Annotated in this window: 53 protein-coding genes (1 of these 53 running past the window's edge); 21 read left to right on the top strand and 32 right to left on the bottom strand. The window is 61.3% G+C overall.

Annotated elements, in window-relative coordinates; genetic code table 11:
- The 7 genes from EDD52_RS09505 to EDD52_RS09475 all read left to right on the top strand — a co-directional run.
- Positions 1–1,022, top strand: the 3' portion of a protein-coding gene (locus tag EDD52_RS09505; protein ID WP_132244248.1) for an S-(hydroxymethyl)glutathione dehydrogenase/class III alcohol dehydrogenase. It extends 91 nt beyond the left edge of the window; the window shows 1,022 of its 1,113 coding nt (coding positions 92–1,113); its start codon lies off the left edge, out of view; its stop codon occupies positions 1,020–1,022.
- A 2-nt stretch (positions 1,023–1,024) separates the two neighbouring features.
- Complete coding sequence (gene fghA / locus EDD52_RS09500; protein ID WP_132244246.1) at positions 1,025–1,855, top strand: S-formylglutathione hydrolase; 831 nt, start codon at positions 1,025–1,027, stop codon at positions 1,853–1,855.
- A gap of 16 nt (positions 1,856–1,871) precedes the next feature.
- Complete coding sequence (locus tag EDD52_RS09495) at positions 1,872–2,264, top strand: c-type cytochrome (RefSeq protein WP_132244244.1); 393 nt, start codon at positions 1,872–1,874, stop codon at positions 2,262–2,264.
- A 130-nt stretch (positions 2,265–2,394) separates the two neighbouring features.
- On the top strand, positions 2,395–4,197 hold the full coding sequence (locus tag EDD52_RS09490) for a methanol/ethanol family PQQ-dependent dehydrogenase (protein ID WP_132244242.1): 1,803 nt from the start codon (positions 2,395–2,397) through the stop codon (positions 4,195–4,197).
- An 86-nt stretch (positions 4,198–4,283) separates the two neighbouring features.
- Positions 4,284–4,820, top strand: a complete 537-nt coding sequence (locus tag EDD52_RS09485) for a c-type cytochrome, methanol metabolism-related (protein WP_132244240.1) — start codon at positions 4,284–4,286, stop codon at positions 4,818–4,820.
- Positions 4,804–5,652: a substrate-binding domain-containing protein gene (locus tag EDD52_RS09480; RefSeq protein WP_132244515.1), complete on the top strand. Its 849-nt coding sequence runs from the start codon at positions 4,804–4,806 to the stop codon at positions 5,650–5,652. Before EDD52_RS09485 ends, EDD52_RS09480 begins: the two co-directional genes overlap by 17 nt.
- Positions 5,649–6,197, top strand: coding sequence for a PQQ-dependent catabolism-associated CXXCW motif protein (locus tag EDD52_RS09475; RefSeq protein ID WP_132244238.1), 549 nt, complete (start codon positions 5,649–5,651; stop codon positions 6,195–6,197). Before EDD52_RS09480 ends, EDD52_RS09475 begins: the two co-directional genes overlap by 4 nt.
- A 6-nt stretch (positions 6,198–6,203) precedes the next feature.
- Here EDD52_RS09475 and EDD52_RS09470 read toward each other — a convergent pair whose 3' ends face one another.
- The 15 genes from EDD52_RS09470 to EDD52_RS09400 all read right to left on the bottom strand — a co-directional run bounded on the left by EDD52_RS09470 (position 6,204) and on the right by EDD52_RS09400 (position 21,203).
- Positions 6,204–6,554 (bottom strand): hypothetical protein, encoded by a 351-nt coding sequence (locus EDD52_RS09470; RefSeq protein ID WP_132244236.1) that lies wholly within the window; start codon positions 6,552–6,554, stop codon positions 6,204–6,206.
- Positions 6,551–7,204, bottom strand: a complete 654-nt coding sequence (locus EDD52_RS09465; protein WP_132244234.1) for a hypothetical protein — start codon at positions 7,202–7,204, stop codon at positions 6,551–6,553. The genes EDD52_RS09470 and EDD52_RS09465 overlap by 4 nt, the downstream gene beginning before the upstream one ends.
- A 1-nt stretch (position 7,205) precedes the next feature.
- On the bottom strand, positions 7,206–9,530 hold the full coding sequence (locus EDD52_RS09460) for an ATP-binding response regulator (protein ID WP_243651886.1): 2,325 nt from the start codon (positions 9,528–9,530) through the stop codon (positions 7,206–7,208).
- Positions 9,527–10,684, bottom strand: coding sequence for an FIST N-terminal domain-containing protein (locus EDD52_RS09455; protein WP_132244232.1), 1,158 nt, complete (start codon positions 10,682–10,684; stop codon positions 9,527–9,529). The genes EDD52_RS09460 and EDD52_RS09455 overlap by 4 nt, the downstream gene beginning before the upstream one ends.
- Positions 10,685–10,690: 6 nt before the next feature.
- Positions 10,691–11,416, bottom strand: coding sequence for a LuxR C-terminal-related transcriptional regulator (locus tag EDD52_RS09450; protein WP_132244230.1), 726 nt, complete (start codon positions 11,414–11,416; stop codon positions 10,691–10,693).
- Between the two features lie 96 nt (positions 11,417–11,512).
- A complete protein-coding gene (gene gfa, locus EDD52_RS09445) occupies positions 11,513–12,148 on the bottom strand; it encodes an S-(hydroxymethyl)glutathione synthase (RefSeq protein ID WP_132244228.1) in 636 nt (211 codons plus the stop codon).
- Between the two features lie 76 nt (positions 12,149–12,224).
- Positions 12,225–13,427 (bottom strand): BatD family protein, encoded by a 1,203-nt coding sequence (locus EDD52_RS09440; RefSeq protein WP_132244226.1) that lies wholly within the window; start codon positions 13,425–13,427, stop codon positions 12,225–12,227.
- On the bottom strand, positions 13,424–14,098 hold the full coding sequence (locus EDD52_RS09435) for a hypothetical protein (protein WP_132244224.1): 675 nt from the start codon (positions 14,096–14,098) through the stop codon (positions 13,424–13,426). Before EDD52_RS09435 ends, EDD52_RS09440 begins: the two co-directional genes overlap by 4 nt.
- Positions 14,095–14,991 carry a vWA domain-containing protein gene (locus EDD52_RS09430; RefSeq protein WP_132244222.1) on the bottom strand — a complete coding sequence of 299 codons (897 nt, stop codon included), beginning with the start codon at positions 14,989–14,991 and terminating at the stop codon, positions 14,095–14,097. Before EDD52_RS09430 ends, EDD52_RS09435 begins: the two co-directional genes overlap by 4 nt.
- On the bottom strand, positions 14,988–15,947 hold the full coding sequence (locus EDD52_RS09425; RefSeq protein ID WP_132244220.1) for a VWA domain-containing protein: 960 nt from the start codon (positions 15,945–15,947) through the stop codon (positions 14,988–14,990). Before EDD52_RS09425 ends, EDD52_RS09430 begins: the two co-directional genes overlap by 4 nt.
- The gene (locus EDD52_RS09420; protein WP_132244218.1) at positions 15,940–16,314 is read right to left on the bottom strand and encodes a hypothetical protein; all 375 of its coding nucleotides are present in this window, start codon (positions 16,312–16,314) and stop codon (positions 15,940–15,942) included. The genes EDD52_RS09425 and EDD52_RS09420 overlap by 8 nt, the downstream gene beginning before the upstream one ends.
- Positions 16,314–17,216, bottom strand: coding sequence for a DUF58 domain-containing protein (locus EDD52_RS09415; protein ID WP_132244216.1), 903 nt, complete (start codon positions 17,214–17,216; stop codon positions 16,314–16,316). The genes EDD52_RS09420 and EDD52_RS09415 overlap by 1 nt, the downstream gene beginning before the upstream one ends.
- Positions 17,213–18,169 carry an AAA family ATPase gene (locus EDD52_RS09410; protein WP_132244214.1) on the bottom strand — a complete coding sequence of 319 codons (957 nt, stop codon included), beginning with the start codon at positions 18,167–18,169 and terminating at the stop codon, positions 17,213–17,215. Before EDD52_RS09410 ends, EDD52_RS09415 begins: the two co-directional genes overlap by 4 nt.
- A gap of 245 nt (positions 18,170–18,414) precedes the next feature.
- Entirely contained in the window at positions 18,415–20,313 is a 1,899-nt protein-coding gene (ftsH, locus tag EDD52_RS09405) for an ATP-dependent zinc metalloprotease FtsH (protein ID WP_132244212.1), read from the bottom strand.
- A 341-nt stretch (positions 20,314–20,654) separates the two neighbouring features.
- The gene (locus tag EDD52_RS09400; protein ID WP_132244210.1) at positions 20,655–21,203 is read right to left on the bottom strand and encodes a peptidoglycan-binding domain-containing protein; all 549 of its coding nucleotides are present in this window, start codon (positions 21,201–21,203) and stop codon (positions 20,655–20,657) included.
- Between the two features lie 279 nt (positions 21,204–21,482).
- Here EDD52_RS09400 and EDD52_RS09395 point away from each other — a divergent pair, with 279 nt between their 5' ends.
- The 3 genes from EDD52_RS09395 (at position 21,483) to EDD52_RS09385 (ending at position 23,785) form a co-directional block, all read left to right on the top strand.
- Positions 21,483–22,745, top strand: a complete 1,263-nt coding sequence (locus EDD52_RS09395) for a PQQ-dependent sugar dehydrogenase (protein WP_132244208.1) — start codon at positions 21,483–21,485, stop codon at positions 22,743–22,745.
- Positions 22,742–23,320: a c-type cytochrome gene (locus EDD52_RS09390; protein ID WP_132244206.1), complete on the top strand. Its 579-nt coding sequence runs from the start codon at positions 22,742–22,744 to the stop codon at positions 23,318–23,320. Before EDD52_RS09395 ends, EDD52_RS09390 begins: the two co-directional genes overlap by 4 nt.
- 162 nt (positions 23,321–23,482) lie before the next feature.
- Positions 23,483–23,785: an SH3 domain-containing protein gene (locus tag EDD52_RS09385; RefSeq protein WP_132244204.1), complete on the top strand. Its 303-nt coding sequence runs from the start codon at positions 23,483–23,485 to the stop codon at positions 23,783–23,785.
- A gap of 231 nt (positions 23,786–24,016) precedes the next feature.
- Here EDD52_RS09385 and EDD52_RS09380 read toward each other — a convergent pair whose 3' ends face one another.
- The 3 genes from EDD52_RS09380 to EDD52_RS09370 all read right to left on the bottom strand — a co-directional run bounded on the left by EDD52_RS09380 (position 24,017) and on the right by EDD52_RS09370 (position 32,188).
- Entirely contained in the window at positions 24,017–29,839 is a 5,823-nt protein-coding gene (locus EDD52_RS09380; protein ID WP_165907494.1) for a choice-of-anchor D domain-containing protein, read from the bottom strand.
- Between the two features lie 457 nt (positions 29,840–30,296).
- Positions 30,297–31,013: a response regulator transcription factor gene (locus EDD52_RS09375; protein WP_132244200.1), complete on the bottom strand. Its 717-nt coding sequence runs from the start codon at positions 31,011–31,013 to the stop codon at positions 30,297–30,299.
- Positions 31,010–32,188 (bottom strand): sensor histidine kinase, encoded by a 1,179-nt coding sequence (locus EDD52_RS09370; RefSeq protein ID WP_132244198.1) that lies wholly within the window; start codon positions 32,186–32,188, stop codon positions 31,010–31,012. The genes EDD52_RS09375 and EDD52_RS09370 overlap by 4 nt, the downstream gene beginning before the upstream one ends.
- 215 nt (positions 32,189–32,403) lie before the next feature.
- Between EDD52_RS09370 and EDD52_RS09365 the strand changes: the two genes are divergently transcribed.
- The 5 genes from EDD52_RS09365 (at position 32,404) to EDD52_RS09345 (ending at position 37,698) form a co-directional block, all read left to right on the top strand.
- Positions 32,404–33,429 (top strand): ABC transporter substrate-binding protein, encoded by a 1,026-nt coding sequence (locus tag EDD52_RS09365; protein WP_132244196.1) that lies wholly within the window; start codon positions 32,404–32,406, stop codon positions 33,427–33,429.
- 63 nt (positions 33,430–33,492) lie between these two features.
- Complete coding sequence (locus tag EDD52_RS09360; protein ID WP_132244194.1) at positions 33,493–34,917, top strand: ATP-binding cassette domain-containing protein; 1,425 nt, start codon at positions 33,493–33,495, stop codon at positions 34,915–34,917.
- Positions 34,914–35,843, top strand: coding sequence for an ABC transporter permease (locus EDD52_RS09355; RefSeq protein ID WP_132244192.1), 930 nt, complete (start codon positions 34,914–34,916; stop codon positions 35,841–35,843). The genes EDD52_RS09360 and EDD52_RS09355 overlap by 4 nt, the downstream gene beginning before the upstream one ends.
- Positions 35,840–36,775, top strand: a complete 936-nt coding sequence (locus EDD52_RS09350; RefSeq protein WP_132244190.1) for an ABC transporter permease — start codon at positions 35,840–35,842, stop codon at positions 36,773–36,775. The genes EDD52_RS09355 and EDD52_RS09350 overlap by 4 nt, the downstream gene beginning before the upstream one ends.
- On the top strand, positions 36,772–37,698 hold the full coding sequence (locus EDD52_RS09345; protein WP_132244188.1) for an SMP-30/gluconolactonase/LRE family protein: 927 nt from the start codon (positions 36,772–36,774) through the stop codon (positions 37,696–37,698). The genes EDD52_RS09350 and EDD52_RS09345 overlap by 4 nt, the downstream gene beginning before the upstream one ends.
- Before the next feature lie 30 nt (positions 37,699–37,728).
- Here the strand turns inward: EDD52_RS09345 and EDD52_RS09340 are convergent, their stop codons facing one another.
- Both EDD52_RS09340 and EDD52_RS09335 read right to left on the bottom strand, forming a co-directional pair.
- On the bottom strand, positions 37,729–38,742 hold the full coding sequence (locus tag EDD52_RS09340) for a cytochrome d ubiquinol oxidase subunit II (protein WP_207906003.1): 1,014 nt from the start codon (positions 38,740–38,742) through the stop codon (positions 37,729–37,731).
- A 10-nt stretch (positions 38,743–38,752) separates the two neighbouring features.
- Positions 38,753–40,183 carry a cytochrome ubiquinol oxidase subunit I gene (locus EDD52_RS09335; protein ID WP_132244186.1) on the bottom strand — a complete coding sequence of 477 codons (1,431 nt, stop codon included), beginning with the start codon at positions 40,181–40,183 and terminating at the stop codon, positions 38,753–38,755.
- 251 nt (positions 40,184–40,434) lie between these two features.
- Between EDD52_RS09335 and EDD52_RS09330 the strand changes: the two genes are divergently transcribed.
- Complete coding sequence (locus tag EDD52_RS09330; protein WP_132244184.1) at positions 40,435–40,734, top strand: hypothetical protein; 300 nt, start codon at positions 40,435–40,437, stop codon at positions 40,732–40,734.
- 63 nt (positions 40,735–40,797) lie between these two features.
- On the opposite strand, the gene EDD52_RS09325 is transcribed toward EDD52_RS09330, so the two are convergent.
- The 5 genes from EDD52_RS09325 to EDD52_RS09305 all read right to left on the bottom strand — a co-directional run bounded on the left by EDD52_RS09325 (position 40,798) and on the right by EDD52_RS09305 (position 44,757).
- Complete coding sequence (locus EDD52_RS09325) at positions 40,798–41,142, bottom strand: hypothetical protein (protein ID WP_132244182.1); 345 nt, start codon at positions 41,140–41,142, stop codon at positions 40,798–40,800.
- A 64-nt stretch (positions 41,143–41,206) separates the two neighbouring features.
- Positions 41,207–41,818 (bottom strand): hypothetical protein, encoded by a 612-nt coding sequence (locus EDD52_RS09320; protein WP_132244180.1) that lies wholly within the window; start codon positions 41,816–41,818, stop codon positions 41,207–41,209.
- A 111-nt stretch (positions 41,819–41,929) separates the two neighbouring features.
- On the bottom strand, positions 41,930–42,556 hold the full coding sequence (locus EDD52_RS09315; protein WP_132244178.1) for a hypothetical protein: 627 nt from the start codon (positions 42,554–42,556) through the stop codon (positions 41,930–41,932).
- A gap of 833 nt (positions 42,557–43,389) precedes the next feature.
- Entirely contained in the window at positions 43,390–44,028 is a 639-nt protein-coding gene (locus EDD52_RS09310; protein WP_132244176.1) for a glutathione S-transferase family protein, read from the bottom strand.
- Between the two features lie 66 nt (positions 44,029–44,094).
- On the bottom strand, positions 44,095–44,757 hold the full coding sequence (locus EDD52_RS09305; protein WP_165907493.1) for a TetR/AcrR family transcriptional regulator: 663 nt from the start codon (positions 44,755–44,757) through the stop codon (positions 44,095–44,097).
- A 112-nt stretch (positions 44,758–44,869) separates the two neighbouring features.
- Between EDD52_RS09305 and EDD52_RS09300 the strand changes: the two genes are divergently transcribed.
- Complete coding sequence (locus EDD52_RS09300) at positions 44,870–45,505, top strand: glutathione S-transferase family protein (RefSeq protein WP_132244172.1); 636 nt, start codon at positions 44,870–44,872, stop codon at positions 45,503–45,505.
- Here EDD52_RS09300 and EDD52_RS09295 read toward each other — a convergent pair.
- From EDD52_RS09295 to EDD52_RS09285, 3 genes are all read right to left on the bottom strand, one after another.
- Positions 45,502–46,284: an alpha/beta fold hydrolase gene (locus tag EDD52_RS09295; protein WP_132244170.1), complete on the bottom strand. Its 783-nt coding sequence runs from the start codon at positions 46,282–46,284 to the stop codon at positions 45,502–45,504. The two genes, EDD52_RS09300 and EDD52_RS09295, sit on opposite strands and share 4 nt — an antisense overlap.
- Positions 46,281–47,063: a hypothetical protein gene (locus tag EDD52_RS09290; RefSeq protein ID WP_132244169.1), complete on the bottom strand. Its 783-nt coding sequence runs from the start codon at positions 47,061–47,063 to the stop codon at positions 46,281–46,283. Before EDD52_RS09290 ends, EDD52_RS09295 begins: the two co-directional genes overlap by 4 nt.
- 135 nt (positions 47,064–47,198) lie before the next feature.
- Complete coding sequence (locus EDD52_RS09285) at positions 47,199–48,278, bottom strand: C4-dicarboxylate TRAP transporter substrate-binding protein (protein WP_132244167.1); 1,080 nt, start codon at positions 48,276–48,278, stop codon at positions 47,199–47,201.
- A gap of 184 nt (positions 48,279–48,462) precedes the next feature.
- Here EDD52_RS09285 and EDD52_RS09280 point away from each other — a divergent pair, with 184 nt between their 5' ends.
- Both EDD52_RS09280 and EDD52_RS09275 read left to right on the top strand, forming a co-directional pair.
- Positions 48,463–48,990, top strand: coding sequence for a TRAP transporter small permease (locus EDD52_RS09280; RefSeq protein ID WP_132244165.1), 528 nt, complete (start codon positions 48,463–48,465; stop codon positions 48,988–48,990).
- Position 48,991: 1 nt separating this feature from the next.
- Positions 48,992–50,302 carry a TRAP transporter large permease gene (locus EDD52_RS09275; protein ID WP_132244163.1) on the top strand — a complete coding sequence of 437 codons (1,311 nt, stop codon included), beginning with the start codon at positions 48,992–48,994 and terminating at the stop codon, positions 50,300–50,302.
- 150 nt (positions 50,303–50,452) lie between these two features.
- On the opposite strand, the gene EDD52_RS09270 is transcribed toward EDD52_RS09275, so the two are convergent.
- The gene (locus EDD52_RS09270; RefSeq protein ID WP_132244161.1) at positions 50,453–51,379 is read right to left on the bottom strand and encodes a LysR family transcriptional regulator; all 927 of its coding nucleotides are present in this window, start codon (positions 51,377–51,379) and stop codon (positions 50,453–50,455) included.
- Positions 51,380–51,481: 102 nt separating this feature from the next.
- On the opposite strand from EDD52_RS09270, the gene EDD52_RS09265 reads away from it, so the two are divergent.
- Positions 51,482–52,273 carry a beta-keto acid cleavage family enzyme gene (locus EDD52_RS09265; RefSeq protein ID WP_243651885.1) on the top strand — a complete coding sequence of 264 codons (792 nt, stop codon included), beginning with the start codon at positions 51,482–51,484 and terminating at the stop codon, positions 52,271–52,273.
- Positions 52,274–52,379: 106 nt separating this feature from the next.
- Here EDD52_RS09265 and EDD52_RS09260 read toward each other — a convergent pair whose 3' ends face one another.
- From EDD52_RS09260 to EDD52_RS09250, 3 genes are all read right to left on the bottom strand, one after another.
- Positions 52,380–53,315, bottom strand: a complete 936-nt coding sequence (locus tag EDD52_RS09260) for a p-hydroxyphenylacetate 3-hydroxylase reductase component (RefSeq protein WP_207906002.1) — start codon at positions 53,313–53,315, stop codon at positions 52,380–52,382.
- 44 nt (positions 53,316–53,359) lie between these two features.
- Complete coding sequence (locus tag EDD52_RS09255; protein WP_132244159.1) at positions 53,360–54,469, bottom strand: LLM class flavin-dependent oxidoreductase; 1,110 nt, start codon at positions 54,467–54,469, stop codon at positions 53,360–53,362.
- 126 nt (positions 54,470–54,595) lie between these two features.
- On the bottom strand, positions 54,596–55,339 hold the full coding sequence (locus EDD52_RS09250; protein ID WP_132244157.1) for an AraC family transcriptional regulator: 744 nt from the start codon (positions 55,337–55,339) through the stop codon (positions 54,596–54,598).
- Between the two features lie 87 nt (positions 55,340–55,426).
- On the opposite strand from EDD52_RS09250, the gene EDD52_RS09245 reads away from it, so the two are divergent.
- On the top strand, positions 55,427–55,963 hold the full coding sequence (locus EDD52_RS09245; RefSeq protein WP_132244155.1) for a peroxiredoxin-like family protein: 537 nt from the start codon (positions 55,427–55,429) through the stop codon (positions 55,961–55,963).
- Positions 55,964–56,219: the final 256 nt, after the last annotated feature.

The following is a 56,219-nucleotide window of genomic DNA, read 5'->3' as shown; positions in this document are numbered from 1 at the left end:
TGGTCGAGATCAAGGCAACCGGTCTGTGCCACACTGACGAATTCACCCGTTCGGGCGACGATCCCGAAGGGATTTTCCCGGCGATCCTGGGCCATGAAGGCGCTGGAGTCGTCATGGAAGTGGGCGAAGGCGTCACCACGCTGGAGGTCGGTGACCATGTCATCCCGCTCTACACTCCGGAATGCCGCGAATGCGAATATTGTCTCAACCCTAAGACGAACCTTTGCCAGAAAGTCCGTGCGACACAGGGACAGGGGCTCTTGCCCGACGGAACAACCCGGTTTCGCATGCTGGATGGGACGCCGATCCATCACTACATGGGGTGCTCGACCTTTGCCAACCACACGGTCGTGCCGGAAATTGCCCTTGCCAAGATCCGCAAGGACGCCCCGTTTGACAAGGTCTGCTACATCGGCTGCGGCGTCACCACCGGGATCGGCGCGGTCATCAACACCGCCAAGGTAGAGATCGGATCGCGCTGCGTGGTGTTCGGCCTTGGGGGCATCGGACTCAACGTCATTCAGGGTCTTCGGCTCGCCGGATGCGATCAGATCGTCGGGGTTGATCTGAACGACGACAAGGAAAAGATGGCGCGCCATTTCGGGCTGACCGATTTTGTGAACCCATCCAAAGTTGACGGCGATATCGTTGCGCATCTGGTCGAACTGACCAAGGGAGGCGCAGATTACACCTTTGACGCGACGGGCAATGTCAACGTCATGCGGACGGCTTTGGAATGTGCCCACAAGGGTTGGGGAGAGTCGATCATCATCGGGGTGGCGCCTGCCGGGGCAGAGATCAGCACCCGCCCCTTCCAGCTGGTGACAGGCCGTGTCTGGCGCGGAACCGCCTTTGGCGGCGCAAAGGGCCGCACCGACGTGCCAAAGATCGTCGACTGGTACATGAGCGGCAAGATCGAGATCGACCCGATGATCACCCACAAGCTGACACTTGACGAGATCAACCACGGCTTTGACCTGATGCATGAAGGCAAGTCGATCCGCGCCGTCGTGGAGTTCTAGAAATGTCGTTCGAGCTGCTATCGGAAAACCGCAGTTTCGGGGGCTCGCAGAAGGTCTTTCGGCATCCGTCGAACAGCTGCGGCTGCGACATGACCTTCGCCGCCTATCTGCCGCCACAGGCCGAGGACGGGCCGGTTCCGGTCTTGTGGTACCTGTCGGGTCTGACATGCACGCATGAAAACGCGATGACCAAGGCAGGTTTGCAAGAGCATGCCTCCCGTCACGGGCTGGCGGTCATCTATCCCGATACATCCCCGCGCGGCACTGGTGTGGCGGATGACGAGGCCTATGACCTGGGACAGGGCGCGGGATTCTACGTCAATGCGACCCGAGACCCGTGGCGGTCGCATTTCCGGATGTATGATTACGTGGTCAACGAACTGCGCGGCGCCGTGCTCGAAAACCTGCCGCTGCTCGACCGTCACGGCATCACCGGGCATTCGATGGGCGGGCACGGGGCGATCATCATGGCGGTGCGCAATCCGGATCTGTTCGACTCGCTGTCGGCCTTTGCCCCGATCGCCAATCCCACCCAGTCCGACTGGGGGCGCAAACAACTGAGCGCCTATCTGGGCGATGACGAAACCGAGTGGTCCGACTATGACAGCACGCTGCTGCTGGAAGAACATGGCTGGAAAAGCGATATCCTTGTCGATCAGGGGGCCAGTGACCAGTTTCTGGACCTGCTTCGTCCCGAAGCCCTTGCAAAAACAATGGCCAAATGCCGCCTTCCGGGCACAGTTCGCATCCAGAGGGGCTATGATCATTCCTATTATTTTGTGAATACTTTCGCAGGCGACCATGTCGCGTGGCATGCGGAGCGTCTGAACTGAATGGAGACCTGAATATATGAAGAAAATCATCGGCATCCTGGCTATCTGCATGGCTCCGGCCATGGCATTTGCAGACTCCCATGGCGGCGAAGGCGATGTCGCCAAAGGTGAAAAAGTGTTTCGCAAATGCAAAGCCTGCCATGCCGTTGGCGACGACGCCAAGAACCGGGTCGGCCCCATGCTGAACGGTATTGTCGGCCGCCAGATCGCAGAAGTTGAGGAATTCAGCTATTCCGACGCGCTCAAGGACATGGGTGCCGAGGGCAAAGTCTGGGATGCGGCCGAACTTGCGGCCTTCCTCGAAAAACCCAGAGACTATGCCAAGGGCACCAAGATGTCCTTTGCCGGCCTGCGCAAAGAAGACGACCGGGCCGACGTCATCGCCTATCTCGCGACATTCTCGGAATAGCGCGAGACACGGGATCTGCCGGATCGGAAGGGAGGAGAGGACCAGCCGGTCCGGCAACAACCCGCAGCCCGTCACACCGACGGGGCTGCGCAATTTGCGGCACAAACAGCTGCGCCAAAGGGAGAGAGCTATGAAAAGACTGATGCTTCTGACTTCCGGGATCGCGTTATGCGCAGGCACGATGGCCTACGCGAACGACGACCTCGTGACCCTGATGGACGACCCGACGCAATGGGCGATCCAGACCGGGGATTACAAGAACCAGCGTTATTCCAAACTTGACCAGATCAACGCCGAAAATGTCGGCGATCTTCAGGTCGCCTGGACGTTCTCGACCGGTGTGCTGCGCGGCCACGAAGGCTCGCCGCTGGTGGTGGGTGACACGATGTATGTGCACACGCCCTTCCCCAACATCGTTTATGCGCTTGATCTGTCCGATGATGGACGCATCCTGTGGAAGTATGAGCCCAAGCAGAACCCGGATGTTATTCCGGTCATGTGCTGTGACACCGTTAACCGTGGTGTCGCCTATGCCGATGGCAAGATCTTCCTCCATCAGGCCGACACCAAGGTCGTCGCACTGGATGCCAATAGCGGCGAAGTCGTCTGGGAGGTTCAGAACGGTGACGCTTCGATCGGTGAGACCAACACTGCGACCGTTCTTCCGGTCAAAGACAAGGTGATCGTCGGTATCTCGGGCGGTGAATTCGGCGTGCGCGGCTCTGTCACCGCCTATAACATGGCGGATGGATCGCTGGCATGGCGTGCCTATTCCATGGGGCCGGACGAGGATATCCTCGTGGACCCGGAAAACACCACCCATCTGGGCGAGCCAGTCGGTGCGGATTCCGGCACCAACACCTGGGAAGGTGACCAGTGGATGATCGGTGGCGGCACCACCTGGGGCTGGTATTCGGCGGATCTTGACGAAAACCTGATGTATTACGGCACCGGGAACCCGTCGACCTGGAACCCGGCACAGCGCCCGGGCGACAATCGCTGGTCCATGACCATCATGGCCCGCGACATTGATACCGGCGTGGCCAAATGGTTCTACCAGATGACCCCGCATGACGAATGGGACTATGACGGCATCAATGAAATGATCCTCACGGAGCAGGAAATTGATGGCGAGGCACGCAAGCTTCTGACCCATTTCGACCGTAACGGCCTGGGCTACACCCTGGATCGTGTATCCGGCGAATTGCTGGTTGCCGAGAAGTTTGACCCGGCAGTGAACTGGACCACCGGCGTCGACATGGACCCGGAAAGCGAAACCTACGGTCGTCCCGCAGTGGTGGCGCAATACTCGACCGAGCAGAACGGCGAAGACGTGAACTCGACCGGGATCTGCCCGGCGGCACTTGGGTCGAAAGACCAGCAGCCCGCGGCCTACAGCCCGGACACCGAGCTCTTCTACGTGCCGACAAACCACGTCTGCATGGATTACGAGCCCTTCCGCGTGTCCTACACCGCAGGTCAGCCCTATGTCGGCGCGACGCTGGCAATGTATCCGGCGCCTGACAGCCATGGTGGCATGGGCAACTTCATCGCCTGGGACAACGTCGCTGGCGAAATCAAGTGGTCGCTGCCGGAACAGTTCTCTGTCTGGTCAGGTGCGCTGGCAACCGCCGGTGACGTGGTGTTCTACGGCACGCTCGAAGGCTATCTGAAGGCCGTGCATGCCGAAACGGGTGAAGAGCTTTACAAGTTCAAGACCCCGTCGGGCATCATCGGCAACGTGATGACCTATGAACGCGATGGCAAGCAGTATGTCGGCATCCTGTCGGGTGTTGGTGGCTGGGCCGGGATCGGTCTTGCGGCCGGCCTGACCAACCCCAATGACGGTCTTGGCGCTGTTGGCGGCTATGCGGCGCTCAGCGACTACACCGCACTTGGCGGTCAGCTGACAGTGTTTGCCCTGCCGAACTGAAGCAGGCCATGACACTGGCCCCGACGCGCCCCTTCTTGCGCGTCGGGGCCTTACGTACACGACTTCCCAAAAGGTGAACGCCCATCATGCGCTCCGCATCCCATTTACTCGTTACCCTTGCCCTGTCGACAGGGCTGCCCTTCGCCGCCGCCGCTCAAAGCTGGAGCGACCAGCCGGTGAAGCCCGAACAATTTCAGGATGACGTCGTCGTCTCCTACGAAGATGGTGGTATGTATTTCACCGAAGATGACATCCCCACATACAATGTCGCCGAGGATGGCACGGTCGACTGGCCGACCTTTTCCGGCTTCCGCCGCTACCATTCGGAATGCCATGTCTGCCACGGTCCGGATGGCGAAGGGTCCACCTATGCGCCGAAGATCAAGAATTCCGCCGTGCATATGGATTACTACGATTTTTACGACGTCGTGGTGAATGGTCGCCAAAACGGCAATTCCGTCATGCCGCATTTCGGGGATAACCCGAACGTCATGTGCTATCTCAACGACATTTACGTGTACCTCAAGGCGCGCGGCATGGAAGCAGTCCCCCGTGGCAGACCGGGCAAGAAAGAGGCCAAGACCGATGTCATCCGAGAAATGGAAGATGCCTGCATGGGCTGACCCGATCCGGGGTCTGACAACGGCTTGTGCGGTTCTTGTCAGCCTGAGCGCTGGCGTGGCGCAGGCGCAAACCTCGGATCTGGTGTCGAAAACCGCATTTCGCGTCTGTGCCGATCCCGGCAATTACCCGATGTCCACCAAGGAGGGCACGGGATATGAAAACAAGCTGGCGGAGCTGATCGCGGGCAAGCTGGATCTGCCGGTGCAATACACCTGGTTTCCACAGGCCACCGGTTTTGTCCGCCAGACCCTGAATGTCAAGAAATGCGACGTCATCATGGCCTATGCCCAGGGCCATGAGCTGGTTCAGAACACCAACCACTACTTTACCTCTGTCTACACGTTGATCGTTCCCCGTGGGTCAGGTTTGGCGGAAGTTGAAAGCCTGTCGGATGCGCGCCTGAAGGGCGCCCGGATCGGTATCATCGCGGGCAGCCCGCCCGCGACACATATGGCGCGCAACGGGCTGATCGGAAAGGCAAAACCTTACAACCTGTTCGTGGATCGCAGGGTCGAAAGCCCGGCGCTGGACATGCTCAATGACCTCGAAGCCGGAGAGATTGAGGCCGCGATACTCTGGGGTCCGATCGGGGGGCCGCTCGTGAAGACAGATTACCCCGACCTCACCGTCATTCCGCTGATCAGGGAAACCTTGCCGCCACGCCTGTTCTACCGGATCACCATGGGCGTCAGGCGGGGCGAGAAGGTCTGGGAGCGGAAGTTGAATTCGCTGATCCGCCGATATCAGGGAGAGATCAACACCCTGTTGAGCGAGGCCGGAGTACCCCTTGTCACCGACATGGGCGACGGGTTGATGGACGTCTCGCAATGAAAAGACTGGCGGCACTGATCTTTGTATCGGTGTTGCCGCTTGCTGCACTTGCCCAGGACGTGCCGGAACCTGCCGAGTACCAAATGGACGCCTATCGCGGCCCGGTGCCCGACACGTTACAAGGCGCCACCGTCCTTGATACGACCACGGCGCACCGGCTTTGGCAGGCCGGAGAGGCCGCTTTTGTCGATGTTCTGCCTCAAGCCCCCAAGCCAGAGAACCTGCCCGAAGGCACCATCTGGCGCGACAAGCCCCGGCAGTCGGTCCCCGGTGCGCTTTGGTTGCCAAATGTCGGCTACGGCCGGATCGCCGAACCGACGATTGCCTATTTTCAGCGGGGACTGGATCTTGTGACAGGGGGCGACACGGATCACGCCGTCGTCTTCTTTTGTCTTCAGGACTGCTGGATGAGCTGGAACGCCGCGAAACGCGCGCTGGAATGGGGGTATTCCAATGTCTACTGGTTTCCCGACGGCACAGATGGCTGGCAGTTCGAGGATCTTCCGCTGGAGGTGATCAAACCGCTGGAGCCGCAACCCCGCTGACGCATCTCAACGGAAACAGATGATCTCGGCCTCGGCCTGTGCCCTGCGCAGATCCGCGACCAGACCGGATGCGGCGGCGGCACTGTTGAACACCGCCATGCGTTCTCCCCCGACCCGCTGCATGGACAGAACGGTTTCAGCCTTTTCATAGGCCTCGAAGGGCAGGATCTTGGCGATCTCGTCGATCGAGCAGGCACATCTTTGCATGACCTCCCGGCTTTGCCCGTTGGTGGCCATGCAGGCGAAAACATAATCGGCCCGCGCAAATGTCGGGTAATCGTTCAGCCGCTCTGCAAGGTTCTGCGCACCCGCCGCGCCTGCCAGAAGACAAAGTGACAGGGGCAGCCAGCGCCTCATTGTCCGGGCTCCTGACGGCTGAATTGAAGGTTCGTGCTGTAGACATCCGCAGCCTCGGCCGTGAATGCCAGATACCAGCCCGGAACGTCATCGGACATGACCACGCGCATTTCCAGATCACCGAAGCCCTGCATCCTGTCGCGGTTGGGATCGCCTTCAAAGGGGCGCAAAACGATGGTCTGCGTCGCGATCTTGTGCCCATCAACCATGGCCTCGCCTTCGACCGCTTCGCTGGGTGTTACAAGGGCCTCTTTCACGCGATTGCGAATGTAGAAGGGGCTGCCCCCGGCGGCCTCTGCCATGTCGCGTATGACGGTTTCGTAGAAATACATGATCATCGGGTTGCCAACGCTGGCCGGGAACCGCCCCAGCCCACGATGCTTGTCACCTTGCCGGAATTCGAGAACGGCCAGTTCTTCCTGCGCCTTATCAAAGGCCAGAGCGATTTCGCCATTGTCGCGGGCCTCTGCCGCGGGCAGCAGCGTGTTCGATGTCTCGCGTTCATAGACAAGTGCGGTCCCCCGGTCGATCTCGTCCAGAGTGCCCGTCCGGAACAAGAGGTCATAGGTGCCTTGCCCGTCCAAACTCGTTGCATCTGCCGACATGGGAAAAACGCCCATGGCAGCAACCAGTGCCAGTATTCTGATCATGTCATGTCCTCCCTCGTGCAGAATGCGCCGGTGCATCAGGACTGTCATTGCCGACCTTTGTCGGTAGATCCCGTGGGGTCGGCGCCTCGAATTCCGTATGCGGTGATTGCCAGCGCACCTTCCATTCGATGAGAGGGCGCAACCGCGACACCTGCACCGGCTTCGTCATGACCGAAAACCCGACCTCGCGGCCGGTTTCCATCAGCATGTCGCTGCGATTGGCGGTGATCACGATGGCTGGCACCCGGACCTTTGAAAGCGCGCGAATTTCCTCGATGGCCCGCACGCCGGTATCGTCGCCGTCCAGCTGGTAATCCGCCAATATGATGTCCGGCGGCATGCCCATGTCGCGCACATCGCGAAGCGCTTCTTCGGTAGAACGCACCGGCAGAACATCCGCCCCCCACATCTGGAGCATTTCCGTCGTGGCAAACAAAACGTCTTCGTCGTTTTCGATGACCATTGCGATCAGATCCAGCCGTTCATTGTTCGGGATGATCGACAGCGGTTCCGCTTCCGGAAGGTCGCGGGTGGGATGGATCTCTTTCATTTCGATGCAGAAAATCGACCCCGCTTGCGGCTTTGATCGCAGCCAGAGCTTGTGGTTCAAATGGCGACAGGCGCGTTCGACAACAGACAGCCCCAGCCCCATGCCTGTGCCGATCGGCGCATTCTCGGCACGGCCGAATTCCTCGAAAATCCGCTCCTGATCCTTGCGCGAAATGCCGATCCCGTCATCCCAGACCTGCAAGAGGATCTTGTCCCCCCGTCTGCGGCAGCCGACGACGACGCGCCCGCCCGGCCGATTGTATTCGATTGCGTTGACGACAAGGTTCTGCAACGACCGCAAAAGGTAGACCGGATCGGACAGAACGAAGGCGCGCGACGGCACAACGCTCAGCCGGACACCCTTCTGTTCGGCCAGGGCGATCTGGTCCTCGAACACGCCCTGCATCAGTCCGGCCAGACAGACTTCCGAGGGCTTGACGGCATCGGTTTCGGCCCCGTCCAGACGCGATATGTCCAGCAGGGAACGCAAGAGCTGTTCGGTCGAGGTAAAGGCGCGGTCCAGCCGGGTCACGCTTGGATGAAACTGGGTGTTCTCGGAGGTTTCCACCAGGTTTGCCAGCAACAATTTGGCCGCGTTGATCGGTTGCAGAAGATCATGGCTCGCTGCGGCAAGGAAGCGGGTCTTGGACGAAACCGCGGCCTCGGCCCTTTCCTTGGCAAGGCGCAGTTCTTCCTCGACCCGCGCCTGTTCCTCGTATTGTGCGGTCAGGCGTTCGTTGGCGTGGGTCAGTTCCGCCGTGCGTTCCAGCACGCGCCGCTCCAGCGTTTCGGTGGCGCGGCTTTCCAATGTCACGTCCTTCAGCTCGATCACGAAGCCACCATCGGGCAGCAGATGTGCCTGAAGGTCGAGCACCCTTTGCGACCGCTGCGACACCTGAATTCGCAGGGCACCAACCTCGGCGGCGCGCGTCTGCCACTGTTCCAGAGCGTCCAGCGCCTCGTGCGACATTACATCGTGGCGACGGGCGAATTCCAAAAGCCGCGCGAATGGCGTGCCATTTTGCAGCAGGGTGAAGGGCAGGTCCAGCAGGCTGCGGAACCGGCTGTTCAGCATGATGACCTCTCCGCGCGGCGAGAAGGTGCAGGTGCCCGAGGACATATGTTCGAACACGGCCTGAAGATAGGCCGCCTGCTGGTCAATCAGGCTTTCCTTTTCGATGCGGTTCTGCCGCACGATCGAGGAAATCTCGGTCAGAAGCAGCACCACGTCGTTGGAATTCGTAAGCTGACTGCTCAGCTGGTACCAGCGATCTCCCTTCAGCTCCACGAGGATCGACAGGACCGAAGCGTCCCCCTCTGCGTCCGCGACACGTGCCATCGTCCGGTGCAGCTTGCGATCGGTAGAGATCAGCCATTCGCTCTTGGTAATAAGGCTGAAATAGGATTCCAGCGTCAGGCCGGTCGTGATCCGCCCGGCGATATCCGGCATCAGGTTGCGGAAGAGGTCATTGCAGACGGACATGGCTCCGTCAGAGAAAAGCGCAAACCCCCCTTCCATCGCAGCGAGCGCATGGTCAAGGCTGGCGCGCGTCTTTTCGCGGTCAAACCGCACCGTTTCCAGCTCGTTCGCGGCGATTTCCAGATCGCGCGTCTTTTCCATGATCTGCGCGCGCAGCTCTATCGCGGCCTGAAAGGCGCTGTATGCCGACAGGCCCAGCTCTTTCTGGCGGTTGGCACGCCGCATCAGCGCATCGATGATCTTGGCCTGACGGCGGACCTGCTCTTCCAGCGGCAGTGTGTGATCGACCAGCGTCAAGTCAGGTGCCTCCTTTCTGGTCCGAAAAAGGCGACACCCACGAAGGTCTGGTTCATATGCAGCCCGCGATGCTGCTCGCCATAGGTGTTGAACCCGAAAACGTGGTGTTCGTGAAACCGTTCTGACACGAGGTCCGCCAGACCTTTCTGTTCAATCTCCAGCCTGCGCAGAACACAGTCGAAACCCAGCACGAAATCGGGGGTCTGGCCGCTGTCATTGCGCTGGTCCAGCCCGGTGCGCAATGTGTTGAGGATCTCTTTGCCGCGGCCCAGCGTCATGATCAGCCCGTCGTCAATCGCCGCCATGAAGGACAACCCCTGCCCGTCGGTGACATCGCTGATGGCGCGGACGTAGTGGCGTTGCTTGTGCAGGACCAGCAGGGGATTTTCCGCGAAAATCTCCGGGCAAAGCTCCTCGACCGGGCAGCCCACAAGACGGGCGTATTCCTGCGCGGCCGGGGCGCCGTTGATTTCGTAGACGACACGCTTTTCGGGATTGGCATCCGAAATAACCAGCTGCGTGTCGGTCGGCAGAAAGTGGTCAAATGTCAGGCCGCGAAATTCCAAGTTGGTTTCCAGCAGCAACAGCACCGCCGCATTCGCGTGAAACCGCCCCTTGTGCAGCACGTAAGTGCGCTCAAAGGCCAACCCGTCCCCCGCAGAACCACCAAAGATCGGCAGATCGCCAAGCGCTGCCTCCAGCGTGGAGGCGAGAATGTCCTCCTGGTTGGAAAGCCCGTCGGTGAACAACAGCGCGAAGCGTTCCCACCCTTCGCTGTGCCGGAACCGCATGGCATGTTTGGTCGTCGCCGAAACGATGTCCTCGATGCTCATGGGGTCAAGCTGGTCGTAGAGGATGGAGGCGCAGCGGAAATGCCGGGCAGGAAAGGCGATCATCAGCAGGCTGTTATGGGCGTACCCATCGGGCGTGATCTGCCCCGCCGTCGTGCAGCCAAACGCGGGCACCCCGCCAAGCGCGCGATCCAGTGCCTCTGCCACGTCGCAGGGTTCCATCGTGCTGGGGATGAAGACAAGGACAAAGCGGGTCTTCTCCAGCGCGATCTGAGCGACGATTTCTGTTACCGCCTGACCAGCGTCGGCAGAGCAGGAATGCACCACATTCACGTAGCGCGGGCCGTTGACATTGTCTCGCATGGGTTCTCAGCGGGCCAGAAAGCTGGCTGCCTCGGGTTCTGCATCCCCCAACCCATTGGCGGGGTTCGTCATCGCCGCCTCGATCAACACGGCCGCCTGCGTGCGGTTCTTGACACCAAGGCGTCGCAGCAAGGCGGTGATATGGGCCTTTACCGTCGCTTCGGCCAGATCCAATTCGTAAGCGATCTGCTTGTTCGGTTTGCCCGCGCAGATCAGCTTCATCACTTTTTTCTGCTGCGGCGTCAGTGCCGCCAGTTCCGGGCTCATATCCTCTGGCAGGGAACGTTGCGGCGTGCGCATCTGCTGGAAATCACCGGGCACGTATTTGCGCCCCGATGCGACCTCCAGCAAGACATGCTTGAGGTCGTTTGCCGAACTGTCCTTGGGCATGAACCCAGCGGCGCCCTCGTCCATCAGCGCGTGAACAAGATCGACAGTGGCGAGCGAGGAAATGACGAGGATCGGCGTGTCGGGCAGCCGCGCCCGTAGATTTAAAAACCCTGAAATCCCAGATACATCCGGCAATTTCAGGTCAAACATGACCAACTGTGGCTGAAATCCGCGATCCAGAACTTCCAGCGCCTCGCGCAGGGTTCTGGCCTTGCGGCACTGCGCGTCCTGAAACACGCGCTGCACAGCGGACATGAGCGCGTCGCAGTAGAGCGGGTGATCATCGACAATGAGCACGTCCTCAAAGTGCCCTTGCGTCACCGCAATGGTCGAATGTTGCATGGTAAAGCCTCCCTGCACGAAGGCTAACGCAACCCCGCAACTTTGCAAGACCTCTATTGTGCCGCAGCGGCCTCCCCCGTCAGACCGTCGCCAGCTCTAGGCCAGAACGCCTTTCGATTTCGCCACATGGGTCGCGATCACGTCCATCAATGCCGGTGACAGGCAGTCGTAGGGCGGCAGCCCGATCTCGTTGAGCCGGCCGCGGATTTCAAACATCCGGCCCGGGTCCACCCCGGCCTCGATGATCGAAGAAACGAAGGCCGCAAATTCGGGCGTGGCCCAGCCGCGTTCCTGTGAAAGTTCGGTGTGAACGAAGTCCAGACCATGGAACGGATGGCCCGCATCCTCGACCCTGCCATACATATGCACGCCGCACCCCTTGCAGGCATGGCGCTGGATCGTGGCGGAGGCATCAACCAGCTCCAGCTTGTCGGCGTTCTGCTCCACCGTGACCTTGTCACTCCCCACCACGGCAACCTGGCTGAAAATCGCCCCTTTCGGCTTCCAGCATTTGGTACACCCGCAGACGTGATTATGCGCTGTCTGCGCGCCAACCCGTACGACCACCGGGTCGGTTTGGCATTTGCACGTCAGCGTGCCGCCTGCAAAGCCATCCTTCGTCGGTGCGATGCCGCTGTCTACCTGCGGGTGAATTTTCACATGTTGGTATTTCGGTGCCGGGGGGGCAGATGTCTCCTGCCCTGCCCCGAACAGCCTGTCGAGCAATCCCATTTCAAGTCCTCCCTGAGACCGGTGGCGGTTGCCCCGATCACCACCCAGCCTGTGCCTTTGCCGGGATTCGGACAATTCAGCCGTAGGTCTTAACCCTTGTGCCGCGTGCGAAGGCCCGGGCAAAGGCTTGCAAGTCCGGCTCTGACGCGTCCTTGCCAAAGATATTTGTGTCAAAATCTTTGAGCATGGCTGCGCGACCCTCGCGTTTTGCATCATCGCGCAGCAGGGCAATCGCCGCCTTGCGCAGGGCGGACCGGTCACCGTGGCGGGCAGCGCGGAACAGCGCGCGGTAATCCGGGTCAAGTATGCGAAACCGCCGCAAGCCCAAGCCCCCCGCAAAACGGTGGCCATGCAAGATCGCGAAGATACCGCCGCCGAACACCGCCACCCCAAGGATCAGGCTGGCGATGCCGGGCAGTCTGAAAGCATCCGGGGGCGCGGCATTTGATTGCTGGGCAGGCGTAACATCCCCGTAAGAGACCCGCTGGGCAGAGATCGATGCCTCGCGGAGAACCCGCCCGACCGTATCGAAATACCGGACAGTCAAAGGCTCTACAATGGCCGAGGTCCCGTTCGTGGGCCTGATTGTCCAGCGCCAGAACGCATGGGTGACCGGCCCGTCGGGGGAAAGCTCCACCAGCCGCTTTTCGGGATGCGGAAAGATCAACGCGGAAGGCGACGTCAGTTCCGGCATGGGCGGGATCATCTCTGGCGTGGCACCGACCGCTTCCAGATGCAGGATGCGCAAAACGCCTTCGCCGGGTTGCAACTGATCCGGCGCGTTCGACCATTGATCCGAGATGCGCAGCCGCGACGCCGGGAACCACCAGTCGTCTTTGGCCTCTGCCGGAATGGGCAAAACCTTGATCGTTACGGGGGCGGTCCGGATCTCGTGATCGAACCAGTCGTCCTGCTCGTCCGTCAATGTCAGGCGATGGGCAAAAGACCCGATGGTCAGTGTCCCGGCGCGAACAGGATACAGCGCCATCCGCCGTTCCAGTATCTTCACCTTCTGCCCGCGAATGCGTTCCTCTCCCCAGATGTCCGGGCCAAGCTGTGTCCAGTTGAAGCCTTCGAGATCGGGTTGAACAAGCGTCTCCCGGGTGACGTGCCGGTGATACATCCCACGGATGGTGATCATCAGCATCTCACCGACATAAGGGGGCGTTTCGCGCTCCCCTACCAGAACCTCGATACCAAGCTCGTCCGGCTTTACCTCGCTGGACTGCGCCCAGACGAGTGCGGGAGAGATCATCAGAAGCACGATCAATACTCTCATCGCGGGTCCTCCGCGTCAGGGGGGCTCAGCCCCAGCTTCTGCCGCCGTTTGAATTCCTGCGCGATGCGGGCTTTCAGGAACTCCCCGGGTACATCCGCCAACTGCATGAGCCAGCGATCATCCGCGATCATGTGCTTGTCGTCGAAAATTCGCCGGACACCAAGGCGGCCGCGGCTGTCCAGCTCTGCCAGTCCCAGCATCGTATTGGCATTCGTGACCTCATCCCCCGTCCCGGCGGCGCGGGCGTTGCCACGCGCGATGTGGCTGTCGGCGGTTGGTCCCTCGCCGCGTTTTCCAAACAGTGCGAGCGCTTCTGGATCGATGCCAAGCCCTGAATAGACGGCGGCCACGACCTCGAAATTTGCGCGGGCCTCTTCATTGCCCTGGGCGATGGCGATGTCATAGGCCTCCAGCGCGGCGGCATATTCACCGCGCATCGCCTCGGCGTTGCCAAGGTTGAACACCGCCCCGGCGTCGGCAAAGCTGCGCGCGGCATTGGCCATGTCACCCGCCCGGTACTGTGCGACACCCCGCCAGGCCGGATCGCTGAAAAGCGGGACGGCAAGAGACGGCAGGCCTGCCGCCAGAAAGACGCGGCCAAATGGCGCGAGCCCCCCTGCCCAAAGCGCGGCAACAAGGCAAATCACCACCGACAGGGCCACGATCCTCATGCGCTGGTCCTCCGGAACAACAAAAGGATCGGGAGCAGCGCCAATGCCAGCAGCCAGCGGCCGTGGTCGCGCCAGATCAGCAAGGGGTAATCCTGTTGCTCCAACCGCGTGCGGGTGTCGTGCAAGAGCCAATCCGCGAGGGCGTCAACCTCTGTCAGGCCAAAGACCCGGCCATTGCCGGTTGCCGCATGGCTTTGCGCCAGCGGGTTGTCTTGCAGCGAGACGACCGACAGCCTCGCCCCCTGCGCGGTGATGTCAGACGCCGCCCTGAGGCTCTCTTGCCCCAGCCCGGCACCATCGGTGATCAGAATCACGTCCCCGGTCAACACCTCTGCCTCGCGCAGGACCTGGCTGGCAAGGTCCAGCCCCCGTTCCGGACGCGACCCCTTGTCCGGCACCGTATCCGGAGAGATCAGCGACAGAGTTTGGCCCAACTGCCGCAGATCCAACGTCATGTCCGTGGCGAGATAGGCGTCGCCCGCATAAACCACCAGCGCCGCGGGCCGCGTGCCAAGAGACGTGGTCGCAAACCGGGCCACGGTCAGGATCTGCGGCCAGCGCGAATCCTCCGTCACACTGCGAGACACGTCGAGGACGATCACAACGCCATCCAGATTGCGAAATGACAGCGCCTCGCGCCGTTCGCTTGCAGGGCCGGCAAGTGCGAGGATGATCAGGCTCAGCGCGACGAGGCGGATCAGGACCGGCTGGCGGTCCTGGCCGGTCTCTACATGACCCAGCGCCGCCATCGCGCGCAGCATCTCGGGGCGGGCGGCTTGTGACCATGCGCCAAGGGCGCTCTGCCGGGACCAGAGCCAACAGCCGAGCCCCGCAAGCGGCAAAAGCGCAAGCAGCCACAAGGGCCGCAAAAGCGTTATGTCCAGCCCGTTCATGCCTCCTGCCTCCATGCGAGGCCCGCAAGGATCAGCCCCGCGGCCATGGCGGGCCAGATCCAGTAGTCACGGTACAGTTCAGCCGCCAGCCCGTCGCTGTCAGTCGCCTCCAGCCGGTCCAGCGCCTCGGCTACGGCGGCAAGATCTTCTGTCGTCCTCACGCGAAAGCTTTCGCCCCCGGAGATTTGGGCAATCGCACGCAAGGTTGCGGCATCCACCACGCCGCGCTCGCCTTCCTCGGCAGTCTCAAGGTCCTTGGGGCCAAGGGCGATCGTGTGCACCCGGATGCCAAGCGATGCGGCCAACTCTGCCACGCCGCGCGGGTTGGCCGCGCCCGCATTGTTGGCGCCGTCCGACAGCAGGATCACAACGCGCGTGGCCGCCTGTGACGATTGCATGCGTTTCAGGGCAAGGCCCAGCCCGTCCGAGATATTCGTCGCGCGGCCCGAAATCCCGATCGCGGCTTCTTCTATCCGTCGGGCCACGGCCTCGACATCGAATGTGAAGGGCGACGCGTAATAGGCCTCGGATCCGAACACGATCAGCGCCACCCTGTCCCCACCCCTGCCCCGGGCAAATTCCGCGCCCACATGTTTGACAGCCTCCAGCCGGGTGATCTGCTCCCCGTCAAGGTCGAAGTCATCCCGCACCATCGACCCGGACAAATCCAGCGCGATGGCCAGATCCCGACCCGAGACCTTCAACGCGGATACCGGCGCAAGGTCGCGCGGACCGCTCAGAGCCAGAAGGGCGAGCACCCATACGGCCCAAAGCGCGTGCCGCGCCAGCGAGCGTGCCTCGGCCGGACCGGATTTCGCGCCACGCAGGAAATTGCGCCCGATCCGGTCGGGAAGAAGCAGGCTGGCGCCACCCGCCCGGCGTGGCGGTAACAGGCGCTGCACGATCCACGGAAGGGGCAGAAGCAAGATCACCCATGGCGCGGCAAAATCAATCATGCCCCAACAACTCGGCCGTCAGCTTGTCGGTATCGAGCGGCGTGTCCTTGCGGTAAAGCGCGTCTCGCAATCTGGCAAAGCGTTCTGGCCGCTCGTTTTTAAGAAGATGCAGCAGCCCGGTCCGGCGTTCCGCCTCTGACAAAGCGGAGAGCGCGGTGACCCTTTCATAAAGGGACGGTGCGGGCGGCACTTTTGCACGACGAAGGCTGAACAGCCGCAGCAGCCCACCGGCGACCAATGCCAGCAGCCCGGCCAGAGCAAGGGTCGCCAACATTCCCGCCACGGCACCCCCTGCGGCATCCGCAGGCAGGACAATATCATGAAGGCTCGCCTGCATGGCGGCATGCGTCATGGCCCCCTCGCTCATTACAGGATCCCCCCTGCAAATGCGCCTGCCACGCGTTGTACCGTCTTGGCGACGGGCTCTGCCGCGTCGATACGCAATGCGCGGCGCCCAGCGACGGTTTCTTCGTGGGACGGCGTGGGCGCAGTGCCTTGGCCCAGCATCAGCCGCAATCGTCGCCCATCCGATGTTCTGACGGGATACCCGCCCGCAGGCAAGCGCGCGGGATCGGCATCTGACACCATGATCAGCCGCGTGTGCCGCCGTCTGTCCAGCGCATTCAGCTGATCGGTCAGATCCTGCCCCTCGCCGTCAAAGCCGGACGCGATCAGGATTTCCGATCCCGGCGGGCAAAGCCGGTCTGCGCGCCTCAATGCCCCCACCAGCGATGCGTCGGCCCCCGTCCTGCTCGCGGCATGTTCCAGAGACTGCTGATGCGCCCGCACAAGCCCGCCGATCACCCGCAGCATGCCCCGCGTGCGTCCACGGGCCGGCACCACGACCGGATCACCCGGCACCACCGCCAAAAGCCCGACCCGCGCGCCTTCTTCTACAAGCCGCCAGCCGACGAAGCTGAGCACCTCCGCCGCCGCGACAGAGCGAAAGGCCCGCCCCAGCCCCCAATGCATCGCAGGCCGGAAATCCGCCACAAGAAGCGTGACGCGGTCGCGCTCTTCCTGAAACTGGCGGACGTGCAGCTGGCCAGTGCGCGCGGTTGTGCCCCGGTCAAGATGGCGGATATCGTCGCCGTCCACGTATTCGCGGATATCGGCAACCTCCTGCCCATGCCCCTTCCTGCGGGTCGCAAACCCGCCCGGAAGCGCGGCAAGCACCGGTTCGGATCTCGCGTTGAGCGCAACGGCGCGCAGCCCGATCAGCTCTGACGCCGTCAGCGCCACGCCGGGGCATTGCAGGGCCGGGTTCACAACGGGTCCACCCTGGACAGGATATCTGCCACCACGTCGCGCGCCGTGCGCCCTTCGGCCACCGCCCGCCAGGAAAGGACCATCCGGTGCGCCAGCGCATCCGGCGCCAGCTCTGCCACATCCTCGGGGCGAGCATAATCGCGCCCGTCGAGATAGGCAGAGGCTTTGGCCGCGGCCGCCAGCGACAGTGATCCGCGCGGAGAAACGGCATGTTCGATATCCTGCGCCCATACCTCGTCGCGCGTCGCCACGACAAGCTGCACGATATAATCGCGCAGTTCCGGCGCCAGATGGACGGACATCGCTTCGGCACGCGCCGCGTTGATGTCTTCAAGCGGCATCCGGTAGCTCGCAGGCACAGGCCCGCGGCTCTCCTCCTCGACCAGATCAAGAATGCGGCGCTCTGCCTCGGCATCGGGCAGGCTCAGCTCCACATGCAAAAGGAACCGGTCCAGCTGCGCCTCCGGCAGCGGGAATGTCCCGTCATGTTCGATGGGGTTCTGCGTTGCGACAACAAGAAACGGATCGGGTAGCGTATGCGTCTGATTGCCGGCCGTTACCTGATGCTCTGCCATGGCTTCCAGCAATGCAGACTGCACCTTGGGTGGGGCGCGGTTGATTTCATCCACCAGCACGAGGTTGTGGAAAATCGGGCCGGGCACGAATTCGAATTCCTGCGTCTGGGGGCGGTAAATCTGTGTTCCGGTCAGATCGGAGGGCATCAGGTCGGGCGTGCACTGGATACGCGCAAAACTGCCCGCCACCGCATCGGAAAGCGCCTTCACCGCGCGGGTCTTGGCCAGGCCAGGTGGGCCTTCGATCAGAAGATGCCCACCGCTCAGCAACGCAATCAGGAGGCGACGGATCAGTTTCTCATGCCCAATAAGCCCCGAACGAAGCTGGCTGGCCAGCGTTTTCGAAGCCGTCCTGACGGATGCATCCACGGTCGTCATCATACCCTCCCTGAGGCGCCGGTCGGCGCCATCTTGGAGTGTAGGCAAATTTTGCACCGCCAGTAATACCGTCCAAAGTCTTAGCGGGCACAGGGGCGACGACTGTGGTCACCCCGAAGATCGCCGGAATCTCGGGTCGGCAAGCGGCGTTCGGGCGGGCCTATGCTGGTGGTCAACCCGCTACCCAGAACCTTGGCACGGCAGCCGGGCTGGCGCATGCCCTGCCCGGTCGTTCGTCGTCCCCTCTATTGCGTGCCCGCCGTGTCGTCGCTCCTGCGCGTCAAGGGTCTGACGACCGACGCGACAGGTTTCAGGCAGGCCTCGATCTCTGCAAAATCAAGCACTTCCTTGGCCTCAAGCTCCCTGATCAGGGACAGCACACCTTTCTCATTGCCGGCGATTGTCGCGATCGCTTCGGCCTCGGCCTCCTTCAGCAGCTCGGTCACCGCGCTATCCACGCGGGCGGCGGTCTGGTCCGCATGCGCGCGCGGCTGGGCCATCGACTGCCCAAGGAAAGGATGATCATCGCTCTGGCGCAGATCGACGGGGCCGATTTCTTCGCTCATCCCCCAGCGGGCAACCATCGAACGCGCAAGCGCCGTGGCGCGCTTGATATCGTCATCCGCACCGGAGCTGACGCTGCCGATCAGGTGTTTCTCGGCAGCCCGCCCGGCCAGCAGGACGACAAGCTGTGCGTGGAGGTACTCTTCGGACAAGGTGTGGTGCTCTTCACGCTCCAGCATATGCGTGCCGCCAAGGCTCCGCCCCCGCGGGATGATCGTCACCTTGTAAAGCGGATCGGTGCCCGGGGTGAAATAGGCCGCCGCCGTATGCCCGGACTCGTGCACTGCAAGGCGATGTTTCTCGTCGGGCTGTATCGCCAGGGTGCGCACTGTGCCCATCATCACCTTGTCGCGCGCCTCGCCCAGATCGGCTGCGGTGATCGTGGCCGCATGTCGACGCGCCGCCTGAATTGCGGCCTCGTTCAGCAGGTTCTTCAGATCCGCGCCGGAAAATCCCGGCGTCCCCGCTGCAATCGTGTCGAGATCCGCCGGATCGGCCAACGGCAGGGGTTTCGCGTGGATCCCAAGGATCGCGCGCCGCGCGTCCTTGTCCGGCAGGTTCAGTTCCACATGCCTGTCAAAGCGCCCGGGCCGAAGCAACGCGGGGTCGAGCACATCAGGCCGGTTCGTGGCGGCCAGCACGACGACGGCCTCCTTGCCTTCGAACCCGTCAAGCTCTGCCAGGATCTGGTTCAGCGTCTGCTCGCGCTCGTCATGCCCGCCGCCAAGCCCGGTGCCACGGGTGCGACCAATACTGTCAAGCTCGTCGATGAAAATCACCGAGGGCGCGGCTTTGCGGGCAGCCTCGAACATCTTGCGCACGCGCCCGGCACCGACCCCGACGAAGACCTCAATGAACTCCGATCCCGAAGTAGAGAAGAAAGGTACATCAGCTTCGCCCGCCAAGGCTTTGGCCAAAAGCGTCTTTCCTGTTCCCGGCGGTCCCATCAGAAGCACCCCGTGCGGCACTTCGGCACCGACCTTCTGAAAGCGTTCGGGCTCGCGCAGAAACTCGACCAGCTCCGCGACTTCCTTCTTGGCCTGATCCTGCCCCGCCACATCGTCAAAGGTGGTGCGTCGCGCAGGCTCGCTGGGCTTGGAAAACCGCCCGCTGAAGAGCCCGCCCACGCCGCCTGCCCCAAGGCCGCCGCCCATCTGGCCCAGCATCCGCCGCTGGAACCAGAAATACACCGCCAGGATCAGGATCCATGGCAGCAGATAGCTGAAGATCGATACGCTGGCAGGCTCCTCGGCCGTGATCTTGACGCCCTTTTCCTCCAGCAATGGAAGAAGATCAGGGTCGTCCTGCGCGGGCGTCACGGCGCGATAGAACTGAGGGTCCACCGCCGGATCATCGCCGAGTGAAACCGTGATCGCGTGCTCCTCAAGAACTGCACTTGTTACTTCACCTTCGTTTATCATCCCCTTGATTTCACTATATGAAACAACTTCCGCCCCGCCATCGTAGCTAGTCAGGGAGGAAAACGCCAAGGCACCAAAGATCAACGCCCAAAAGGCGACGAGGATACCTTGTCGTTTAAGGTCATCTTTTGGCGGTTTGCCCGGTTTGTCGTTCGGCATGGCAACATCTCCTGTTCCCACCGATACTGGCGGCAAAACAGCGTGCTGACATTGATATCCATCAATTTTCGCGGCGATGCGCAGCAACTCGCACCTATGCACGCCGTTGGGGCCATCCTGACGGCGACGAATTCCGACGCGTATCTGTCGGTTTGCTACGCATTCATTGATCCGGATGCGCTGACATAGGCTTTGATTACGCGGGTGGAACGCTCGAAACTATAAAATAACGCCAGCAATCCAAAGCTGCCCGGGGTGGGCATGCGGGGAGTCTTCTCACTGTATCAACTGCCCTGTCAAAGGGTCTGACAGGGCAGCAGTTTTTCAATTCCTCAATCGGATCAAGAGAACCAGCCCGAGACCTTGTTCCAGACCGATTTGGTCGCCTTGACCGGTGCGGCTGCGCTTTTGATCACTTCGACGCCAGAGATCTCCGGCATCGGCTCTGAGGCGAAAGATTCCTCTTCCGGTGCCAGGTTCGCCTTCTCAACGACATCCTGCGTCACCTCGCCTGCAAAGGCGGACATCTTCGCCAAAGTCGCCGGGCCGGCCATGCCATCAGCGTCCAGACCATTTGCGGACTGGTACTCTTCCACGGCCTTTGCCGTGCCGGGCCCAAACCGCCCATCGGCTGTAATTCCAAGAGCTTCCTGGAGTTTCTTCACCTGCGCACCACGGGACCCAACGCGCAGCAGGATAAGCTCGTGCAGTCCCATTGCGGCAAATGTGTCTGGCCCTGCGATCCCGTCAACTGCCAACCCGTTGGCGGATTGGTAGTCCTTCAGTGCCTTTTCCGTACCCGGCCCGAAATCACCATCGGCCGTGATCCCCAGCTTCTCCTGCATCCGCTTGACGGGTGCGCCTTTGAGGCCCTTCTTCAGAATGGACATCTGCGTGTTCTCCTTTTTTGATCAAGCTTACGTGCCCAATGAGGACAGTTAATAGCTACTTCCCACAGTAGCGATGCGTGAGGGGGAAACTACAGGCGATTTTCGCCGGAAAGGCAGGGCGGCATTTGACGGCGCGCTGACGCCCTCACCCCCCTCATGAAGCGCAAATTGGTCAAAAAAGTTGACAGGTTACGCTAGGTAACGTGAAGATGCATTCTTGTGAAGCACACTGTCAGCCCAACTGACCAAGCGCTTTACGTGATAAACTGGGAGGAAGAAATGACCTGCAAGTACACTCTTTCGGGCGTATTGCTCGGGTCCCTGCTGGCTGCGCCCGCTTTGGCGCAAGACAACATGGACAAGTTGACCAATATGCAAAAGACCGGCGCGACCTTCACCTTCGTCGATCAGGACGGGGACCGCGCCGACTCGCTTCGGCAGATCCTGCCGCATATCAGCGTTCCTGACGGGTTCGAAGTCAGCCTGTACGCGGTGGTGCCGGACGCGCGGTCCATGGCGGTTGCCCCGCAAGGCACCGTGACTTTCGTGGGCACGCGCAAGGACAAGGTCTGGTCCGTCGTGGATCGGGACCGCAACCGGGTTGCCGACGAGGTGATGGATTTTGCGCCTTCCATCACCTTCGATATCCCCAACGGGCCCTGCTTTTCGCCCGACGGTTTTTTGTACATTGCAGAGCGTAACCGCGTGCTGACCTTCCCGGCGGCAGAGTTCTTTTTCGAAGGGCCGGACCCGGCGGTCGGCGAGGTCGTGCCGCAGGGCGAGCTTATCCCGGCTGAGGAGGAAAGCTTCAACCACACGGCCCGCGTCTGCCGCGTGGGACCAGATGGCAAGCTCTATATCTCGCTCGGCCAGCCCTACAATGTGCAACCGGCCGAAAAGCTGGAGATGTACGACGAGATTGGCATCGGTGGCATCATCCGGATCAACACCGATGGGACGGGCCGTGAAGTCTATACCCGGGGGGTGCGCAATTCTGTCGGCCACGATTTCAACCCGGCCAACGGCGACTTGTGGTTCACCGACAATCAGGTGGACGGGATGGGCGACGACATCCCGCCGGGCGAGTTGAACCGGCAGACAGCGGCCGGGCAGCATTTCGGCTTCCCCTGGACCAACGCGCGGGTAGAGCTTCCGGATTACAAGGGCGTTGAGCGGCCCGAGGGTGTCGAGTTCGTCGAACCTCAGGTCGAAATGCAGGCCCATGCGGCCGATCTGGGGATGAGCTTTTATCGCCATTCGTCCTTTCCCGACAAGTATCACGGCGGTATTTTCTCTGCCCAGCACGGGTCGTGGAACCGGACGACACCCGTCGGCGCTCGGGTGATGTTCACCGCGCTGGACGAAGAGGGCAACGCTGCCGCGACGGAGGTATTCTCTGACGGCTGGCTGAACGAGGAGACCGGCGAATATCGCGGACGCCCGATGGACATTGCCTTCCTCCCGGATGGATCCATGCTGGTCTCTGACGACTTCGCGGGCGCGATCTGGCGCATCGCCTACAACCCCGCATCGACAGAATGAAGCGTGTCCTGACAATTCTCCTCGGCGGGCTGATGCTCGCCGGGGGTGGCGCGGCCCTTGCGGGAGATCCGGCGGAGGGTCGCAAGGTGGCCAACATGTGTCGGACCTGCCACGGCATCGATGGGTTTGCGCAGATCCCGATCGCCCCGCATATCGGTGGCGAGCCCGAAGAATATCTCGAAGCGCAGCTGATGGCTTTCAAGACCGGTGCCCGCCAGCACGAGATGATGTCGGTCGTGACGGCCGGTCTTTCGGCGCAGCAAATTTCGGATGTGGCGGCTTGGTATGCGTCACATAGGGCGGTGGCCAGCCTGCCAGAGGGTGTCAGCCCGGAAGATGCGCCAGAGGCTTGTGTGTCGTGCCACGGGGTTGACGGCATATCGGTGCTTCTTGACGCGCCAAATCTCGCCGGGGAGGTGAATATCTACATCGACACCCAACTCAAAGCCTTTCGCACTGGCAAACGCCAGCACGAGATCATGTCCGAGGTTGCGTCTGAACTGACCAACGCAGAGATCCGGGCGCTGGCAGATTGGTATGCAAATGTGATGCTGGAAATTGAACAATCCCAGTAGTTTTCAATAAGGAGTTAATGTATCAATGCCCCTTTAGACGTGCAGGCGGCCCTGCTCACCGGACCCATTTGACAAAGACGCGTGCGCGTTCAAATCGCTAGAGTACTTCTTTGCGAAGGATGTTAGCCTTTCGCCAGGCAGAGCAGAAAACAGGAGAAACTGATGCGTATTACTTTGTCGGCTGCTTTGGCGGCGGCAGCCTTGATGGCTGCGGTCCTCGCCAATCCAGCCAATGCGGATATGCGGAATCGGCACGAGGTTTATGGCGTCGATGAGGGCGACATGCTGAAGATGCGCGCAGGTGCGGGCACTGGATATATCGTGATCGTGGGCTTGCCCAACGGGTCCGTCGTACGTGTGCATGAATGCGAACAGACTGGCAGCACGCGGTGGTGCCGCGTTTCGCTTGACCGGGCGCCGGGGCTCAAGGGATACGTGTCCTGGGCATATCTGCGCGAACTTTGATCACTGGTTCAAACGTAATCGCGCGACCTCTGTTGGCAGTGCGCGAACACTTCCTCGCGCAGGCAGACTTGGACCCCGGAGAAGGCCGACGGGCACATCCCGTTCGCCCGTACCCAGAGCCAGCATGCCATCGTGCAAAACCATTCCGGTCGATGATGCCAATCCTTGGTCAGGTAACTGAGACCAAGCGGGTATTGGCGGCCGGGGCATGCGCCCCCCGGCCGCCAAGCATCAAATCAGGATCGTGGTATCCGCGAAGACAATGCTCTCGACAAAATAGATTTCATCAACGTCGCCGGAGCCCAGGTCTGTCAGCGTGACATGCGTGGCGCTGTTGGTCACCAGCGAGAAATCGGTGGACGCGCGCCCAGACGCGTCGAACACGTCCACCCCCTGATCCCCGTAGATCGCATCATTGCCCGCACCGAAGATGAATGTGTCGTTGCCGCCGCCGCCCAGCAAGGTGTCATTGCCGTCCAGCCCGGAAATGCTGTCGCTGCCATCGCCGCCGCGGATCATGTTGTTGCTCGAGTCCCCTTCGAGCGTATCGCCGAAGCCCGTCCCGATCAGGTTTTCAAAGCCTGAAAGGACGTCTCCTGCGGCGTCGCCATCCGTGCCCGTTCCCGCAGTCAGAGAGACAGTTACCGGGCCGTTGATCCCGCGATAGTCCAGCCAGTCGACACCAAGCCCGCCATCAAGCGTGTCCGCGCCGGCACCGCCCCGAATGACCTCGTCGGCGCCAGACCCGGATATGGCATCAGCAAATTCGGACCCGATGAACCCTTCGAACCCAGAAAAACTGTCGCCCGCGGCCCAACCGCCAGCCACTAAGGAGCCTGCATCAAGCGTGATGGCAGCCTCTGCACCGCGATAATCGAGCCAGTCGAGCCCCGCGCCGCCGACCATCGTGTCATTGCCTTCTCCGCCACGAATAAGATTGTCGCCGCTATCCCCGGTCAGCCGGTCGTCATTTTCGGACCCGAGGATGTTGGGAATGCCTGTGACGACGTCCCCGTCAGCGTCCCCCCCCGAGAAGATGTTGTTCGCCAGATCCACCGTTACCGCAGCGTCCGACCCGCGATAATCGAGCCAGTCATTGCCGGTGCCTGTCAACACGTCCGCCCCGGCCCCGCCCCGCAGCACATTGACAAGACTATTCCCTGTCAGAGTGTCGTCGCCAGCCGATCCCAGCAGGTTCTCTATGCTGTCGAGCTCATCCCCGGCAGCCTCGCCACCCGCCGTCGCGCCGGTATCAAGGTTCACTGAAACCGGCGCCGCAGACGTACGATAATCTGCCCAATCGGCGCCTGCCGCACCGGACAGCGTGTCGGCGCCAAGCCCGCCGCGCAGAACATTCGCGTCACCGTTCCCGGTCAGCGTGTCGTCAAAACTGGTGCCGATCACGATCTCGATGCCCGATAGCGTGTCATTGCCGCCCGCGCCGGTCGCTGTGCCCGCGTTCAGATCGACCTGCACCGCGCCGCCCGCACCGCGATAATCGGCGTGATCCCGTCCATCGCCGCCGACGAGGCTGTCATCTCCGCCCCCGCCTCTGAGCAGATCGTCCTCGGCACTGCCGGTCAGCGTGTCGGCATGGGCACTTCCCACAATACGTTCGATACCGGTGAAGCTATCGCCGGCCGCGTCCCCCCCGCTGGCCGACCCCGTCCCGAGGTTGACAGCTACACCCGAGGAGGAGTCCGCATAGCTCAGCCAATCATAGCCGTCACCGCCGTGAAGCGTATCCCCGGCTCCGCGCCCCACGAGCACGTCATTGCCGTCAAGCGCGTTGATTTCTTCGGCGTTGCCGGTTCCTGACAATATGTCATCGAATTCGCTGCCGATCAGGACCTGAAAATTCGCCAGCACGTCTCCGGCGGCGGCCCCGGCATTCTGGGCGGAGTCTGAAAGATCAACGGTAACACCGTTCAAAGCGTCCTCGTAGGTGATGGTGTTTATGCCAACACCGCCGTCGAACCCGTCTGACCCCGCAGTAGCCGAGAAGACATCGTCATTGTCGATCCCATTGACACGCAACGTGACAGTGGCCGTGCTGGCGCCGTTAAGCTGATAGGTGAACGTCTCGGCCGAACTCTCCCCCACGGGCAGTGCTTCATTGTCGGCGCTGATCGTATAGGTCAACTGACCGCTGGCGCTGAGCATGACGGAATTGCCCGAGGCCAGCGTGACGGTCGCACCGACATTTGCAGCACTGCCATTGACGGCGGTGACCGTGGCGGCCAGCGGCGCGAAGATGTCGATCGTGGTCGGGTTCGCGGCCAGCACGTCCAGCGCGTTGACTGCCCCCGTCACGGTGTCCGCAAAGGTGAAGATGTCGTCGGTCGCAGTCAGCACATCGTCGTCCGTCACATCCAGCGTGTCGGACCCGTTGTCATAGCCCGCAGCGCTGGCGGTGATGGTCACGCTCTGGGTGCCATCAATCAGCAGGTCGTCAACCGCGGCGACAGTGAAGGACGCGCTGGCCTGACCGGCCGCGATAAGCACAGTCGTGGGGGCCGTCGCCTCTGACACGTCGTCGCTGCTGAGCGTGACGAGAAGCGCGTCTGTCGTATCACCATCACGCGTGACGGTGACCGTCGTCGTTCCAAGCCCTTCCGATACGGACGCGCTGGCGATTGAAACGGTCAGTTCGGGATCACTCGCGATGTCGATCGACATCGTTCCAAGGCTGGTGGTATTCGCGCCGTCATAGCCGGTGAAGGTCAGCGTGTCGGCATTGTCGCCGGACAGGTCGGCGGCGCTTTGATATGTGATCGGCCCGATCAGATTGAGGTCGAGATAAGCATTTATCGCGGCTTGCGTGCCTTGAATGGTGACCGTGTTGGTGTCGACAAGCGACACGCTCACGCCTGCGGCGGGATCGGCGGCAATGGCCTGGAATGTGCCGGTGCTGGCATCGATCGTGAGGGTGTTGACCGCATCTTCCTCGTCCGCATAGACAAGCTGGCTGAGGTTCAGAAAGCCGGTTGTGTCCTCAACCCAACTGATATCGGGCGTCAGCCCGGACAAAAGCGGGGCATCATCGGTGAGCGTCACCGCGACCCCCACGGTCACCGGCAGGCTGCTTTGCCCGTCGGACAGGCTGAGACCGATATCATAGGTGGCCAAGGCACCCGCGCCGCTATCGGTCCAGGTGACGAGGCCGTCGGTCACGTCCTGCTGCGTGAATGTGTCATTCACAGCCAATGCTGAACCGGACAAAGAAAGCGTGCCAGCGGCAGGCAGGCTCGTCACTGTATAGGTCAACGTGTCGCCATCAAGATCCGTGGCCAGAAGCATGGCAGTTGTCAGGGTCACGCCGCCGCCTTCTGTGACCGCCAGACCGCTGTTGACGTCGACACTTGGCGGGGCATTGCCCATACGACCGCTTGGCAGCGTCTGGGTGACGCTGTGCGACGTGGTCCAGTTTGCTTCGTCGCTGATTGCCGCCAGAAGGGCTGTGAAGCTCAGGTTGGTGGGGCCTGAATAAACGCCGTTTTCCCATTCCGGCACCGTCACTACCGGATTCTCGCCCAGCGAAATGGCGTTGACGCCATCCGTCAGGCCGGTTGGTACAAGGGACGATCCGGTGATATCGGCGTAAACCGTATCAAATTCTGCCGCTTCGAAATGCAGCGCGAAGACGTTGGACAGGTTGGTTCCGGTCGCGTCGGCCTCGCCCTGATAAAGCATGATCTGGTCACCGGCGCTCGACGGGCCGAAACTTCCCAGATAGTAAGTGCCCGGAACCGGAAAGAAATCCTCTCCGCCATTTGTCAGAAGATCGTCATAGGCAATGATCGTCCCTGCAGAGATGTCGGTGGGCGCGACCCAGCGGCCCGCGCCCTCGCCCGCGCGGTAGGTGGAGCCCGTCCATCCACCATCGGTGAAGTTCAGCTCTGTCCCGGCCACGACGTCCCGCAACAGGACGAAGGCGAAATTGTCCGCGCCGGTCGAATTATAGCCCACGATAGCCGCACCGCCCGCCGACAGGTCCGTTCCGCCCCCGGTCGCGATGCCGCTGCCCGCAATGGCAAAGCTGTAGCTCGCCTCGTCCGGATCGTCAGAAACAACGGTGACCGTCGCGTCGTGGCGGCCGCCCTGCGCAGGATCGAAAGTTACATCAAAGGTCGCGGCCGCGCCTGCCGCGACGCTGGACGAAGACAGGTTGGAGACGGCAAATGCCGCTGAATCGTCGCCAGACAGCGCAATGGACGCGATGTTGAGCGTGTCACTGCCCGTGTTGCGCACCGTGTAGGTTACCGTGACGCTGCCGCCACCGACCGCCGCCGGGGTGAAGACAGTGCTGTCCGTCCAGGACGCGGTGGTATCGCCGGATGCGATGGGCTGCGCATTGCCCAGGAGTTCGATATCCGGCTCGACCGGGCCACCGCTGGGGGTGTACGGGCCTGCGGGCAAGGTCTGCGGGTCATCGGACCCCGTCCAGTTATTCTCGTTGTTGATGGCTTGCCGCAGCAACGCCTCTGTGGGCTGGCTGGACGGGTTCCAGACGCCGCTGTCCCATTCCGTGGCGCCATTGGCAAACGAGATCGCCGTATCGCCATCGATCAACCCGGTGGGAAGAAGCGAGACACCTGTTGCATCCGAATAGACGGTATCGAACGTGTCGGCGTTATAGTGCAGTGCCGCGATATTGGTGATCGAACTGCCCGCGCCATCGGCACTGCCCTGATAGGCGATGATCTGGTCGCCCGCCGTGCCGATCCCGAAACTCCCCGAAAAATAGGCCGTATCGGTGACGTCCCAATCCAGCCCGCCCCCATCGGCGGCTGAATCGTAGGTGATCACGGTTCCCGCGCTGATATCCGAAGGTGCGGTCCATTGCACCGCGCCCTCGCCCTGTCGGAACGTGCTGCCCGCCCAGCCGCCATCGGTGAACTTGATCACCGTGCCCGCAGTGACATCCGCCATCAAAACGAAAGCAAAGGCGTCGGACCCGTCAGCATTGTAGCCAACAAATGCGACGCCGCCGGCGCTCAACGTGGTGGCAGAGCCGGGATTTGCGCCGGAGCCCCGGACGTCGAAGCTGTAACTGCCTTCGTCCGGGTCATCGCTGACGATGGTCACCGTGGCGGTGCGTGCGCCGCCTGCCGAAGGGTCGAACTCAATTGTCAGCGTGGCATTGCCAGATCCGCCAACCGCCCCGACCGGCGAAGCTGTGACAGTGAAATCGCTGGCATGTGCGCCGGTAATCTGGATCGACGAAATGTTGAGCGGATCGCCACCCTGGTTCGCAATGGTGTAGCTGCGGCTGGTTGTGCCGCCGGTAACGTCCGCCGCCCCGAAGGCCGTACCATCTGCGGTGGTGGGGGTGATGTCGCCATCCGGGATTTCAGTCGCTCCACCAAGCACAGCGATATCCTGGGGTGGCAGGCTTGACGAAACGCTAAAGGAGGTCGCAAAGGGCGAAGTTGCAAAGGCGGTGTTCTGCCCAACCCAGTTGCTCGCCGTGTTGATGGCAGTGCGCAGGAAGTCCACTGTCCCGGTGGTCGGCCCGTTATAATAGCCGTTGTCATATTCATCGGGGATGCTGCTGTCGACGAAATGCAGCGCGTTCACCCCGTCTGTCAGCCCCGGCGGCAATTGAGAATCCGACCCGTCGAGCGCGGCTGTGGGATCCCACCCGTTGGGCCTTGTATTGAGTGCAGCGATCGGTGTCTCGCCGCTGCCCGCCTGGCCCTGATACGCGATCAGCTGGTCGCCTGCGGTCGATAAGGCGAAGCTGAACCCGTGAAACCCGCTATCGCTGTCGAAGATGGCTGTTCCGCTCGTGGCGCTGATCACCCCGGTGGATGAATTGGCCGCGATCGTCACGACTGTCCCTGTCGACAACGCCCCACCCGAGGTCCAGCGAACATTCCCCTCGTTCGGGTTCAATACGTTGTTTTGATATTCACTGTCGGTGAAGTTGATAACGGTTGAAGCGTCGACATCGCGAAGCAGGACAAAAGCAAAACTGTCGTCCGCCGACCCGCCCTGACCCTCTCCGGTGTAACCAATGATTGCAATGTCACCTGCGGAAAGCGTCGTCATGACTGTCATCCTATTAAATGAATTGGGCGCACTATTCGATCCGAGCGGCAGGATCGCGGCATGCTCATGATAGCTGTTAACGTTGCGTTAAGTAAGATGCCTGCCCGTCTTTAATGTTGTGTGCCCAAGCAACCTTAACAAAGTGTTCACGCCTGCACGGTTTGTCCGGTGAGCGTTAACGTTCTCCCTGCAACGCCTCATCAAACGCAGAAGTCGTGCATCTCTGTCTTGCAATCGGGCGAGTGCGGTCCCACCCGTAATCCCATGGGTACAGCGACGCCTTTGTTTGGACACAGAGGAAACTGTTAATTTGTCGCGTAATCTTAATACTATAATTACTTGATACAGTTATATAATTTTTCACAACCAATATGACGGACGTCATTCTTTGATCTTGCGTCCAGACTGCTGTTAATCGCGCGCGCCTCACGCCGCGGCTTGGGCAACAGGAACGGGATCAGCTCCGATCCACAAGCCAGGCCTCCAGATCTCTCTGTGCCGCTTCAAGCGTTTCGAGGTTGATTGTCCGCGTCACCAGCGCCCGGTTCAGGGCCCGGACGCGCTTGTTCAGTGTCAGGCGATCATCGAACTCCGACAGCACGCCCAGCTTTTCATACAAGGACAACAGCCGGTTCTGCACGGTCCGCAGCGACATCCCCTGCCTTTCCGCAATCAGCTTGTCCTGAAGACCCAGCGCAAGATCGACCAGCACGGCGAATTCGCTGTCATCAAGCCGGGTGCGCAGCGAGGCGCCGCTTTTCTGACGGCGGTGGATTTCGCGATCCACCATGATTTGCCCTTCGATGAGAACAGCGCGCAAAGCCAGCTTCAGCCGATCGCGCGAGGCCGTCTTCAACACGTAACCATAGGCGCTGTCCTCGGGCACGATCTGGGCGATACCGCGCAGATACGCGTCATCCGCGTAGTTTGACCAGAACAGGATGCGGCTTTGCGGCCGTTCCGCCCAGATCGTGCGCGCCGCTTCGATCCCGTTGCGGCGATCCATCTGCAGATCCATCACGATGGCCTCGATACCACCCTGACGCGCGTCTTCCTCCCCTGCCACGCCATCTGCCGCATGAAAGATCTCTGTCACTTCAGGCAAGGCTTCGGCCAACGCATCCTGAAGATAGGTTGCGTGGAACTGGTCATCTTCGACGATCAACGCCTTCATTCCCGACCCTCCAACAGAACCCGGACGGTACAGCCATAGTCGTTCAGAATATCCAGCTCTGCCGAGATCAGCCTTGCCCGTGTGCGCATATGGGCCAGACCGGAATTGCGTTGCGGATCAGCAGGCAGACCGCGGCCATCATCGCGTATCGTCACCACCAGCCCGTTGTTGTCCCGCGGCTCTATCCGGACCGAAATACGGCGCGCACCAGAGTGGCGGGCGGCGTTGTTGATCGCCTCCTGCGCGATGCGAAACAGCGCGGTGCGCAGGGTCGGCTCCAACCGGTCGGTCGCGCCATCCGTCTCGTCGGTCACGTCGATGCCGATTGTGCTGGGACCGACCGCGCGCTCAAGATGGACCCGCACCGCATGGGCAAAGCCGAACAGGTCCAGCAAGGTCGGAACGGCGGTATCGATGATCCGGCGCAGGTCTCCGATCGTCTCTGAAATCCGGTGGGCGAGCTCTGCGGGCGGCAGCGGTGCATCTCCGGTGACCTCGCGCAACAAGCGGGTCAGATCGGCAAGCGTCTGATCGTGCAGATCCATTCCGATGCGCTGACGTTCCTGCTCCAGCGTCTGGGTCAGCTCCAGCGCACCGCGCCGCAAGCCCTCCTCTCGGGCCTGCGCCGCTTCACCTACCTGCGCCGCGCGCTGTGCCTGTTCGGCCGCGTGCAGGGCATGAAAATAAGGAGACAACACATCCGCCACGTGCTGCGCGCGTTGGACCGTTTCCATGGTGTAAAGACCGGGCGTGGAGTGCGAAATGTTCAGGGTTCCGATGGGTTGGCCCATCACTTTCATCATCACATGCACGCGTGACCGCAGCGCATGGTTGATAATTGGTTCCGAACAGGCGCCCGCGAATGTCTGGCGCGGATCCTGCATCGCGTCCTGACACAGCATGAAATCGCATTTCCCGGTGATCAGGTCGCGGATGGGCGAGGCATCAACCCGCGTCCGCGCCCGCGACCAGCGTGTCTGGATGCCGACCTCGTAACTGGACATCCAACCCAAACCGTCGACAAGACACAGGTCGGCATGGGTGAAGGGAATGACCTCGGCTATCTCATCCGCCACGGCCTTCAGCGCCGAGGCGATATCGGTCCGCTCTGCCAGATGCGCCGAGATGCGCAGGAAGACGTCCCCCTTCGCAGGGACCTGCAAGGCATTGGTCATCTTCTCCTCCCGTCGCGCGTTGCGCGTCCCCGCAATCTTGGCAAGGCTGGCGAGGAAAGGAAACACCCCAAGCCGCAAAGCCGTTGCGGGAACCCGCACCATCTCTGCGGGGGCCTGCCTTTACAGCCGCAGGGCGGGGCCACATCATCGCGGCATCCGTTGCCTGACAGCAGCGGGATACAGCGCAGAATTGAATGCGCGAAAGGGAGGAAAACATGACCATTTCGAAAATGCTGCTTGGCGCGGCAAGCCTTGCCATGGTCGCCGGACTGGCGCAGGCCGAGTCTCACATGGCCGACACCTCTGGCAAGCGCATCGCGCTGTCCAACAATTACGCAGGAAATTCCTGGCGACAGGCGATGCTGCAGACCTTTGAGGAGATCGGGGCGCAAGCCGTGGCCGACGGGAAGGTCGCGGCCGCCGATGCCTATACCACATCCGAGAACCAGGCGACCGAGCAGGCCGCACAGATCCAGAACATGATCCTGCAGGGCTATGATGCCATCGTGCTGAACGCTGCATCCCCGACAGCGTTGAATGGCGCGGTGAAAGAAGCCTGCGATGCGGGTCTCGTCGTTGTCAGTTTTGACGGCATCGTGACAGAGCCTTGTGCCTGGCGGATCGCGGTAGATTTTGCCGCCATGGGCAAGGAAGAGGTGGATTACCTCGCGACGCGCCTGCCTGATGGTGGCAACCTTCTGGAAATACGCGGCCTTGCAGGGGTCTTTGTCGATGACGAGATTTCCAAGGGCATCCACGAGGGCGTGGCCGAGCATGACCAGTTTGAAATCGTGGGGTCTGTCCATGGTGACTGGGCACAGGATGTGGCGCAGAAAGCCGTGGCCGGCATCCTGCCGTCGCTGCCCGACATTGTCGGCGTTGTGACGCAGGGCGGTGACGGGTATGGCGCGGCACAGGCTTTCAATGCTGCGGGGCGCGACACGCCCCTGATCGTTCTGGGCAACCGACAGGACGAGCTGACATGGTGGGCCGAGCAGCGCGATGCGAACGGGTATGAGACGCTCTCTCTCTCGATCGCGCCGGGTGTGGCCTCGCTCGCCTTCTGGGTTTCGCAACAGATCCTTGCGGGAGCTGAGGTGCCAAAAGACCTGACAGTGCCCTTCCTGAAGATCACGCAGGACACGCTGGATGATGCCCTGGCCACCACGCCCGAAGGGTCCGTCGCCAATGTGACCTACACGCTGGAAGACGCGCAGAAAGTCATCGCGGACGCCGGGTGACGCAAGCCAAGCGGGCTGCCCCGCGCGGCGGCCCGTCCCTTCCATTCTGGTAACGGAGCGTTCATGTCCGATCATGAGAACGCCCCGATCGTGACGCTGACCGATGCGGCCAAACATTTTGGCCCGGTGCGTGCGCTCGATGGGGTCAGCCTGTCGGTGAGCCTTGGCGATTGCATCGGCCTTGTCGGCCATAACGGTGCGGGCAAGTCGACGCTGGTCAACCTGATCAATGGCGGGCTTGCGCCCTCTTCGGGCAAGATCGCCTTTGCACAGGGTCAGACTGCATTCGGGGCCGGGGTGCGGTCGGTTTTTCAGGAATTGTCGCTTTGCGCCAACCTGACCGTGGCCGAAAACCTGCGCATTGCGCACAGCGCATTGAACGGGTTTGGATGGCGACGGCGCGCAAGGGCAGAGATCCGTGCAAGCCTTGACGCGGTCTTTCCCGGCCACGGCATCGACCCTGATGCAGAGGTCGGCACGCTCTCCATTGCCGAACGGCAGATGGTCGAGATCGCCATCGGCTTTGCCTCGCGCGGCAGCGAGGCACGGCTCGTCATATTGGACGAGCCGACCTCGGCCCTGGATGCGGCCATCGCCCGGCAGCTATTGGCACATGTCAAACAGTTCTGCGCAAATGGCGGTGCGGTCGTTTTCATCTCGCACATGCTGGGCGAGGTTTTCGAGGTCGCCAGTCGCATCGTGGTATTGAAAGACGGAAAGGTCGTTGCAGAGCGTCCAACGCCAGAATTCACCCGCGCGGGTCTTGTCGATGCGATGGGCCATGTCGCAGCTGAAAGCGGAGGCGTGGCAACCGCCCGGCGGGATTTCGGCCCCGAAGTGGTGCGCACCGATCAGGGCCTGTCGGCGCGCCGCGGCGAAATCGTCGGTCTTTCCGGCCTTGCCGGGCACGGACAGGCAGCCGCACTGGCTCGTCTTTTCCTGTCTCGGTCCAGCGCGTGGCATGCGGGCAAGACCCCTGACGTGGTTTTTGTGGCGGGAGACAGGCCACGGGACGGAGTGCTGCCGCTCTGGTCGATCCTGCGCAACATCTCGATTTCCATTCTGCGGAACGATGCGACGCGGGGCATGGTCAACAGGCAGGCAGAGGCGGCCGTGGCGAAAGACTGGAAAACCCGGATCGGCATTCGCACCGATGATGTGACCAACCCTGTCCTGTCCCTGTCCGGCGGCAACCAGCAAAAAGTGCTCTTTGCCCGCGCTTTGGCCAGCCCTGCCCCCGTGGTCATCATGGATGATCCCATGCGCGGCGTGGATGTGGGCACAAAGCAGGATGTCTATGCCATGATCCGCGCCGAGGCCGCCAGAGGCCGCACATTCCTGTGGTATTCGACCGAGACCGAAGAGATTTGCCAATGTGACCGGGTCTTCGTCTTTCGCAACCATGCGATCAGCGCAGAGCTTAACGGGACCGACATCACCGAGGAAAAGATACTCGAAGCCTCTTTCGAAATGCGGGAGGCATCATGAGTTTCCTTGCGCGCCACAGGATCATCCTTCCGGTGGTTTCATTGGCTGTTCTGCTCGCGGCAACCTTCTACATGCAGCCCCGCGCCATGAGCTATTTCGGGCTGAACCTGCTCTTCAACCTCGCCGTTCCCATTGCGCTGGCGACTATCGCGCAGATGCTGATCATCATGGTCAATGACATCGACCTTTCGCTGGGGGCCTTTGTCAGCCTTGCCGCCTGCGTCACGGCGACCTCTCTTAATGACGCGCCGCTTTTGGGGGCGCTGATCCTGCTGGGGCTGATCCTGTCCTACGCCCTGCTGGGCGCCGTCATCCATATGCTGGAACTGCCGGCTATCGTCGTGACCCTGGGCATGTCCTTCGTCTGGGGCGGGATTGCGCTGTTCATCCTGCCTGCGCCGGGGGGTGTCTCTCCCGACTGGCTGCGCACGCTCATGACCGTGAAACCGCCGATCGCACCGATGGCGGTGGTGGCCGCCGTGATCATCGCAGCTGTCACTCACCTTCTGATCATGCGCTCGGGCATCGGGACGGTGCTGCGCGGCGTCGGTGGCAATGCGCGTTCGGTTGCGCGCGCGGGCTGGTCGCTGGTTCGGCTCAAGGCGCTCGCTTACGGGCTGGCGGGGTTGTTCGGCGTGCTGGCCGGGATGGCACTGGTCGGGCTGACCACCTCTGCTGACGCCAATATCGCGCTGCGCTATACGCTCCTGTCCATCGCCGGGGTCATCCTTGGCGGGGGCGAGTTTATCGGCGGCAGGGTCAGCCCCACAGGCGCGGTGATCGGCGCGCTGACCCTGACACTTGCCGCCTCTTTCCTGTCCTTCATGCGGCTTTCCCCGGATTGGCAGATCGGCGCGCAGGGCGCGATCCTGATCCTCGTGCTGACCGCGCGGCTGATCTTCAGTCGGAAAGGGGCAGAGGAATGAAGCTCTTCAGCAAACCCTGGCTTTGGTCCTGGCTGGCCGCGGCGGCAGCCTTTGCAGTGACCGCGGCACTGACCTCAGGCCGGGGTGGTGGAGAGCTTGCATATGCAGCCCTGTCCTTTGGCGCCTTTGCAGCCATTGTGGGCCTTGGCCAGATGCTGGTGATCACTCTGGGACCGGGGAATGTTGATCTTTCGATCCCGGCGACGATGACGCTGGCAGCGACGCTTGCATTGAAGGCAATGGGTAGCCAGCCCGGCACGGCTTTTCTGGGGTTGGGCATTGCGCTAGCAGTGGGGCTTGGCGCGGGGCTTGCCAATTACGCGCTGATCTACCTGCTGCGTCTTCCGCCGATCATCGCCACGCTTGCAGCCTCTCTGGTCTATCAATCGGTTGCGATCTGGTCGAACCGGGGCCTGCGGATCAAGCCACCCACCGGGTTGGCCGATTTCGCAACCGGTCGCTTTCTGGGTCTGCCCAATGTCGCCTGGGTCGGACTGGCGCTTGCCATTGTCGTCTGGGTGATCCTTGAAAGATCCGTCTGGGGCCGTTGGTTGCTGGCCACGGGCCAAAACCTGCGGGTCGCGCGGCTGGCGGGCATCCCGGTAGAGCTTGTCCGCGCCGCCACCTATATCTCTGTCGCTTTGTTTTCAGCGCTTGCGGGCTATCTGCTCGCCAGCTTTTCGGGCGGGGCCGCCCTGAACATGGGGCAGGAATACCTGCTGATGTCCATCGCGGTTGTCGTCATCGGCGGCAGTTCCATCGCCGGGGGCGATTCAAACGTTCCGGGCGTCTGGGGGGCCGCGCTTTTCATGTTCCTCGTTGTTTCGATGCTCAACAGCTACGGCGCTGTGGCCGGGCTTCGGAACGTGCTGACTGGAACCATCATCATCGCCATCGTCATCGCAGCCAGTACGAGGAGAAACCGGGCATGATCACCACGCCACAGCATCTGCACATTCTCGACGACCGCTTTGCCGCGCTCGTCCACCCGATGTCCACGCTCGACGTGATTGCCGATGGGTTTACCTGGACCGAGGGACCGGTCTGGTTCGGTGATCATGACTGCCTGCTGTTTTCCGACATTCCCAGCCAGCGCATCCTGCGCTGGTCCGAGGCCGAGGGGCTTTCGGTCTTTCGGGCGGGGTCGGGTTTCAACAATGGCAACACGCGGGACCGACAGGGACGTCTTGTGGGCTGCCGCCACGGCGCGCGCGACGTGGTCCGGACCGAATTCGACGGCTCACTGACGGTTCTTGCGAACGCGTTCGACGGCAAGCGCCTGAATTCGCCCAATGATGTCGTGGTCAATTCGGATGGCGCTGTCTGGTTCACCGATCCGACATACGGCATCCTTTCCAATTTCGAGGGCTACCGCAGCGACCCCGAACAGCCCAGCCGCAACGTCTATCGCCTGCCTCCGGCGGGGGAGCTGACGGCCGTTGTGACGGATTTCGTCCAACCGAACGGGCTGTGCTTTTCCCCGGATGAAAAAACCCTCTACATAGCTGAAAGCGGATCAAGCCATGATGCGTCGGTCCCCGCCGTCATTCGTAAATTCGCGGTCGATGGCGGCAGCCTGCGGGACCTCGGTGTCTTTGCCACAATCGATAAGGGCCTGCCGGACGGGCTGCGCTGCGATGTTCTTGGCAATGTGTGGACGTCCGCGGCAGACGGGGTGCATTGCTTTGCGCCTGACGGCAAGCTGCTTGGCAAGATCCTCGTCCCGCAGGTTGTGTCGAACCTGTGTTTCGGAGGGCGTGATGGTCAACGGTTGTTCATCACCGCCACGCGCGCCGTCTACCGAGTCTTTGTCGATGTCCATGGGGCAGAGCCATGGACGCAAGGCGCTGGGTAACCCTGCGCCAAGAGCCAACCGGTCAGAGGCTCATTCGTATCGCAGATCTGTCGCCTTGCCGCGAAAGATGACGTAGGACAGCACCGAGTAGCCCGCAATCACCGGCACGACGACGCACGCCCCCACGAAGATGATCATCAGGCTTTCAGGCGCGGCGGCGGCCTCGTAGATGGTCAGTCTTTCCGGCACCACATAGGGATAGAAACTGTAGGCAAGCCCCAGATATGCCAGCGCGAAAAGACTGCTGGCCACGGCAAAGGGCAACCAACTGCGTCGATCCTGCTCAAAGGGCATCCGGCGCAGCAGCACCCACAGGGCCACGATCAGCGCGGCAGAGATCAGCGGCAAGGGTGCCAGCAGGAAAATCTCTGGGAAGGTGAACCACTTGCCGAAAATCCGGTCGCTCACCAGCGGGGTTGCCAAAGAGACAGCACCGATCCCAGCGATAACGCCCCACAGCCCCCCGCGCGCCCAGCGAAGCGCCTTTTGCTGAAGCGCAGCTTCGGTTTTGTGCACCAGCCATGTCGCCCCGATGAAGCTGTACCCGACTGCAAGGCAAATAGCCGTGATCCCGGCAAAGAGATAGGTATCGAACGCCTGTTCCAGCCCCATGACATAAAGCCCCAGCATGAAGCCCTGCGCCAGCGCCGTGATGATCGAGCCCGCAAAGAACAGCCGGTTCCACGTCGCCTGATGCGAGGCGCGCGCCTTGGCCCGAAACTCGAAGGCCACGCCGCGCAGGATAAGGCCCAGCAGCATGGCAAAGACCGGCAGGTAGAGCGTTGACAGGATCATCCCATGCGCCGTCGGGAAGGCCACCAGTAGCAGACCGACAGCAAGGACAAGCCATGTTTCATTGGCATCCCAGAACGGCCCGATGGACCCGATCATCCGGTTCTGTTCCTCGCGTGAGGCAAATGGAAAGAGGATGCCGACGCCAAGGTCAAACCCGTCCAGCACCACGTAGATCAGGATCGACAGACCCATCAGCGAGGCAAAGGCCCAGGGCAACCAGTCAGCGGGGTTGGAGAAGTCTGGCAACATGGGCTTGCTCCTAAGTGTTCAGGGCGGCGACATGCGCCTTGCCCGAATGGGTCATGCTGTCAGCGCGGGCATCCTGTCCGCGAGCGGCCTTGCGGGCGAGGTACACGATCACGCCGACATAGGCAGCAAGAAGTGCCGCGTAGACAGCGAGGTAGGCCAGCAACGTCCCAAGCACCATTGGCGCCGGAACATCCGCCACGGCCATGTCGGTCGTCATGACGCCCTGCACCAGCCAGGGCTGTCGGCCGATCTCTGTCGTGTACCAGCCCGCCAGCGTGGCCAGCCAGCCGGACAGGCCCATGGGGACCAGCGCCCGAAGCAACAGTTTCGGCAGCCCCTCGACGGCCATCCAACGCCCCTTCCGCGCCCCCTCGTGACGGTCACGATGGCGCCACATGAGGAAAACGGCGCTCCAGCTTAGTGCCAGCATCGCAAGACCTGTGCCGACCATGACCCGGAAGGACCAGAACACCGGCGCCACCGGCGGGTGCAGCGCTGTGCCATCCTCTGCCACAAAGTCGTTCAGCCCCGGCACGACACCGTCAGCATGGTGGGTGAGAATGATCGAGGCACCGTTGGGCACGCCGATCTCTACGCGGTTCTCTCGCGCGGTCTGGTCTGGCAAGGCGAACAGCAGCAGCGGCTTGTTTGGCCCGGTTTCCCAGTTGCCTTCCATGGCGGCGACCTTCTGCGGTTGGTGTTCCAGCGTATTCAGGCCGTGCATGTCGCCCATGAAGATCTGCAGCGGGATCAGAACCGCCCCCAAGCTGATGCCGACCTTGAGCATAGCGCGCACATCGCGCGACCGGTCGCCGATGACCCACCGAAACGCCGAGACCCCCGCTATCAGAAAGCTGACGGTCAGGAAGCTTGCCAGCAGCATATGGGCAAACCGGTAAGGCATGGACGGGTTGAAGACGATCTCCCACCAATTGGTTGCATAGGCAACGCCATCGACCATCTCGAACCCCTGCGGGGTATGCATCCAGCTGTTCAACACGATGATCCAGAAGGTCGACAGCGTCGTGCCAAAGGCCACCAGCGCCGTCGCGGTGATATGAAGCCAGGCCGGTACGCGGGAAAAGCCGAAAAGCATGATCCCGATGAACGCGGCCTCAAGGAAGAACGCAGTCAGAACCTCATAGGCCAGCAACGGTCCCGCGATATTTCCGACCGTCTCCATGAAGCCGGGCCAGTTGGTGCCGAATTGAAACGACATGGTGATGCCGGACACCACACCCATGGCAAAGCTGAGCGCAAACACCTTTACCCAGAACCGGTAGGCCGCCATCCATTTCTCGTCGCCCGTGCGCGCAAAGCTCACCCGGAAGAACAGCAGCACCCAGCCCAGAGCGATGGTGATCGTCGGGAACAGGATGTGAAAAGAGATATTTGCCGCGAACTGAATGCGGCTGAGCAGAAGTGTGTCTAACGCTTCCATCCATATGGTTCCTTATCAGTGTTTCCCAAGCCGCCCACAATCCCCGCAGGCCTTGCGGTAAAGACCACAGTTTCTCGCCGCAAAAACCGGATGCAGCATGATGTCCCTGCATCCAAGATGCATCTACGCAGCTGTCAGAAAAGAAGTTAGGGGCGCCGAACCCTTTTTCAAAAAGCTGCGTCAATTCGCACAGGTCGTGCCTGACTGTTGGGCAATCCAATGGTCGGCCCGCGGCAAATGCCGTCAACCGAATGCAGCGCAACGGCGGCGGCGGCCATGTAATCGTGCATCGGCACCACCAGCCGCTGATCGCCAAGAAGACGGGCCATTTAAAGGATGAGCGGACGGTTTCACAGAAGGTGCAGCTGGTTAATATGGGGCACACGAACGCGGGAACCTTTGCGATGATCACGGCGCATCTGACGGCCAAGAAGGCTCTGTTGAAGGAATTGCGGGATTTTCACTTCGAAAACACCGCGTGCACCTGCAATGCCCGCCTCCTCATCGTGTCGCTTTCGGCCGAACCGATGCAGAGCGGGAAATTCATCTGAAAAAGGGCGACATTGCCTGTGGTTGGTCGGCCACGAACCTGCACCACTCTACTCAACGACGTATCAAGTACGGTCGTGACGTGGCACTGCATGGTCGTTCTTTCCGCTGACAGGACGCCTCTGGACCCGGCCATTTTCAGGCGCGCTTTGCTTGAGAAACGTTGTGCCGCCGCCCTGTCGGCTGACATCACCCCGCCATAACAACAGATCGCCCAAATTGATCGTCGTCACGCCCGCCAACTGAATGTTGAGATCGGCAACGCCATCGCCGGTGACATCACCCTGCAGGCAACCATCTGTGCCATTCTGGACGAACCGGATCTGCCCGGCAGAGGTGAACGCAGCCGCGCCGGTGAAGGTGAAGGATTGGTTGCCCGAGGCGGCGGCATCCGCATCGATCCCCGACATCCTGACCGCTCACGAAGCCCGTTAAGACGTCCCGGACCGCCGTGACGCTTTGTGAGGCAGATGTCTAGAGGAGCCGATCCGCCCCCGAGGCGAAAAAGTAACGGACCGCGTCGGTGCCGCCGCCGCCATCCAGTGTGTCATCGCCCGCCCCGCCGACGATCCGGTTTTCGTCGGCATCTCCGAACAGAGCATTGTTTGCGGCATTGCCGCTCAGGGCAGACGCACCGCTCACCGAATAAATATCTTCAATCCACTTATGGGCCCCCAGCAAGAAACTTCCGCCCGCGAAACTGATCCTGTCGTGGCCGTCTTCCGGCCCTTCGTTCGTCAACACACTTGCGCGCTCTGCCGGGGACAGGAGGTCAAGGACATAGTGATCGCCACGAACGCCACCGATCAGCGCGACGCCCGCATTTCTGGCGTGAAGCGTGTCTGACCCATCATGCCCGTTGGGGTCACTGGCGATGCCGTCGTCCGCGAACAACTCGTTGTCCAGATCATTACCCCATGCAGCGGTGGCGTTGCCGATCAGAGGCAGGTTCTCCAACTCTGGCGTGTCTGCCAATGATAGAGACAGGGTGGAATAAATCGTGTCGCGCCCGCCATCCGGTGCCTCTTCGATCACGTCACCGGAATTGTCAATGTAGCAGGTGTCGTTGCCGATACCCCCCACCATCCTGTCCGACCCTCCTCCTCGGTGCCAGCGCGGCCATCACAGCTCTCGCCGTCGACAAAGCCGTAAGAGTTGGCTTCGATCATGTCATTACCGTTTCCACCTGACAGCATGTCACGCCCGCGCCCGCCCGCCCGCCATCGTGTCAGCACCGCCCAAGCCATTCACAAGATCATCGCCCAAGCCCGTCTCAATTTCTTCGTTCGCGTTGCTCCCCTGAACAGTGGCGTTAGCCCGCGAAATGAAAAGGCTTTCAAAGCGCCAAAACGCCGCCTCTGCCCCATTGACTGACGGCAGGGTTTCAGCAGAAAAATCAATGTCGAGGTCAAGACCAGACAACACCAGCAATCTGTCAGAGCCTGCCCCGCCGTCAATTGTGGTCTGGTCGACCAACACCGACACGATGACAAAATCGTCCCCGCCACCACCGTCGAGCGATAGAAATGGCAAGGAATAAAACCTGAACTCATCGTTCTGTCCGGAGCCGATGAAATGCTCGATATTGGCGTATTCCAGTCTCGAACTCGTTCCCGCAACCAGTTTCTGGGAACCTGCGTTTTCGGATCTCCAGCCTGCGGTCGAATGCGACAGATCAAGCGTGTCGCTGCCCGCGTTCCCGTCAACGATATCGTTCGATCCGTCGGAAGCCATGACAAACCTGTCATCGTCCTCCTCACCGAGCAGGCGGTCATTGTTGCGCCCGGAGACCAATGTGTTATCGCCCGCCTCGCTAGAAAGCACGCCTGATGCGTGCCCGCCGCATGATCCACATCCATTGTCAGCGTCTGTCCGGCACCTACCGTGACGGAATAGAACTGCACAGCGTCCGCACCCGAGGTCAGCACCGATGTGCGCGGTTGGTCTTCATCCTCCAGATCGCGGTAGAAGGCCGTTGACCAGTTGACCGGATCATCAACCGACAGGGCCGTCGGAATGGTCGCTCCGGCTAAACTGCCGTCCACGGCAGGCCCGGAGTCGCCAAAGACAACGTCATCGCCGTCCCCGGATAGGATCGTGCTGCATGAATTGTTAAAGTTGGTGCTGACGGACAGGATGATATCTGCGTCGCAGGTTCCGGCGATCTGGCCGGCGGTCGAAATTACATTTGTCGTAATGGCTCCTCGAAACGGACCTGTCCGCGCCGGTAGTGCGAGCTGGGAAAAATTTTCCCGACAGGCTAAGCTGCTGCAAGAAGTCGTACGTTCCGGGAGATACCCCAATCCGCCCAGCCCCGGGATCGCTTATCCGAGGGAGTATGGCACCAGCGTGGGCTTGATACGAGCTGGTTCGCTGCCAGATTAGCAGCACAGGCGCGTTTGCCACTGGCCCGAACGGTTGGGCGCCGCGCAAGTCGGCGGGACCGGGCAAAGCGCCACGGTGGGAAGGTCCGGAGCCAGACCGGCATGATACGTGTCAGCGCTCGTTGCGCAACACGACCAACCCCCGCACGGCAGACGTATGTCTGTCGCAGTCGTCGCGTCAGCGCAAGTGGTTCAGCCCCTGCGCAGAAGCCTGCGCGGAAGTAGCCGCCACGTGTAGCGCGGGCGAACCAGAACAGCGCGTCTCGCGCCGGATCAGCCCGGCGGGATGTCCTGTACGAATTTCGGGACGTGATAGCCGCGTTGCACGGCAGGGCGCGCGCCGATTGCCTGATACCACCTGCGCACATCCGGGAAATCGGTCAGATCAACCGCGTGGAACTCGTGACGGGACACCCATGGCCACATCGCCATATCGGCAATCGTGTAGCTGCCCGCATCCTCGCCTGCCACGTAGTCGCGCCCTTCCAGCCGCGTATTGAGCACGCGGTAGAGCCGCTGCGCCTCTTTGGCATAGCGCTCCTCGGCGTAAGGCGCCTTGCCGGGGTTGTATTTCACGAAGTGATGCGCTTGCCCCAGCATCGGACCCAAACCGCCCATTTGCCACATCAGCCATTCGACCATGCGCCAATATTCGTCCCCCGTGACAAGGAACCGGTCATGTTTCTGCGCGAGGTAGAGCATGATGGCCCCGCTTTCCATCAGCTGCAGACCGTTTTCGCGGTCCACAATGGCGGGAATACGGTTATTGGGCGCGATCTTCAGGAAGTCGGGCGCAAATTGTTCATCCTTGGAAATGTCGACCGAATGCGCAGTGTAGGGCACGCCCAGCTCTTCCAGCAGGATAGAGACTTTGCGCCCGTTCGGTGTGGTCCAGGAATACAGATCGATCATGTCGCGCCCCTCGCTAGGTCCATAAGCTGGCGACATGATAGACGGGCCGCGCCCGCTGGGAAAGCTCTATTTATCTAATGATAACTTATTTTGACTGAACAGCATGTACATATCCAGCGCCTGCCGGATCACCCCGGCCCTTGCATTGGCATCTGCCCGCCCGGTTACCTGCATGCGCAACCCGTAATTCAGCAGCCCACCATGCAGCAGCCACGGCGCCTCCAACTCTGCGGCAGACACCTGAAAGCCCTGATTAACGCCCAGCTCTGCGCGGCGTTCGCGGACCAGGGGCTTCAGGATCTGTTCCTGCACCACTTCCTTGTACCAGCCGTATACCTCGGCATCACGCAACGACGCGAAATGCCAAAGCCGCAGCCAGACGGGTTGAAAGATCGCATCCGTGTAGGCCTCGTAGAAGGTTTGGAACCGTTCCTGCACGGGCAAACTGCGATCAGCAAGCGTCTCGTCCCATGCCGGATCCCAGCTTTTCAGAAAGACCCGGGCATAGACCGCCTCGATCAAGCTCTCTTTGTTCGGAAAATATCGATACAGCAAAGGCTGTGTGATCCCCGCGCCGCGCGCCACGTCGCGGGTGCTGCCGTCAAACCCCGTCTCTGCGAACAGGGTCACGGCTGCGTCGACGATCTCGTCCCGCCGCGCTTCTGGCGACAGGCGGCGTCTGGGCGCTGCCTCCTTCTCGGGGGTTTTTCTTTGTTTCTGTATGGACACGTGGACTCCGCAGGAAACGATGCACTCTATTTCCTAACAGAGCGTATTCCGGGCTTGCAGTCCAGTTATTTATCGTGTGATAATTTTATTGAACAGATAGGGAGGGCCGGTTATGCGCCTTTGGGGACGAAAAACATCCGTCAACGTGCAGAAAGTTCTTTGGGCGCTTGAAGAACTGGGCCTTGACTACGAACGGCTGGATGCTGGCGGGGCCTTTGGCGGGCTGGACGATCCGGCCTATCTGGCGATGAACCCCATGCGCAAGGTCCCGACTTTGGTCGACGGAGACCTTGTGATCTGGGAATCCAATGCCGTTGTCCGCTATCTTGCCCGCACCTATGGCGACACGTTGGCGGGGCGCGATGCGACCGAATCCGGACGTGCCGACATGTGGATGGAGTGGTTTCAGAACAACCCCTATTCCCAATTCATCGCCCTGTTCTACCAAATGGTCCGCCTGCCTCAGGACCAGCGGAACGCCAACACGCGCGATCACGCCATCAAGGTGGTCAGCGAACAGTTCGCAATCCTCGACAAGCACCTGTCCGGTCGCCCCTTCGTCGCCGGGGACCAGTTCACGATGGGTGACATCCCCGTCGGCTCGGCGCTTTATCGATACTACACGATGGAGTTTGATCGCCCCGACCTGCCCGCACTTGCCGCCTATTACGACCGGCTGAGCCAGCGGAAAGCTTACCGGGAGACTGTCATGACGTCTTATGACAGCCTCCGCCCGCAAGCGGCTTAACCCATTACAAGGTCAAGCGTTTTCAGTACGGCGCATGTGAAGTCTTCGGCGCGATCCACGTTGATCACGTGTTTCGCACCGGGGACCACGCTGAAGTCCGATCCCGGGCACGCATCGGACATGGCGCGCATTGTTTCCGGCGTCGCGCCACCATCCTTTTCGCCTGCAACGAAATGCACGGGCACTTTCATTAGCCCAAGGTGGCGCAGGTAATCCAGCCCCATCAGGGCATTGGCACATCCGCGATACCCTTCTTCGGTGGTCTTGAGGAAACCGGCATGCAATGCGGCTTCACGCTCTGGGTGATCGCGGCGGGTCTCTTCCGAGAGCCAGAAGGGAATCGTACCCTGCCAGATCGCCTCGACTCCGCCTTCCTCCATCTTTGCGAGACGGTCGTGCCAGCTTTGCACGAAAGGCGGCGGTGCATCAGCGCGGGCGGCACAGCAGACCAACCGCTCGATCCGGTCGGGCGCGGCCAGACCCATCCCGAGCGCGGTCATGCCGCCCAGGGACAGCCCCATGACGCTGGCTTTGTGAACGCCGTGCGCATCAAGCACGCCAAACGCATCAGCTACGATATCGTCGAAACTATACGGCGAGGGCGGCGTCGGGCTGTTCCCATGGCCGCGCGTGTCGCATCGGATCACGCGGTAATACCGCTCCAGCAGCGGCACTTGTGCATCCCACATGGCCTGCGTGGCACCAAGACTGTTGAGCAGCAGCAGAGCGGGGGCGTTTTCCGGTCCGCTGATGGTAGAATGAAGGGTCGTAGGTGTCATGCGAGTTCCAGTCTTCTGAGTTTGCGTTGGGTGAGGGATTGATGCGTTTGCAGGACACTATCCGCAAAGAGCACCATTGAACGGCGGGCGCGGGCGGCATCCGCCCATGCGTGATCAACGAAAGCCAGCGTCCCGAACCCGTCCAGCGCATCATGCAGCGCGCCCAGTTGCGCCATGACCTGGGGGGCCGTGCCGTAAAGCACGCAGGCATCCAGCCGCGCCTCCAGTGTGGCATCGTCGGCACGGGGCAAATGCGCGGCGAAATAGGCCCGGCATGGGCTGTCTGGCGCCTTCACCATCGCCTCGGCACGGGCCGGGTCGTCATCCACAACCACCGTTCGCGCGATACGCCAGTCAGAGCGGCGCGCGCAGCGTGCGCCATGGGTGCATCCCGTGACATGCGCCGCCCAATGCTGTGCCAGCGCGTCAGTGTTCTGCCAGCAGACTGACAGCGGCATATGGCCTTGCATGGAGTGTTCGCGCAGTGCAGCGGGGTGGTCTGCCGGGGCGGCCAGAGGGCCGGGCTTGCGCCCACATCGCTTGCGCGGCACCCCGTCGACCGAGGCCAGCCGAGGCCCGGTGTCCGCCGGACGATCCGGAAGGATGCGCAGCAAAGGATTTTCGGTCGGGTCATCTGCGGAAACGGGTGCAGAGAGTTCACTGTAGAACTCGGAGAACCCCAGCGCCTCTGCCAGCGCGGCGCGATCGCTTGCGGGGCGTCTGTCCGGTCTGTTGCGCGTGGCAAAATCGGGCGCAATGGACAGGTATCCAAGTTTCATGACGGGCCTCCTCCACAGGGCGGAGGCTTTGTCTTGACCTCCTGTCCCAGAAGGCTACGTGCAGCAGGCCCGACATTAGAAATAATATATGCGGGCAGCATCTATCAAGAAATCTGATAGATGCCGCGACGCTCGTCAGTGCAGGTCGTATTCAACCGGCCAGACATGGCCACCGGCCTTCGCAGCATTGATGAAATCCTGCATGACCTTGGTTCCGGGCATCCCGCGCGCGTCTGCATCAGCCGCGGCCGTGCGGGGCAGTTCAGCAAGGCTTTGCGCCCATTCTGCGCGGACGGCGTCGGGCAGTTCGGTGATGATCGCCCCGTTTTCCTTCAGCGCGGCAAGACCCGCGGCCTGGCTGTCATCCATCGCCTTGCCGTTGCTCTTCTCCCACTCCATGCCGACCTCAGTGATGATCTGGCGCAAATCTTCGGGCAGGCTTGCGAGTTTCTTCTGGTTGGCGGTCAGCACCACCACCGGCATCGCACCATAACCGATCAGCGTGTAGTAAGGCGCGGGCTCGTAATACTTGAAGCCGTTGTAACCCGCGGGCGTCATCAGCCAGCCGTCATAGACGCCGGTCTTCAGCGCCATGTAGCCCTCGGGCAGGCTCGATTGCACAGGCACTGCCCCGGCATATTCCAGCCACGGCAGGTTCGGACCCGCGCCACCGATCTTAATGCCTTTCAGATCGGACACCTGTTTCCATTCCTCCTTGGTCCCAAGATGGTAATTGTCCCAGGCGCCCAGACCCAGCATCGTCTGTCCGAACTCCTTTTCAAACACGTCTGACAGCCACGGGTTCTGGTCATAGACCACCCGCACGGCCGAAATCGCGTCAGAGGATGCCTGCGGGCCGAAGGGCTGAAAGTAGGGAAAGTTGTGCAGGTACAGGTTCGATGGCTCAAAACAGACGCAGTACCCGCCGAAATCCAGCAACCCGGATTGAACGGCCTCGAGCGTTTCAGAGACACCGGCAATGCCCCCGCCATATGATTCGATGAAATTCACCCTGTGATCGGTTTCTTCGCCGGCGCGGCGCTTAACCTCGGCGACGAAGTAGTCCGACATCGTGGTGACATAAGGGGCCGGCCCTTTGGGATGGCCGGAACCGATGCGAAACGTGAATCGATCTGCCTGCGCTGCCGAGGCCAGCACCGAAAATGCAATCGCCGCGCCAATGAAAGTGCCTGTCAGTCTGGTAGTTACGGTCATGTATATGATCCTCCCTTAATGGAAACGTGCCGCGAAATGGCGCCGGGGTCACGCGTTAATACGCCCCGACAGACTCGCGTCTGATGGATAGTGATACATTAATTTATCGTTCGATAAACAAAAATCTTGTGCAATGGGTCCGGCCACCCTACGCTGGCATGCAATCCAGCACTGAGGAGGAGTGATGAGACAACAACTGGCAATCGCCCGATGGGCGCATGTTCTTTCAGCAGGGTGGGTTTTCCTGCTTGCGCTGCTGATCATCGCCGACGTGCTGGGGCGCACATTGTTCCTGCACCCGATCGCGGGGACGAAAGAGATCCTGCAAAATTCCGTGATCGCGGTGACATTCCTGCAGTTGCCGCTGGCGGTCTATTCGGGTTCGATGCTGCGCACCACGTTGCTGCTCGACAATCTCGGACCCCGCGCCGCGCTGGTCCTGCGCGTTTTTGCCTGGCTCATGGGGGCGTGTCTCTTCGCAGCTATCGCCTATGCCTCACTGCCTTCGGCGCTGACGGCCGTACGGCTTGGCGAGTATGAGGGCGAAGGCGCGATGCGGATCTACACCTGGCCGGTGCGCTTTGCCTTGGTCGGCACCAGCGCCTTCGCCGCGCTGGCCTATATCTCTGTCCTGATCTCGGATCTGCGGGGGCAGAATATCGGCGCCGCTGTCACCCGCCCTACCCCGCAACCTGTACCGGAGCAGACCTGACATGACCCTCACGATCTTTGGTATTCTCGGCCTGCTCATGCTGTTCATCTTCCTTGGCGTGCACCTTGCGGTGGCGCTGGGGACAGTCAGCTTTGTCGGCGTCTACTGGATGATGGGCAGCTTTGATATCGGCCTGTCGATCCTGTCCACCACCGCCTACGAGGCATTGCGCAAGGATGTGTTCATCATCATCCCGCTCTTCGTGCTGATGGGCGATTTCGTCAGCCGATCAGGCTCTGCCAATGACCTTTACGCGCTGTGCAACCGCGCATTCCGGCGTCTGCCGGGGTGTCTTGGCGTGGCCACCGTCGCGGGCAACGCGATCTTCGCGGCAATCACCGGTGTGTCCATCGCAGCCGCGGCCACGTTCTCCCGTATTGCCTATCCCGAAATGGTGGCGCTTGGCTATTCCAAGCGTTTCTCGCTGGGCACCGTCGCAGGCAGCGCGTGTCTTGGGATGCTGATCCCCCCCTCGATACTGATGATTGTCTGGGCGGTTCTGACCGAGCAATCCATCGGCGCATTGTTCATCGCAGGCCTCGTCCCCGGCCTGATCCTGGCCGTGGCCTTCTGCGGCTGGTGCGTGATCTATGCCATCCGCAATCCCGGCTGTGCACCCATGCAGAGCGGCCCCTCAGACATCAGCCCCGAAGAGCTGCGCCGTCAATCCGTCGGCGGCCTCGCCATCCTTGGCCTGATCGGCATCGTGATTGGTGGCATCTGGGGTGGCTTCCTGACCCCGACAGAGGCTGCAGGCTTCGGGACCATCGGCGCATTCCTGTTGGGCCTCGCCAAGGGCATGAGCCGCGAAGAGGTCTTGGAGGCGATCTATTCCGCCGGTCGCACCACTGCGCCGATCATGATCCTGCTCATCGCGGCCTCGATGTATTCGCGTTTCCTCGCCATGGGCGGTGCTACGCAGGTAATCACTGACCTGCTCTTCTCGGTCAGCGAAAACCCCGCGGTGGTGCTGGGGATCATCTTCAGTGTCTGGATCCTGCTCGGCATGTTCATCGATTCCACGTCGATCATCCTGCTGACCGTACCGATCTTTGCGCCCGTCGCCGACACGCTGGGTGTCGATCCGCTGGCCTTCGCCATCTTTGGCATACTGGTGATCGAGGCCGGGTTGCTGACGCCACCTTTCGGTATTCTCGTCTTTACCGTGAAGGCCGCGGTACCGGACCCGTATGTCACGCTGGGCGACATCTTCTGCGGCGCGGTGCCGTTCTGGGTCCTTATCCTGGGGGTCGCGATCATGGTGCTTGTCTTCCCCGGCCTCAGCACCTGGCTGCCCTACAACCTGATGTAGACCGCAAAACCAAAGCGGGACCGGCCAAGCCCGGCCCCGTCGAGCCTCCCCCGGTCGTCTTTCTGATGGATTGACACCGGGGGTTTTCGTTTGGGCGCAGTTTCGGCGAGCAAAGGTAGCGATGGGTGCGTGACACGCCAACCGGCGGGGTTACGTCCCCCGGCTCAGCGGTGGGATTTCCAGCGAGGAGTTCAGCTCCTCCTGCAGAACGTTGACAAAGGCCTGCGCAGCAAGGCTCAGCGGTTGTTTGCGGGCGTGGATCAACATGTAATTCACGCTTAGCGGCGGATCGGCCAGTGGCACCACCTTCCGCCGGTCCCCGTCCAGATCGGGCAAACAGAGGATGCCGGGCAGGATCGAAAGCCAGTCAGAATTGGCGACGAGATCCAGCGTGCCATGCATCGTGTCCAACTCCAGCTTATCGGCCAGCTTGATCCCGTTCACCGACAGGTAGGTCTCGATCCGTTGGCGCCGGGCGTTTGTCGGCCCCGGCACCACCAGCTTCAGATGATCGATCTCGCGCAGTCGGATGCCGCCGTCGTGCACCGGCAGGACGCGGTCGCGCGCATAGACAAGGCATTCCTGATCCTCCCCCATTGCGCGCGACTCCAGCCCCTCGTTCAGATCAAAGCTCGCCGGAACCACGGCAAATTCCAGACGCCCCTCTGCCACCTCATCCGCCAGCGCGCCGGAGTACGCCTCGGAGATCGACACCCGCACCTCTGGATATTCCGTGCCCATCCTCAGCAGCACTGCCGTCAAAACCGAGCGGGTGAATGTCGGCATCAACCCAATATGCAAATGGCCAACCACGGCGCCCGACAATGTCTTCAGACGGTCCTCGGCCTGACGCGCCGAGGATAGCACCTTCACGGCCTCAAGGTAGAACGCCCTCCCGGCTTCTGTTGGCGTGACACCTGAAGAAGACCGCGTAAACAGCAGAACGTCATAGCGTTTTTCAATCTGGCTGACATGCATGGACAGACCGGACTGAGTCGCATTCACCTTCTCGGCGGCCGCTGAGAACGACCCCATCTCATACACCGCCGCGAAATAACGCAACTGCTGCAACTTCATCAGGCCATCCTTTTTCCTGCTACCCAGTATCCAATCTTATAACTATCTGTGAAGGCGAGGCATCCGGTAATTTTCACCGACCCAATATCTGAAGGAACCGCCATGCACCTGCCCATGTCCCCCCTGCCTCGCCTGATGGTCGCGCCAAACGGCGCCCGGCGCGGCAAGGCCGATCATCCCGCCCTGCCCATCACAGACAGTGAAATGGTCGAGACCGCCATCGCCTGCCACGCCGCGGGCGCCGACGGCATCCACCTGCATATCCGCGATGCGAATGGCGCCCATCTGTTGGACGCGGGGCGGTACGCTGCGCTGGTGGAACGTTTGAAGGATGTGGTGCCGGACATGTACCTGCAAGTCACTTCGGAAGCGGCGGGTCGCTACCTGGCCGCCGAACAGCAGGCGATGCTGAAAGCGTTGAAGCCGCGGCATGTGTCCATCGGCTTGCGAGAGATGGTGCGCCAGCCCGGCGACTGGCCGAAGGCGCGAGATTTCTACATTTGGGCATCGGAAGAGGGCGTGCAGATCCAGCACATCCTCTATTCCCCGGCAGAGGCAAAGGCCTTTGCCGTAGCATGCCGCAACCGCTTAATTCCCGGCGACAGTCACCTGCTGCTCTTCGTGCAAGGAAGTTATGCCAATGGGGCCGCTGATTCCGTTCCGCTCGAAGATTACCTGTCGCCGTTAAGCGAGGCCGGGATCGAACACGACTGGATGGCCTGCGCCTTCGGCCCCGAGGAAACCCAAAGCCTGATCCGCGCGGCGGAACTGGGCGGCAAGGCGCGCGTGGGGTTCGAAAACTCGCTGTGGCATGCCGATGGCACTCTGGCACGCGACAATGCCGACCGTGTCGCCGCCTTGGCCGCAGCCCTACCCGTGCTGACACCAGCCTGAAGACAACGAAAAACCGGCCCGAGGGGGGGAGCTCTCGGGCCGGGTGCTTCCGGGTTCGTACGGGCAGGACTGGGAGTGCTCCCTGCCAGATTCAGACCGGAAGAGTCTACCTGATCAGATGCCGCAACACCTCGTGGAACGTGTCAACCTGGCTGGGCTCCAGCCCGGCGAAGGCCTCATCCGCATGGGCCTCTGCCACGCGCCAGCAACGGGTGGCCTGCGCGTGTCCGGCCTCGGTCAGGGCGTAGCAATCCCCATCCTGCGCCACCAATCCGCGATCCTCTAGGTTGACCAGCGCGGCATGAGCCTCGGTCTCGGGCGTATGCAGATGGGTGACAAGCTGTTCCGTAGTCAGCCCGGCCAGATCGTTGAGAACCAGCAGGATGCGCGCCTCGATCACGCTGAGCCCCAGCGCCTCCATCTTCGGCTGGTAGCGCGCCTGATAGGCCCGCACCGCTTGCAGCATCAGAAAGAAACCGTGATTTCCAATGCGCCCGGTCCCTGTATCCTCTGACACTGCCGGATCGGAATTGGCGAATGCGTCCGGGTGGTTATAAACCATCCCGTAAGAGCCTTGATGAAAGATCAGCGGCGCGCGCCCGAAATCGTCGAAGCCAACCACCCGACCAACAAAGATCCAGTGATCACCGCCGTCCAGCTTTGCATAGCTTTCACACTGAAAGCGTCCGGCGCAGTCGGGAAAGAGCGGCGCCCCTCCCAGACCTTCTTCGTAGTTGAGACCGGCAAACTTATCCGGCTGCTGCCGCGCAAAATGGTTCGACATATCCATCTGATCTGCGGCCAAGATGTTCACCGCGAAATGCGTGGCGCTTTCAAAGATGGCGCAGCTGCGCGCCTCTTTCATGCTGCTCCACAAGATCAGCGGCGGGTCCATCGACAGCGAATTGAAACTGCTCGCCGTGACACCCACGGTAGAGCCATCCGTCGCACGGGCCGTGATGATCGTCACCCCGGTGGCAAAGTTGCCAAGCGCACGGCGAAAGGCTTTGGGGTCGATGGCCGGTCTGGTCATCATGGTCATGTCTCGTCCTCCCTTGACTGGGGGCGGATGGCCCCCTCGCACCGTCATGCGGCGGCGTTTATGGGTTCGGCTTTGGTGGCTTCCTGCAACAATGGAAGCACCTTTTCTCCCATCAAGATCATGGACTTGCGGCCCAGCTCGTAATCCGTCCAATCGTGGCCTGCATAAACCAGATGCTTGAACGGCCCGGTCTCTTCGCGCAGCTCCAGGATTTGGTCGGCGACGGAGTCGGCATCGCCATGGATCACCAGCCGGTCGAGGACGTAATCCAGCGTGACCTCGTCATCAGGCATGTTCTGGTCTTCCTTGAAGAGGTTCAGCCTGTTGCCGGCCCGCATCTTCGTCAGAAGCTGAGAGTAATACAGCACGTATGGGGAGCCCGGATCGCGCGCATAGGCCCGTGCGGTTTCCATATCGTCCGCAACACAGATATTCTTGGCCACGCGCCAATCGGCATAGTCGGGGATGATGCCTGCCTTCTGGCACCCTTCGACATATTTCGGCCAGTGGGTCGCTGCCCATTTGGGCAGCAGGAAATTGCCCGAGATCGGCTGCCAGCCCCGCTCTGCCATGGCGGAAACACCCTTGGAGAATGGCGCGACGGCGGTGCCCACGATGGGCGGATGCGGATCCTGGTAAGGCTTCATGATGTCGCCCTGCCCGATGTCGCGCATCATCGTGCGCTCGGTCGAGATTTCCCAGAATTCACCCTTCAGATTATAAGGCGCCTCACCGGCCCAGATATCCAGCACCATGTTGATGCTCTCGACGAACATCGCGTTGCGGTCCTTGTCGATGGAGCCAAAAACCTCTGCATCCGACATCAGCCCGCCAGGAGAGATGCCGAAGTTCAGCCGCCCTTCCAGCATATGGTCCAGCATCGCGACCTCGGCAGCGATCCGTGCGGGGTGCGAGTTGGGCATGTTCACCGTGCCTGTACCAAGGCGGATGTTCTTCGTCTCGTAGGCAAGACTGGCAAGGAAAGCCACGCAAGAGGTGATGATTTCGGCCTGATCGGTGGTGTGCTCGCCGCAATAGGCTTCGGCGTAGCCCAGCTTGTCGGCCAGAAGGAATGCCTCGCGGTCTTCCGACAGGCTCTGGGCATAGGGCTTGCCGACCGGGTGAATGGGCATTGTGAAAAACGACAGTTTCATATGGGCTCCTCCTTGGCTTCACGGATCAATGTGACGCAGCGAGGCCAGTGGAAAAACTGAAACTTTCTGATGTTCTCTATCCGATTTTCGGATAGCTTGGGCCTTCAGCCCGGTTGTCCGATGCTGTCAGGCCGACACCCGAGGTCGCAGCGCAATCGGTCGGGTGCCAAACTGCTTTCGGAACGCCCGTGTAAAACCTTCGGGCGAGCCATAGCCGTAACGCCGCGCCACCGCCTCTACCCTATGCCCCTTTTCCATATCCTGCCGCGCCAATGTCAGCCGCCATTTGCGCAGATAGGCAACGGGCGGCTCGCCTACGGCTGACAGGAACATCTCGGCAAACCGGCTGCGTGACAACCCGGCGACTTCGGCCAGATCCTCATTGCGCCAGTCATGTCCGGGCCGATCATGAATGGCGACGATCGCACGGGACAGCCGCGGGTCCGACAGACCAGCCAGAATTCCCGGTCGGGTCGATCCAGCCTCGATCTGGCCCCGCAGGATGCGCACCACCAGCACCTCGCCCAGACGGTTCACGACCGAGGCCGCACCGCAGCGCTTTGCTGTCATCTCTGCTTGGATCAACTGTGCCAGCGCCATTGTTTCGGCATCAAGGCTCAGATCCACCTCCACCATGTCTGGCAGCGCCGAGACCAACGGGTTCGCTATGCCACCCCAGTCTACAGCTGCGGCAACCAATATGCGGTCCGCCGCAAGGTCAAACCCCGTCCCGCGTGGACGGAACAGCGCGCGACATGGCGCACCATCGTCATCCGCGACCACTGCTAAGGTCGCGTTCCCCAAAGACGTGGGCCGCACCGACAGTGTAAAACGGGCAATCAGAGTGCTGAGGCGGTCATGGCGCGGCATATCGGCGTTCTGGTCAGGTTATTGGGATTCTTCTTGCCACAACATCTGAAATATAGGCCCGTGACGCAACATCAAAGTGAGAACCCTATGCTGATCCCTCGCAAAAAGACACCTGACCTGTCGGTACCCACGCTAGATCATGGCGCCTTCGACCTTTCCTCCGAACAATCTGAAAGAGGGACTGTCATCTGCTTTTATCGCGGGTATCACTGCCCGATCTGCGCCAATTACCTTGGCGAGTTGCAAAAGCGTGTTGACGATTTCGCCAAGCGCGGTGTGAACACCATCGCAATCAGTTCTGACGGCGAGGAACGCACCCGCATGATGGCCGACAAGATCGGCGCGACAACCCTGCGCTTCGGCTATGATCTGTCGCTCGCCAAGGCACGCGAATGGGGACTCTATATCTCCACGTCGAAGGGCAAGACATCGATCGGGGTTGAGGAACCAGCACTGTTCTCTGAACCTGGCCTGTTCATGGTGACCCCGGAACAGACGCTTTACTACGGCTCCACACAGACCATGCCGTTCGTGCGCCCGCATTTCTCGGAACTGCTCGGCGCCGTCGATTTCGCCATCGAAAAAGACTACCCCGCACGCGGCGAATACACCGGCGCGGTCTAAGCGACGAACGTGTCGCGCCCGACGTTTTCCGATTCGTCAACAAGGCCCATTGCTTTCGCCATTCGGCGAGAGTGAACTGACTGGAGCCAGTCAAAAGCCCACCTTTTCGGCTTCTTTCAGTTCCGGCACCTCGCGAGCCTCATCGAGGCTCGCGAGTTCAACGTAACCGCCCGATTTGGACCACCTGCCGCATTCGCTTAGTAGATCTTATACGACGTCGTTACTGACGTGGATAACGACGTCGTATGCGGCGAGG

Origin of the sequence: Primorskyibacter sedentarius, assembly GCF_004342065.1 — a bacterium.
GTDB classification, from domain to species: domain Bacteria; phylum Pseudomonadota; class Alphaproteobacteria; order Rhodobacterales; family Rhodobacteraceae; genus Primorskyibacter; species Primorskyibacter sedentarius.
This window is presented reverse-complemented; position numbering and strand designations above follow the sequence as displayed.

What these genes read in the sequence shown, in the direction of transcription:
- fghA (WP_132244246.1), top strand. Translation starts at nt 1,025, where the DNA reads ATGTCGTTCGAGCTGCTATCGGAAAACCGCAGTTTCGGGGGCTCGCAG.
- EDD52_RS09495 (WP_132244244.1), top strand. Translation starts at nt 1,872, where the DNA reads ATGAAGAAAATCATCGGCATCCTGGCTATCTGCATGGCTCCGGCCATG.
- EDD52_RS09490 (WP_132244242.1), top strand. Translation starts at nt 2,395, where the DNA reads ATGAAAAGACTGATGCTTCTGACTTCCGGGATCGCGTTATGCGCAGGC.
- EDD52_RS09485 (WP_132244240.1), top strand. Translation starts at nt 4,284, where the DNA reads ATGCGCTCCGCATCCCATTTACTCGTTACCCTTGCCCTGTCGACAGGG.
- EDD52_RS09480 (WP_132244515.1), top strand. Translation starts at nt 4,804, where the DNA reads ATGCCTGCATGGGCTGACCCGATCCGGGGTCTGACAACGGCTTGTGCG.
- EDD52_RS09475 (WP_132244238.1), top strand. Translation starts at nt 5,649, where the DNA reads ATGAAAAGACTGGCGGCACTGATCTTTGTATCGGTGTTGCCGCTTGCT.
- EDD52_RS09470 (WP_132244236.1), bottom strand. Translation starts at nt 6,554, where the DNA reads ATGAGGCGCTGGCTGCCCCTGTCACTTTGTCTTCTGGCAGGCGCGGCG.
- EDD52_RS09465 (WP_132244234.1), bottom strand. Translation starts at nt 7,204, where the DNA reads ATGATCAGAATACTGGCACTGGTTGCTGCCATGGGCGTTTTTCCCATG.
- EDD52_RS09455 (WP_132244232.1), bottom strand. Translation starts at nt 10,684, where the DNA reads ATGCGAGACAATGTCAACGGCCCGCGCTACGTGAATGTGGTGCATTCC.
- EDD52_RS09450 (WP_132244230.1), bottom strand. Translation starts at nt 11,416, where the DNA reads ATGCAACATTCGACCATTGCGGTGACGCAAGGGCACTTTGAGGACGTG.
- gfa (WP_132244228.1), bottom strand. Translation starts at nt 12,148, where the DNA reads ATGGGATTGCTCGACAGGCTGTTCGGGGCAGGGCAGGAGACATCTGCC.
- EDD52_RS09440 (WP_132244226.1), bottom strand. Translation starts at nt 13,427, where the DNA reads ATGAGAGTATTGATCGTGCTTCTGATGATCTCTCCCGCACTCGTCTGG.
- EDD52_RS09435 (WP_132244224.1), bottom strand. Translation starts at nt 14,098, where the DNA reads ATGAGGATCGTGGCCCTGTCGGTGGTGATTTGCCTTGTTGCCGCGCTT.
- EDD52_RS09430 (WP_132244222.1), bottom strand. Translation starts at nt 14,991, where the DNA reads ATGAACGGGCTGGACATAACGCTTTTGCGGCCCTTGTGGCTGCTTGCG.
- EDD52_RS09425 (WP_132244220.1), bottom strand. Translation starts at nt 15,947, where the DNA reads ATGATTGATTTTGCCGCGCCATGGGTGATCTTGCTTCTGCCCCTTCCG.
- EDD52_RS09420 (WP_132244218.1), bottom strand. Translation starts at nt 16,314, where the DNA reads ATGAGCGAGGGGGCCATGACGCATGCCGCCATGCAGGCGAGCCTTCAT.
- EDD52_RS09410 (WP_132244214.1), bottom strand. Translation starts at nt 18,169, where the DNA reads ATGACGACCGTGGATGCATCCGTCAGGACGGCTTCGAAAACGCTGGCC.
- ftsH (WP_132244212.1), bottom strand. Translation starts at nt 20,313, where the DNA reads ATGCCGAACGACAAACCGGGCAAACCGCCAAAAGATGACCTTAAACGA.
- EDD52_RS09400 (WP_132244210.1), bottom strand. Translation starts at nt 21,203, where the DNA reads ATGTCCATTCTGAAGAAGGGCCTCAAAGGCGCACCCGTCAAGCGGATG.
- EDD52_RS09395 (WP_132244208.1), top strand. Translation starts at nt 21,483, where the DNA reads ATGACCTGCAAGTACACTCTTTCGGGCGTATTGCTCGGGTCCCTGCTG.
- EDD52_RS09390 (WP_132244206.1), top strand. Translation starts at nt 22,742, where the DNA reads ATGAAGCGTGTCCTGACAATTCTCCTCGGCGGGCTGATGCTCGCCGGG.
- EDD52_RS09385 (WP_132244204.1), top strand. Translation starts at nt 23,483, where the DNA reads ATGCGTATTACTTTGTCGGCTGCTTTGGCGGCGGCAGCCTTGATGGCT.
- EDD52_RS09380 (WP_165907494.1), bottom strand. Translation starts at nt 29,839, where the DNA reads ATGACGACGCTTTCCGCAGGTGACATTGCAATCATTGGTTACACCGGA.
- EDD52_RS09375 (WP_132244200.1), bottom strand. Translation starts at nt 31,013, where the DNA reads ATGAAGGCGTTGATCGTCGAAGATGACCAGTTCCACGCAACCTATCTT.
- EDD52_RS09370 (WP_132244198.1), bottom strand. Translation starts at nt 32,188, where the DNA reads ATGACCAATGCCTTGCAGGTCCCTGCGAAGGGGGACGTCTTCCTGCGC.
- EDD52_RS09365 (WP_132244196.1), top strand. Translation starts at nt 32,404, where the DNA reads ATGACCATTTCGAAAATGCTGCTTGGCGCGGCAAGCCTTGCCATGGTC.
- EDD52_RS09360 (WP_132244194.1), top strand. Translation starts at nt 33,493, where the DNA reads ATGTCCGATCATGAGAACGCCCCGATCGTGACGCTGACCGATGCGGCC.
- EDD52_RS09355 (WP_132244192.1), top strand. Translation starts at nt 34,914, where the DNA reads ATGAGTTTCCTTGCGCGCCACAGGATCATCCTTCCGGTGGTTTCATTG.
- EDD52_RS09350 (WP_132244190.1), top strand. Translation starts at nt 35,840, where the DNA reads ATGAAGCTCTTCAGCAAACCCTGGCTTTGGTCCTGGCTGGCCGCGGCG.
- EDD52_RS09345 (WP_132244188.1), top strand. Translation starts at nt 36,772, where the DNA reads ATGATCACCACGCCACAGCATCTGCACATTCTCGACGACCGCTTTGCC.
- EDD52_RS09340 (WP_207906003.1), bottom strand. Translation starts at nt 38,742, where the DNA reads ATGTTGCCAGACTTCTCCAACCCCGCTGACTGGTTGCCCTGGGCCTTT.
- EDD52_RS09335 (WP_132244186.1), bottom strand. Translation starts at nt 40,183, where the DNA reads ATGGAAGCGTTAGACACACTTCTGCTCAGCCGCATTCAGTTCGCGGCA.
- EDD52_RS09330 (WP_132244184.1), top strand. Translation starts at nt 40,435, where the DNA reads ATGCAGCGCAACGGCGGCGGCGGCCATGTAATCGTGCATCGGCACCAC.
- EDD52_RS09325 (WP_132244182.1), bottom strand. Translation starts at nt 41,142, where the DNA reads ATGTCGGGGATCGATGCGGATGCCGCCGCCTCGGGCAACCAATCCTTC.
- EDD52_RS09320 (WP_132244180.1), bottom strand. Translation starts at nt 41,818, where the DNA reads ATGGTGGGGGGTATCGGCAACGACACCTGCTACATTGACAATTCCGGT.
- EDD52_RS09310 (WP_132244176.1), bottom strand. Translation starts at nt 44,028, where the DNA reads ATGATCGATCTGTATTCCTGGACCACACCGAACGGGCGCAAAGTCTCT.
- EDD52_RS09300 (WP_132244172.1), top strand. Translation starts at nt 44,870, where the DNA reads ATGCGCCTTTGGGGACGAAAAACATCCGTCAACGTGCAGAAAGTTCTT.
- EDD52_RS09295 (WP_132244170.1), bottom strand. Translation starts at nt 46,284, where the DNA reads ATGACACCTACGACCCTTCATTCTACCATCAGCGGACCGGAAAACGCC.
- EDD52_RS09290 (WP_132244169.1), bottom strand. Translation starts at nt 47,063, where the DNA reads ATGAAACTTGGATACCTGTCCATTGCGCCCGATTTTGCCACGCGCAAC.
- EDD52_RS09285 (WP_132244167.1), bottom strand. Translation starts at nt 48,278, where the DNA reads ATGACCGTAACTACCAGACTGACAGGCACTTTCATTGGCGCGGCGATT.
- EDD52_RS09280 (WP_132244165.1), top strand. Translation starts at nt 48,463, where the DNA reads ATGAGACAACAACTGGCAATCGCCCGATGGGCGCATGTTCTTTCAGCA.
- EDD52_RS09275 (WP_132244163.1), top strand. Translation starts at nt 48,992, where the DNA reads ATGACCCTCACGATCTTTGGTATTCTCGGCCTGCTCATGCTGTTCATC.
- EDD52_RS09270 (WP_132244161.1), bottom strand. Translation starts at nt 51,379, where the DNA reads ATGAAGTTGCAGCAGTTGCGTTATTTCGCGGCGGTGTATGAGATGGGG.
- EDD52_RS09265 (WP_243651885.1), top strand. Translation starts at nt 51,482, where the DNA reads ATGCACCTGCCCATGTCCCCCCTGCCTCGCCTGATGGTCGCGCCAAAC.
- EDD52_RS09260 (WP_207906002.1), bottom strand. Translation starts at nt 53,315, where the DNA reads ATGACCATGATGACCAGACCGGCCATCGACCCCAAAGCCTTTCGCCGT.
- EDD52_RS09255 (WP_132244159.1), bottom strand. Translation starts at nt 54,469, where the DNA reads ATGAAACTGTCGTTTTTCACAATGCCCATTCACCCGGTCGGCAAGCCC.
- EDD52_RS09250 (WP_132244157.1), bottom strand. Translation starts at nt 55,339, where the DNA reads ATGCCGCGCCATGACCGCCTCAGCACTCTGATTGCCCGTTTTACACTG.
- EDD52_RS09245 (WP_132244155.1), top strand. Translation starts at nt 55,427, where the DNA reads ATGCTGATCCCTCGCAAAAAGACACCTGACCTGTCGGTACCCACGCTA.